Here is a 56,079-nt window from a genome sequence, read left to right on the forward strand (position 1 = left end):
TCTTGCTTTGGGCAAGCACCGGCAGCGGCGCCGCAAAAAGCGCGGCAGTGAGTGCGACGATGGATAGTTTCCTGAACATACGTAACTCCCCTGCCTTCTCAATTCCCAGTCTACGCCAATCCTGCGCCCGAGACTAACCCTCCGCAGCAGGCTGCGGCAACGCCATCACGGCCTCCGCCTTGTGGCAGGCGGCGAGATGCGTTCCGCCTACCTTGCGTAGCTCAGGCAGGGCCTCGCGGCAATGCTGGTCGGCGAGCGCGCAACGCGCGACATAGGGACACCCCGTGGCGGCCGCCGATTGCGAGGCGATTGCCTGGGCGCCGCGCCGGCGCCGTCCGCCGCCGGCGCGCGCCCGCGGCACAGCGTCCAGCAGCGCCCGCGTATAGGGATGGGCACAGTGCTCGAACAGGTCCTCGGGGCGGCCCTGCTCGACGATCCGGCCGAGATACATCACCGCAACCTCGTCGCAGAGATAGTCGACGACGGCGAGGTCGTGGCTGATCAGGACGTAGCTGAGGCCAAACTGCTCCTGGAGGTCCTGCATCAAATTGAGGACCTGGGCCTGCACGGAGACGTCGAGCGCGGAGACCGGCTCGTCGGCGACGATCAGCTTCGGCTGCGTGATCAGCGCGCGCGCAATCGCGATGCGCTGGCGCTGGCCGCCGGAGAATTCGTGCGGATATTTGTCCATGTCGGCATCGCGCAAGCCGACCTGGCGCAACACCGCGGCGACGCGGTCGCGGAAGGTGGTGCGGTCGGCGCCTTCCAGCACAGTGAGCGGCTCGGCCACGATGCGCGCAATGGTCTGGCGCGGATCGAGCGAGCCGTAGGGATCCTGGAACACCATCTGGAAATCGCGCCGGGCGCGGCGCAGCTCGTCGGTGGAGAGCTGGTTCAGATCGCGGCCGAGCAGCGCGACCTGCCCCGACGTCGGCCGCTCCAGCGCCATCACCACCCGGGCAAACGTCGACTTGCCTGAGCCTGACTCGCCGACGATGCCGAGGCTCTTGCCGGCCTGGACCTGCACGCTGACGCCGTTGAGCGCGCGCACCTGGCCGGGCGGGCGGAACAGGCTTTCGCGGGGCAGCGTGTAGCGCTGCTCGAGATCCCTGACGTCGAGAAGAGGCGCGGTGCTCATGCGGACAACGCCCCGACATTCGCGGCCATCGAGACATCGGTGCGCACGCAGCGCACGCCATGGCCGGCGCCGACTTCGACCATCGGCGGCAGCGCCGCGCGGCACTGATCGATCACAAGCGGACATCGTGCGGAGAAGGTGCAGCCGGCCGGAAGATCCGCGAGCTCCGGCACCGTGCCCGCGATCGTCGTCAGCCGCGTCCCCTTGCGCGCGCCGAGCTTCGGCCGGGCGCGGAACAGGCCCTGCGTGTAGGGATGGCCCATGCGGCGGAACACCTCGTCGGTCGGCCCGCTCTCGACCACGGTGCCACCATACATCACCATCATGCGCTGGACGTTCTCGGCGATGACGCCGAGATCGTGCGAGATCAGGATCATGGACATGCCGCGCTCCTCGACGAGATCGGCGATGAGGTCGAGGATCTGGCCCTGAATGGTGACATCGAGCGCGGTGGTCGGCTCGTCCGCGATCAACAGATCGGGCTCGCAGGCGAGCGCCATCGCGATGGTGACGCGCTGGCGCTGGCCGCCGGAAAACTGGTGCGGATAGGCATCGACGCGCTTCGCAGGATCGGGCAGCCCAACGCGGTCGAGCAAGGCGATGGCCTCCTGCCGCGCCTGCGACGCCGAGTATTTCTTGTGACGCCGCAAGGGTTCTGCGACCTGATGGCCGATCGTGTGCATCGGATTGAGCGCGGTCATCGGCTCCTGGAAGATCATGCTGATGCGGTTGCCGCGCAGGCGGCAGTAATCCGCATCCTTGAGCCCGGCGAGCTCGTTGCCGTCGAGCTTGATGCTGCCGGTGACGATTGCGCTGTCCGGCAACAGGCCCATCAGCGACATCGCGGTGACCGACTTGCCGCAGCCGGATTCGCCGACGAGCCCGAGCGTCTCGCCGCGCTTCAAGGCGAAGCTGACGCCGCGCACGGCCTGCGCCGGCCCGCGGCTGGTGTTGAGGCGGACGCCGAGATTGCTGACTTCGATCAACGGCATGTCGGAGCGCTCGGCCATCGTCATCGCTCCCGCGCCAGCCGGGGATCGAGCAGATCGCGCAATCCGTCACCAAGGAGATTGAGGCCGAGCACGGCGACCGCGATGGCGGCGCCCGGATAGACCGCGAGCATCGGCGACTGGAACAGCAGCGTCTGCGCGTCGTTCAGCATCCGGCCCCAGGACGGCTGCGGCGGCTGCGTGCCGAGGCCGAGATAGGACAGAGCGGCCTCCGCGAGAATGGCGAGCGCGAACTGGGTGGTGACCTGCACGATCAGGATCGACAGGATGTTGGGCAGCACGTGCTCGATGGTGATGCGGAACTTGCCCTTCCCCGAGGCCCGCGCCGCCAGCACGAATTCGCGCGCCCAGATCGCGTTGGCCGAGCCGCGCGTCAGCCGGGTCAGCGTCGGGATCTGGAAAATGCCGATCGCGACGATCGATGTCACCATGCCGGGTCCTACGACGGCGGCGAGCATGATCGCCGAGAGCACGGCCGGAAAGGCGAAGGTGAAGTCGGAGAAGCGCATGATGATCTCTTCGGTCCAGCCGCGCCGCGCCGAGGCGATCAGGCCGAGGCAGAGGCCGAAGGTGAGACCGATGCTGACCGCGATGATTCCGACCATGATGGTGGAACGGGCGCCGGCGAGCAGCAGCGAGACGATGTCGCGGCCGAAGGAATCGGTGCCGAGCCAATGCGCCGCCGAGGGCGGCCGGAGTTTCGAGGCGATGTCGATCTCGTAAGGCGACCACGGCGTCCAGACCAGCGACAGCAGCGCCGAGGCAACCACCAGCAGGCTGAGCGTGCCGCCCAGCACGAAACTGCGATGGCGCAGCGCGCGGCCCCAGAAGGTCTTGGCCGGCAGGTGGCGCGTCGCGACCGCTGCGTCAATCGGGGTGGTCAAGGGCGCGCTCACAGGTCGTGGACCTTGATGCGAGGATCGATGAAGGCATAGAGCACGTCGACCACGAAATTGACTGCTACGACCATGGTCGCGAGCAGCATCACGCAATTGCGCACCACGATCAGGTCGCGGTTGGCGATCGACTGGAAGATCAGGCGGCCGAGGCCCGGCAGGTAGAACACGTTCTCGATCACGATGGTGCCGGCGAGCAGATTGGCGAATTGCAGGCCCATCACCGTCATCACGGGGATCATGGCGTTGCGCAGCACATGGCGCCACAGCACCTCGCGCTTGCCGAGGCCCTTTGCGCGCGCGGTGCGGACGAAATCCTCGCGCAGCACTTCGAGCACGGCCGAGCGCGTGACGCGGGCAAGGATCGCGGCCTGCACCACCGCGAGCGAGATCGCCGGCAGCAGCAGCGATTTGATCCCGAGCAAGATGCCGTCTTCCCAGCCGGCGAAGCCGCCGGCCGAGAGCCATTGCAGCCTGACCGAGAACAACAGGACCAGCAGGATCGCGAACCAGAAATTCGGCAGCGCGATGCCCACCTGGGTCAGCGACATCACGCCGACATCGCCGAGCTTGTTGTGGTTGGCGGCGGTGTAGATGCCGGCCGAGAGCGCCAGAGTCACCGTGATCAGCATCGACATGATCGCGAGCGGAATGGTCAGCGCCAGCCGCTCCGCGATCAGGCTGCCGACCGGCGTGCCGTAGACATAGGAGTTGCCGAGATCGCCGACCAAGAGCCCCTTGATCCATTGCAGATAGCGAACCGCCAGCGGCTGGTCGAGCCCGAGCTTGACGGTGAGCGCACGCACCGCGTCCGGCGAGGCGTCGGCGCCCATCAGCATCTGCGCGGCATTGCCCGGAAGCGCGTCCAGCACCAGGAAAATGATCACGGATGCGCCGACCAGCGTCGCCAGCAGGGTCAACAGACGTCGGAGGACAAATACGCTCATGCGCGACCGGGTTCAAAGCTCATCCGCGGCACGAACATCATGTCCGGACGCCGGAAGCAAGTCCTTTGCACGCAAGGGCTTGGCTGCATGCGCATGTCGTCATTCCGGCCAGCGGGAGAGAAGGTCGCTTGACGCTTCGAACAGCGCACTCACCCGCAGCAATTCGGCATCAAGCCGGAAGCGGCCGACGAGCTGAAGTCCGATCGGCAGGCCGTCGCGGCCAAAGCCCGAGGGCAGGCTGACGGCGGGATGCCCGGTCATGTTGAACGGCATGGTCCAGGGGAACCAGTGCGGCCGGACGCTGTCGAAATGCGCCCCGTCGATCTCGATGGTGCCGAACAGGTCCTGCTTGATCGGCAGCGCGGTGCGCGTGAGGGTCGGCATCGCCAGGAAGTGGCCGCGCGCAAGCAGGGATTGCACCCGGCGGAACAGCGCGGTGCGCGCGAACATCGCCTCCTGGTAGTCGACGCCGCTGACTTCGGTGGCGAGCGCAAGCTGCTTGAGGAAGGCCTCGCTCAGCTCGTCCTTGTGCTCGGCCGCGAGCTTTGCAAAGCGCGTGCGCCAGAGGGTGTGGTTGATGGCGCGCCAGATCGGCTCGATGTCAAAACCCTCGCCGGAGAATTCCTCGAGCTCGGCGCCAAGTCCGGCCAGCCGGTCGAGGCTGGCCTTGAAGCTGGCGGCAACTTCCGCGGACACCGGACGGCCCGGCGGCGTCAGGCAGTACAGGATCCGCTGCCCGCGCAGATCGCCGCGCGGGGCTGATGTGCCGACGAAATCGGGCACGCCGACGCCGATCGACCAGGGATCGCAAGGATCCTCGCCCGACATGGCCTGCATCATCAGCGCGGTGTCGGCGACGGTGCGGGTGGTCGGGGTGACATAGGTCTGGTTGCCGAACACATCCAGCGCCTGGCTGTGCGGGATGACGCCGTTGCTCTGCTTCAGGCCCACCACGCCGTTGCAGGCGGCCGGAATCCGGGTCGAGCCGCCGCCATCGGTCGCGATCGCGAGCGGCGCGATGCCGCTCGCCACCGCCACTGCCGCGCCGCCGCTGGAGCCGCCGGAGGAGCGGCAGGCGTCCCACGCATTGCGGGTGCGGCCGAACAGGGGCGAGTCGGTCAGGCACTTGCTGCCGAATTCCGGCGTCGTGGTCTTGCCGATCAGGATCGCGCCCTCGCTGCGCAGCCGCGCGACCGCCACCGCATCCTCGTTCGGCAAATTGTCCTTGTAGGGAACGGCGCCGAAGGTGGTCTTGACGCCCTTGGTGTTGACGATGTCCTTGACGGTGACGGGGATGCCGTGCAGCAGGCCGAGCGGCTCGCCCGACATCACCTTGCGCTCGGCTGCGCGCGCGGCCGCCATCGCCTCGTCGCCGCAGATCGTGATGAAGCAGTTCAGTTCGCCCTGGAGCGCCTCAGCGCGGGCGAGCACGGCGCGGGTGAGCTCCACGGGCGAAATCTTCCTGGCGGCGATGAGGCCGCGCAGCTCGGTTGCGGATAGCAAGCAAGGATCGCCGTTCATCGTCACATCGCTCCGAAGCCGGCCGCCGTTGGCCGATAGCATTGACAGCGAGGATGACAGTTTTGTTAACTCGCCGTCCAATACCATTTTGGACAGCAACCCATACGTTTTCGGTATGCCAATGGATCTTCGCCGGCTCCGCTATTTCGTCGCCGTGGCCGAGGCCCGCAGCGTCGGCAAGGCCGCCGAACGGCTGCGGATGGCCCAGCCGCCGCTCTCGGTCCAGATCCGCAAGCTGGAGGCCGAGGTCGGCGCGCCGCTGTTCCGCCGCGGTACGCGCGGCATGGACCTGACCGAGGCGGGCCAGGCGCTGCTGGCGCGCGCCGGCGAGGCGCTGGCGCTGGCGGCCGACGGCGTCGAAGCCGCGCGCGCGGTCGCGGCCGGCAGCCGGGGGCGGCTGTCCGTCGGCTACATGTTCGTGCTCGCGAACGCGATGCTGCCGCGTCTCATCCCCGAGCTGCGGCGATCCATTCCCGGCGTCGATCTCGACTTCGCCGAGCTCAGCGCCTCGACGCGCGAGGCGCGGCTGCTCGACCGCAGCGTCACCGTCGCGCTGTGCATGCCGCCGATCCACCACCCTGAAATCCAGGTGGCCCGGATCGGCACGCAGCCGTTCATGCTGGCGATGCCGAACCGTTCGCCGCTTGCGCGCCTGAGCGCGGTGCCGATGGCACGACTCCAGGGCCGTCCGCTGATCGCATTGCCGCCTCCGGAGCAGGACCCCTCCTCCTCCGTGGTCGCGGCCCTGCTGCGGCGGCATCAGATCGTGATGCCGATCGCCGGCCGGGTGGAGACGGTGCATTCGGCGATGAGCCTGGTTCTGGCCGGTGAAGGCCTTGCGATCCTGCCCGCCTGCGCGCAGCTCGGCGCGCCGCGCGGCGTCGTGTTCCGGCCGCTGCGGGACGCCACCGATTCCTTCGACGTCGCGGTCTGCTGGCGGCGGGACTCGCACAGCCCGCTGATCCGCACCTTCCTCAAATGCGCCGAGAAGGCGGTTGCGCCGCTGTGACGGGCTACAAGGGCCAATTGATCTCGTGGCTCCAGGGCGGATCGGCGCCCGGGCGGGTGCAGGTGAGACCGGCGCAATTGGCGGCAAAGGACAGCGCGCGGCGCAGCTCGTCGGCATTGATGTCCCTGAGCTGCTGCCGCGCCAGACGTCCCTGCTTGTGCAGGGCGAACAGCAGCGCCGCCTGAAAACTGTCGCCGGCGCCGATGGTGTCGGCGACGACGACTTGCGGCGCCTGCACTTCGATCTGCCCTGCTCCCGCGTGCCAGGCGATGGCGCCGTTGTTGCCGCGGGTGATGACGACGAGGCTTGTGCCTTGCCCCAGCAGCGCGCTCGCGCGTTGCTGATAAGGCTCCTCGCCGAAGAGATAGGCGAAGTCGACGTCCGACATCTTGATGAGATCGGCGGTCCCCGCGAACGCCATCATGCGCGCGAGATAGGCGGGCTTGTCCCTGACCAGATTGGGCCGGCAGTTCGGATCGAAGGAGATCGTGGAGGACGCGCGGGCGTCCGCGATCAGGGCTTTGGTCTCGGCGGCGCCCTGGTCGTTGACCAGCGTGGTCGAGCCGATATGGAGGACTTCAACCTTATCGAATGGAATGGACCCGCGCCGGTAGGTCCAGCTCCGCGTTGCGGTTTCGGCATCATAGAACGCGTAGTGCGACTCGCCCGCGACGATGCGGACGAAAGCGAGCGTGGTCTGGTGATCGCTGCGGGTGGCAAGACCGAGCTCGACATGCGAGGCAGCCGCGTGGTCCGCGATCATGCGGCCGAACAGGTCGGTCGAAATGCCGCCGACGAAGCCGGTCGGTGCGCCCAGGCGCGCCATGCCGATCGCGACGTTGAGGCAGGAGCCGCCGACCGCGGGCATCACTGCCTCACGTCCCTCCGCGTTTCGCGTCGGCACGAAATCGATCAGCGCATCGCCGCAGGATATCAGCATTCGTTCTAACCCTCGGGAACGTCGCGCATCGCGGCCCGGCTGCCGCGGTCGACCTCGCGCAGCAGCTCGTACACCTCGCGCTTGCGGGCGTGGAAGGCCGCCATGTCGGGCGCGGTCGGCTCGCTCTTGCGCCCCAGCGCGGACATCTTGGCCATGGTCTCGCCGATCGAGGCACAGGCGCCGCCGGCGACCGCCCCGAGCATCGCGGCACCGAGCAGCACCGGCTCCCTGGTCTGCGGCAGCGCGACGACGAGGCCGGTGGTGTCGGCCATGATCTGCCGCACCAGCGGACTGCGGCTGGCGCCGCCGCCCATGATCATGATGCCTGCGCGGACACCGTGTGCGGCGAAGGCCTCGATCACCTCGGCCAGCCCATAGGCGAGCCCGCAGAGGCCGGCGACGAACAGCCGCTCCATGGACGCGACGTCGGTGTCGAGATCGAGGCCCGCGATTACCGCGCGCGTATCGGGGTCGGCATAGGGCGAGCGGTTGCCGATGAACTCTGGGAGCACATGGATGTCGCGGGCGAGCAGCGCGGCGCGGCTGGCATCGCCGGCGCGCGCGATGATGCGGCGCTCCAGGAACTCGATGAGGTCGACGCCCTCGCTCCGAGCCGCCGCACTCGCCTCGGCATGACCGGGATGCGACTTCAGGAGATGGTCGATCGCAGCGCCCGCGGCCGATTGGCCGCCCTCGTTGAGCCAGAAGTCCGGCACCATGCCGGAATAATAAGGCCCCCACACGCCCGGCACGAAGCACGGCTCCTTGGTCGTCGCCATGATGCAGGCCGACGTTCCCATGATGTAGGCGAGTCGATCGCTGACATCGGTCGCGCCATCCGAGCCGTCGCGGCCGCCGATCGCGCCGATGCCGCCGGCATGCGCGTCGATCAGCGCGGCGCCGACCGGTGTGCCGGCCGACAGGCCGAGCTCAGCCGCAGCGGCACGCGTGAGACCGGCGCCGAGCCGCGTGCCGGGCGCGACGATCTCGGTGCCGATGCGGATGTACTTCTCGTTGACGAAGTCCGACAGGCCGATGCGCTTGAAGAACGGCGCGCTCCAGCCGCCGCCGTCATGGGCAAGGTAGTTCCATTTGCAGGTGACGGTGCAGGTCGAGCGTTGCAGCGAGCCAGTGGCGCGCCAGGTCAGGTAGTCTGCCAGATCGAAGAAATGGCCTGCGGCGTCGAAGCTCGCGCGCAGATGGCGCTTCAGCCAGAGCAGTTTCGGCATCTCCATCTCGGGCGAGATCGAGCCGCCGACATAGCGCAGCACGGCGTCCCCGGTCTCGTTGATCAGCCGCGCCTCGGCCGTGGCGCGGTGATCCATCCAGACGATGACGTTGCGCTGCGCCTCGCCGGAGGCGCTGACCGTGACCGGCGCACCTTGCTTATCGAGGACGACCAGCGAACAGGTGGCGTCGAAACCGATGCCGCCGACGTTGTCGGGCGCAATGGCAGCCTCCGCCATCGCCGCCCGGACCGATGTCACGCACGCGTCCCAGATGTCCTGGGACGACTGCTCGACGATGTCGCCGGCCTCGTGCCAGATCCTGATCGGATGCCGCGCGGTGGCAAGCAAGGTGCCGGCCTCGTCGAACACCCCTGCCCGCGTGCTCGTGGTCCCCACGTCGACGCCAATATACGCTCGCGGCATTGTCGCTCCCGGAAGCTCTCGTCAGTTTTGACGTAAGCCTACCAGCAAGTGTAGCCGCCATCCACCAGCACGATGCTGCCGGTCATCAGGCTCGCGGCTTCGGACGAGAGGAACAGCACGACGGAGGCGATCTCCTCGACCTGCCCCATCCGCGCCATCGGAGTTCCACCGATCCAGGCGTCGTACATTTTGGCGTTGCTCTTCACGAAGGCGTTGAGGGGCGTCTCGATATAGGTCGGCGCCACCGCGTTGACGCGGATGCCGCGCGCACCCCATTCGGCGGCGAGCGATTTTGTCAGATGGTGCACGCCGGCCTTGGAGGCATTGTAGAAGCTCTGCTCCTGCGGCTTGTTGACGATGAAGCCGGACATCGAGCCGACATTGACGATGGCGCCGCTCTTGGCCTTCAGCATGTGCTTGCCGAACTCGCGGCAACACCAGAAGGTGCCGTTGAGGTTGACGTCGATGACGTTGAGCCAGTGCTCGTCGGTGACGGTCTCCGCCGGAGTCTCGCTGCGGGCGATGCCGGCATTGTTGACGAGGATGTCGACCTTGCCGTGGCGGGCGACGAGGTCGTTGGCCACTTCCGCGACGCGCCTGGTATCGGTGACGTCCATGATCGCGGTCTCGACGTCGTAGCCCTTCGCTTTCAGCTCGGCCTTTGCGCTGTCGGCGACCTTGCTGTCGCGGTCGCCGATCACGACCCTGGCGCCGGCCTCGGCCAGCGCTTCCGCGCAGCCAAGGCCGATGCCCTGCCCGCCGCCGGTGATGAACGCGGTCTTGCCGGTCAGCTTGAATTTTTCCAGGTACATCTTCTTCGTCTTTCCGATTCTTGCCGTTTGCTTGCCGTCTTCTTGCCGTTTCTCGTCAGCCGCGAAGCGCGTTGCCACTCGCGTCGAAGCGGTGGATGCGCGCGGGGTCCGGCAGCAGCGACACGTGGTCGCCGGCATGCAGGCTCAATTCGCCGACGTAGCGCGCGGTCAGCATGCCAAGCGGGCCCGCATCGACATAAAGGAACGTGTCGCTGCCGAGATGCTCGGCGACCGCGATCGTCCCCTGCCAGCCGCCACCGCCGTCACGCTCGATCTTGAGGTGCTCCGGCCGCACGCCAATGGTAGCCGCGCCGCGTTGCAATGCGTGCTCGCCAGTGACGAGATTCATCTTGGGTGAGCCGATGAAGCCGGCGACGAAGAGGTTGGCGGGCTTTTCGTACAGCTCCAGCGGCGAGCCATATTGCTCGATCTTGCCGGCGTTGAGCACGACGATCTTGTCTGCCATGGTCATGGCCTCGACCTGGTCATGGGTGACGTAGATCGCGGTGGTGCCGAGCTGCTTCTGGAGCCGCGTCACCTCGATGCGCATCTGCACGCGCAGTGCGGCGTCCAGGTTCGACAGCGGCTCGTCGAACAGGAACCCCTTGGGCTCGCGCACGATGGCCCGCCCGATCGCCACGCGCTGGCGCTGACCGCCGGAGAGCTCGCGCGGCTTGCGGTCGAGATAGGGTGTGAGGTTCAGCGTCGCGGCCGCGGCCTCGACCTTGCGGTTGATCTCGTCCTTCGGCAGCCCCGCCATCTTCAGGCCGAAGCCGATATTGCCGCGCACGCTCATATGCGGATAGAGCGCGTAGGACTGGAACACCATCGACAGCCCGCGCTTGGCCGGCGGCGTGTCGACGACGTTCTTGCCGTCGATCAGGATCTTGCCGCCTGAGACATCCTCGAGCCCGGCGATCAAGCGCAAGAGCGTGGTCTTGCCGCAGCCGGAGGGACCGACGAACACCACGAAGGAGCCGTCGGCAATGTCGAGGTCGGCGCCCTTGATGATGTGCACGGGGCCGAAGGATTTCTGCACGTCCTGAAGTGTGATCTGACCCATGATCCGGCAGCCCTTCTACTTCACAGCGCCGAAGGTGAGCCCGCGCACGAGCTGCTTCTGGCTGAACCAACCGAGGACGAGAATGGGCGCGATCGCCAGCGTCGAGGCCGCCGACAGCTTTGCCCAGAACAGCCCTTCCGGGCTCGAATAAGACGCAATGAACGTGGTGAGCGGCGCGGCGTTCGAGGTCGACAGATTGAGCGTCCAGAACGCCTCGTTCCAGGCGAGGATGAGATTGAGCAGCATGGTCGACGCCAGGCCCGGGATCGCCATCGGCGTCAGCACGTAGATGAGCTCGCGGCCGATGGTGGCGCCGTCCATGCGCGCGGCCTCCAGGATGTCGCGCGGGATCTCCTTGAAATAGGTGAAGAGCATCCAGACCACGATCGGCAGATTGCCGAGGCAGAGGATGAAGACGAGGCCGATGCGGGAATCGAGCAGACCGAAGGTCTTGTAGATCAGGTAGATCGGGACCAGCACGCCGACCGGCGGCATCATCTTGGTCGAGAGCATCCAGAGCAGGATGTCCTTGGTGCGCTTGGTCGGCGAGAACGCCATCGACCAGGCCGCGGGAATGGCTATCAAGAGCGCAATGAGCGTCGAGCCGCCGGCGATGATGACCGAGTTCATGGCGTGAAGGAAATAATCGCTGCGCTCCTGCACGGTCGCGTAGTTTTCCGTGGTCCAGTGGAAGAACAGGAAGGACGGCGGAATCGCAAAGGCCTCGAGCTCGGTCTTGAAGCTCGCCAGCACCATCCACAGGATCGGGAAGAAGATCAGGAAGCCGAAGAACCACGCCCCGATCGTCGATATCACCACCTGCTGCGTCGTTGACTTGCGCGCCATGATTCAGGCTTCCAGGTTGCGGCCGACGATGCGGACGAGGAAGAAGGCGACGACGTTGGCGATCACGACGGCAACGAGGCCGCCCGCCGAGGCGCTGCCGACGTCGAACTGGATCAGCGCCTGCGAATAGATCAGGAAGGCGATATTGGTGGTCTGCAGGCCCGGCCCGCCACCGGTTGTGACGAAGATCTCGGCGAACACGGTGAGCAGGAAGATGGTCTCGATCAGGATCACCACGGTGATGGGCCGCGCCAGATGCGGCAGCGTGATGTAGATGAAGGTCGACACCGCGCTGGCGCCGTCCATCTCGGCCGCCTCCTTCTGCTCCTCGTCGAGCGATTGCAGCGCGGTCAGCAGGATCAGCGTCGCGAACGGCAGCCATTGCCAGGCGACGATCAGGATCACCGCGAGCAGCGGCGCGTCGGTGAACCAGTCGATCGGCGTCAACCCGATGAGCTTGGCGAGCCAGGCGAACAGGCCGGAGACCGGGTGCATCAACAGGTTCTTCCAGACCAGCGCGCTCACGGTCGGCATCACGAAGAACGGCGCGATCACCATCAGCCGCACGATGTTGCGGCCGATCACGGGCTGGTCCATCAGCAGCGCCAGCGGAATGCCGAGCAGGATCGTTAGCGCCAGCACCGAGCCGACCAGCACCAGCGTATTCTGGAGCGAAGCGAGGAAAGCGGGGTCGGTGAGGAAGTAGCGGAAATTCTCAAGACCAACGAACGCTTCGGAGCCGGGATCGAGCAGGCTGTAATGCAGCGTCGAGAAATAGATCGTCAGCGCGAGCGGGACGATCATCCAGATGAAGAGCAGCCCGACCGCAGGCGTCAGGAGCGCGCGCGCAAGAAACTGCGTTTGCCGGGTTGCCATCCACGCGTCTCCGCTTGCGGGAAGAAAGCGGCCATCCATCCGGGGCTGGGCTGGTGGATAGCCGCCAGTTTGAGCTCAGGAGGGAGAGCTCGGGTTCACTTGATGTAGCCGGCGCGCTTCATCTCGCGCTCGGTGACCGATTGTGCCGCGGTGAGCGCCGCATCGACCGTCATGGAGCCCGCGAGCGCCGCGGAGAACTGCTGGCCCACCTGGGTGCCGATGCCCTGGAATTCCGGGATCGCAGCGTATTGCACGCCGACGTATGGCACCGGCTTCACGGTCGGCTTGTTCGGATCGGCGGCGTCGATCGAGGCCAGCGTCAGCTTGGCGAACGGCGCGACCTTCAGATATTCAGGGTTCTGGTAGAGCGAGGTGCGCGTGCCCGGCGGCACGTTGGCCCAGCCATCCTTCGACGCCACGAGTTTTGTGTAGTCCTTGCTGGTCGCCCAAGCGATGAACTTCTCGGCCGCCTCGGCTTTCTTGGAGCCGGCTGGGATCGCGAGATTCCAGGCCCACAGCCAGTTGGCGTTCTTGCCGAGCCCGGTGTTGGGCGCGAGCGCGAAGCCGACCTTGTCGGCGACCTTGGAGTCCTTCGGGTTGGTGACGAAGGAAGCGGCCACCGTCGCATCGATCCACATACCGCACTTGCCGGCGTTGAACAGCGCCAGATTCTCGTTGAAGCCGTTGGAGCTCGCGCCGGGAGGGCCCGCGTCCTTCATGAGATTGACGTAGGTCGTGAGCGTCGCCTTCCATTCCGACGTGTTGAATTGCGGCTCCCACTTCTCGTCGAACCAGCGCGCGCCGTAGGAATTGGCCATCGCCGAGAGGAACGCCATGTTCTCGCCCCAGCCGGCCTTGCCGCGCAGGCAGATGCCGTAGGTGCCGGCGCTCTTGTCGGTGAGCTTCCTGGCGGCGTCGATCACAAAGTCCCAGGTCGGCTTTTCCGGCATCTTCAAGCCGGCCTTCTCGAACAGATCGGTGCGGTACATCACCATCGAGCTCTCGCCGTAGAACGGCGCGGCGTAGAGCTTGCCATCGACGGAGACCGCGTCCTTGATCTTGGGCAGCAGGTCGGCCACGTCGTAATCGGCGCCGAGATTGGCGAGCGGCACCAGCCAGCCCTTCTTGGCCCAGATCGGCACCTCATAGGTGCCGATGGTGAGCACGTCGAACTGGCCGCCCTTGGTGGCGATGTCGGTGGTGACGCGCTGGCGCAGCACGTTCTCCTCCAGCGTCACCCATTTCACGGATATGTCAGGGTTCTTCTTGGTGAATTCAGCCGTCAGCCCCTGCATGCGGATCATGTCGCCATTGTTGACGGTGGCGATCGTCAGGGTCGTTTCGGCCATCGCGGGGACGGCCAACAGGATAGACGCGCCGCAGACGGCGCCGAGGACGTGTTTCACGGTGACCTCCCTAAGCTCGCGTTTTTGAGCATATGCCCACGCGTTGGGTGTATGTTCAATCGGGAGACGGCGGTTGTCAAGCAGGCGTGCGGGCGTTCGCGCAACTTATGAGTGCTGCGGTGCGGGAGGTGTCGCCCCGCCCACACTGTCGTGCTCCGCGAAAGCGGGGCACCCAGTACGCCGTGACGTCTATTGGTTTGCCTCAAGCGGGGCCGCGGCGTACTGGATCATCCGCCTTCGCGGATGATGACAGTGGTGTAGGTGGCGAGACCGCCCGCCTCTACCGCTCCAGGATCGCCCTCGCCGTCGCCTCGTCCGTGATCAGGCCGTTGATCAGGCCTCCGCTCAATGCCGCCGCGATCGCTGGTACCTTGGCCGCGCCGACCGCCGCGCCGATGGTGGTGGCCTTCGCCGGCACTTCCGGCGGAATGCTGGTGAGGCGCTTGTTGGTGCCGGCCTTGAGCAGGCGCCCCTTCGAATCATAGGCCCAGCCGGTGATCTCGCCGATGGCGCCTTGCCGCATCATCTCGAACAATTCATCGCGGGTGACGAAGCCGTCGACATGCACCTGCGCCTTCTGGTCCATCTGGCCGATGCCGACGAGGCGCAGATCCGCCTTGGCTGCGACCGCCTTCACCTTCGCGATCGGCTCGATGCGCACCATCTTGTTGCGCTCGTCCTCCGACGACATCAGGAACGGCAGCGGCATCGGATAATGCCGCGCGCCGGTGCGGTCGGCGAGCCGGCCGACGGTGTCGTAGAAGCTCGCCGAGCCGTCGGCGGAGATGTTGCCGACCAGCGAGACGATCTGGTGATTGGGCCGGTCGATCGGCGTGACCCGCTCGACCGCGGCGCGCACGGCCCGCCCGGTGCCGAGCGCGACGATGACCGGCGTCTCGGAGCGCAGCGTGGCATCGAGCAGGTTGGCGCAGCGTTCGGCGATGCCTGCGGTGGCCTGCGGTGCGGCAGGATCTTCCGGCACCACCTCACAATGGACGAGATCAAACCGCTCCTTCAGGCGCGCCGCCAATTCCATGCAGGCGGCGATGGGATGCTCGAGCCGGAAGGTGATGAGCCGTTCGGCAAGACATAGCGACACCAGCCGCTGTGCCGAAGCGCGCGAGACCTGAAGCATTTTTGCGATCTCGTCCTGGGTGTGGCCGGCAATGAAATAGAGCCAGCCGGCCCGCGCGGCGTCGTCGAGTCTCGATTTTTCGTTCTCGGCGGCCATGGCGGGTCTACGCCTCCCAGAAATCGCTCATGCGCGCGAAGACCCGATCGGCCCCGGCGGCGGACAATATAGCCCGCCCGTCACGCGCGCGGTAATGGCTGCCGCCGACAAATCCCCAGACGGCCATGCCGGCCGCCTTGGCGGCCTGCACGCCACTGACGCTGTCCTCGATGACCAGGGTGCGCGCGGGTTGCGCGCCCATCTTCCCAGCGGCGTAGAGAAAGAGGTCGGGTGCCGGCTTACCGTGCTTGACCATCTGCGCGGTGTAGAGCCGATCCTCGAAATGCGATGAGAGACCGGTGACATCAAGCGACAATGAGACGCGGTCGATATCGCTCGACGAGGCCACGCAGTGCGGCGTCTTCAATACGGACAAGACCGAGCCTATCCCGGGGATCGGCTGGAGCGCTCCCGCAAATGTCTCAAGCACGCGCGTCTTCAGCCGCGGCAGAAATTCGTCGGGCAAGACCTCGCCGCGCTCGCGAAAATATTGTCCGATCGCAGCCGAGCTGCGCCCGAGGAAAAGTTCGAGCGCCTGCTCAATACTGAGCGCGAAGCCAAACTCGGCGAGCATCTCGGACAGGCAGCGGCAGCTCAACAGCTCGCTATCGACGAGCACGCCGTCGCAGTCGAAGATGACGAGATCGGGCCTGCCGGGATCCATCGGCGCATTCGATCATATACTCATCAGCTGGGCAATAGCTCAGACTCGCTGGGGGTTGAGGGACCAATTACCGCCGCACCCGTCATTGCGAGGAGCTCTTGCGACGAAGCAATCCAGAATCCCTCCGCGGAGGAACTCTGGATTGCTTCGCTGCGCTCGCAATGACGGGGAAGACCGTAGCCCGCATGGAGTGCAGCGGAATGCGGGGACAGTGGTCCGGATTACGCTCCGCTCCATCCGGGCTACGCAGCGTCACCGCCGCTGATTGTACACGTCGATGCACACCGCCCCGAGCAGCACCAGGCCCTTGATGACCTGCTGGTAGTCGATGCCGATGCCGAGGATGGACATGCCGTTGTTCATCACGCCCATGATCATGGCGCCGACCACGGCGCCGCCGACGCGCCCGACGCCGCCATAGGCGGAGGCGCCGCCGATGAAGCAGGCGGCGATGACGTCGAGCTCGAAGCCGAGGCCCGCTTTCGGCGTTGCGGTGTTGAGCCGCGCGGCGAAGACGAGGCCGGCGAGCGCGGCCAGCACGCCCATGTTGACGAAGGTGAGGAAGGTCAGCCGCTCGGTCTTGATGCCCGACAGGCTTGCCGCCTTGGCATTGCCGCCGACGGCATAGATCTGCCGGCCGATCACGGTGCGGCGGGTGACGAAGCCGTAGAGCGCGATCAACGCGCCCATGATCACCAGCACGTTGGGCAGGCCGCGATGCGAGGCGATCAGGTAGGTGAAATAGAGCACGGCACAGGCGAGCAGAATGCTCTTGCCGAGGAAGAACGCGTAGGGCTCGACCTCGATGCCGTGCAACTGCTCGCGCGACCTTCCCCTGGCGCTGGCGTAGACCAGACCGAGCGCGAGCACGGCACCGATCAGCATGGAGGTCGGATGCAGCGTGCCGGCCTCAGGCAGCATTTCCGGGATGAAGCCCGACGACAATTTCTGGAAGGTCGCCGGGAACGGCCCGAGCGACTGGCCCTGCAACACCGCGAGCGCCAGGCCCTTGAACACCAGCATGCCGGCCAGCGTGACGATGAAGGACGGAATCTTGAAATAGGCCACCCAATAGCCTTGCGCGGCGCCGATGGCGGCACCGACCACGAGGCAAGCGATGAAGGCGAGCGTGTAGTCGACCTTGTAGGTCACCATCAGCAACGCCGCGACGGCACCGACGAAACCCGCGACCGAACCGACCGAGAGGTCTATGTGCCCGGTCACGATCACCAGCAGCATGCCCAACGCCATGATGACGATGTAGCTGTTCTGCAGCACCAGATTGGTCAGGTTGAGCGGCTGCAGCAGCGTGCCGCCGGTCATGACCTGGAAGAATAGCATGATCGCGATCAGCGACAGCAGCATGCCGTAATTGCGTAGATTGTTCTTGATGAAGCTGCCATGCCGGCGCTCCTCGGGCAGCGACACCGTCTTGTCGGTCATGGCTGCGATCCTCCCATCTCCGCGGCCTCAGGCACGCCGTTGCTTCTCTCATTGCGCATGATCGCGCGCATGATCTTCTCTTGCGTTGCGTCTGCGCCCTTGAACTCGCCGACGAAGGCACCGTCGTTCATGACACAGATGCGGTCGCAGATGCCGAGCAGCTCGGGCATCTCCGAGGAGATCACCACGACGCCGCGCCCGGCCTCCGCCAGCTCGTTGATGATACAGTAAATCTCGTATTTGGCACCGACGTCGATGCCCCGTGTCGGCTCGTCCAGGATGAGGACCTTCGGGTCCGTCATCAGCCATTTCGACAGCACCACCTTCTGCTGGTTGCCGCCGGAGAGCTGGCCGGTCTCCTGGTAGACGTCGGAGCAGCGGATGCGCATGCGGTTGCGATAGTCGCTGGCGACCTTCAGCTCGGCGATGTCGTCGATCACCCTGCCCGGCGCGACCTGATGCAGGCTTGCCAGCGTGATGTTCTTGCGGACGTCGTCGGCGAGGATCAGGCCGAGCTGCTTGCGGTCCTCGGTAACATAGGCCAGCCCGGCGTCGATCGCGGCGGCCACGCTTGGCAGCGCGATCTCGCGGCCTTCAAGGCGGATGCGGCCGCTGATATTGGTGCCCCAGGAACGGCCGAACAGGCTCATGGCGAATTCGGTGCGGCCCGCGCCCATCAGGCCCGCGATGCCGACGACCTCGCCGCGCCTGACGCCGAAATTGACATTCTTGATCACCTGCCGTTCGGGATGAATGGGGTGATAGACCGACCAGTTCTCGACGGTGAGGACAGGCTCGCCGATCTTCACGTTGCGCTCGGGAAAGCGATGGGCGAGATCGCGGTTGACCATGCTGCGGATGATGCGGTCTTCCTGGATCGGCTCGGCGTGGCAGTCGATGCTGTCGACGGTGCGGCCGTCGCGCAGCACGGTGATGTGGTCGGCGACCTTGGCGACCTCGTTGAGCTTGTGCGAGATCAGGATCGAGCCGATGCCCTGCGCGCGAAAAGCCATCAGACGTTCGAGCAGCGCGGCGCTGTCGGCCTCGTTCAGGCTCGCGGTCGGCTCGTCCAGGATCAGCATCCGCACCCGCTTGGACAGCGCCTTGGCGATCTCGACCAGCTGCTGCTTGCCGACGCCAAGATCGGTGATCAGCGTATCCGGGGATTCCTTCAGGCCAACCTGCGCCAGGAGATCCCGCGTGCGCCGGTACACCTCGTCGCGATCGATCACCCCAAGCTTTGAGGGCGGATGCGACAGGAAGATGTTCTCCGCGATCGACATCAGCGGGATCAGCGCCAGCTCCTGGTGGATGATGATGATGCCGAGCGCCTCGGAATCGTTGATGTCGCGGAAGCGGCGCTCCTCGCCCTCGAAGACGATGGTGCCCTCGTAGCTGCCGGCCGGATAGACGCCGCTCAGCACCTTCATCAGCGTGGACTTGCCGGCGCCGTTCTCGCCGACGAGCGCGTGGATCTGGCCCGCGTGAACCGAGAAATTGACGTCGCGCAGCGCCTGGACGCCGGAAAAGCTCTTGCTGACGTTGCGCATCTCCAGCATGGCGGTCATCGTCGTTGTCCCTCGATCGGTGCTGGTTCACCTCTCCCCGCTTGCGGGGAGAGGTCGGGTCGCATCGCAAGATGCGATCCGGGTGAGGGGGAGTCTCCGCGAGTCTCATTGTCACCTCCCTCGCGGAGGCTCCCCCTCGCCCCGACCCTCTCCCCGCAAGCGGGGCGAGGGAGAAGAGGCTCTCCCCGCACGCGGGGAGAGGGAATAGACCTCCTACTGGAACTGCGACTTCTTGTAGTAGCCGCTGTCGACCAGGGTCTTCTCCCAATTGTCCTTGTAGACCACGACCGGCTTGAGCAGGTAGCTCGGCACGGTCTTGACGCCGTTCTCGTAGGTCTTGGTGTCGTTGACGGTGACCTGCTTGCCGGCGAGCGCGGCATCGACCATGTCGGCGGTTACCTTGGCGAGGTCGCGGGTGTCCTTGAAGATGGTCGAGTACTGGTCGCCGCGGAGCATCGCCTTGATCGAGGGCACTTCGGCGTCCTGGCCGGAGATGACAGGCATCGGCTGATCGGCGCTGCCGTAACCGACGCCCTTCAGCGAGGAGATGATGCCGATCGAAAGGCCGTCATAGGGCGACAGCACGGCGTTGACCTTCTTGTTGCCGTAGTAGGCGCTGAGCAGATTGTCCATGCGGGCCTGCGCGGTGGCGCCGTCCCAGCGCAAAGTCGCGACCTTGTCCATGCCCATCTGGCCGGAGACGACGACGAGCTTGCCGCTGTCGATATACGGCTTCAGCACGCTCATGGCGCCGTTGTAGAAGAAGTAGGCGTTGTTGTCGTCGGGCGAGCCGCCGAACAGCTCGATGTTGAAGGGACCCTTGCCGTCCTTGAGGCCGAGGCCCTGCACGAGGGACTCCGCCTGGAGCACGCCGACCTGGAAATTGTCGAAGGTCGCGTAATAGTCGACGTTCGGCGTGCCACGGATCAGGCGGTCATAGGCGATCACGGTGATGCCCTTCGCCTTCGCCTGCTTGAGCACGTCGGACAGGGTGGTGCCGTCGATCGCGGCGATCACCAGCGCCTTGGCACCCTTGGTCACCATGTTCTCGACCTGCGAGAGCTGGTTCGGAATGTCGTCCTCGGCGTATTGCAGATCGGTGTTGTAGCCGCGCTCCTTCAGCACCTTGACCATGTTGTTGCCGTCGTCGATCCAGCGCGCCGAGGATTTTGTCGGCATGGCGATGCCGACCGTCGCCTTGTCCTGGGCGGAGGCGGAGACACCTGCGGCCATCGTTGCAGCGCCGGCCAGCGCCAGCGCGAGGAATGTCGTCGTCAGTTTCAGCATGCTTCACTCCCTTTGGGTGTCAGACTGTTTTTTGGTTTCGTCGAGAACAGAGGTAGAGGTCGGCTTCGGATCTCCTATGCGAGCTTGACGTCGGGCTCCGCGCGACCGCGCGCGGAGGCCTCGAGCAGAAAGGTGCAACCGGCTTGCGGATCGGGGGCGCGCGCCGCCGCGTCCATGTCCTGCCAGGCCGAGGTGACAAGGAGACGCGACAGATCGGGGCCGACGAAGGCCGGGCAACTCGACTGCGTGGCCGGCACGCTCAGTGAGCGCAGGCGCTCGCCTTGCGGTGAGTAGACGTCGACGCGGCTGGCGCCCCAGCACGCATTCCAGATGTTTCCGTCGGCATCACACACCGAGCCGTCGAGGCCGCCGATGCCGCTGTGGCGCAGCAGCACCTCCGGCTCGCCGCGCGGCAGACCGGTGGCAGGATTGAGCGGCACTGCATAGAGCACCGCGCGCGCAGTGTCGGTGAAATAGCCGGTGGCGCCGTCAGGCGAGAAGCAGATCGAATTTGGAATGCTGATGCCCGGAAACAGGGTCGATATCTTGCCGCGGTGAAGCGCGTAGATCGCGCCGGCCCCCCGCTCGGCCCTCTTGCCCATGGTGCCGATCCAGAACGTGCCGGACTGGTGCACGCGGCAATCATTGGATCGCGTCGCTTGATTGTCCGCTTCGAGCGGACAGAACAGCGTCATCGCGCCGTCGGCGAGATTGCGGATGTAGAGGCCGTCCTCCGCGACGATCAATTGCCGCTCGGCATCGATGCGCCCGAGCGCGCTCGCCATGCGGCCGAGCGCGTGGATGCGGATCGCGCCGCTGCCGAGATGCGCCTCGAACAGTTTTCCCTCGCGAATGTCGAACCACCACGCCGTGTCGGTGGTCACATCATAGGTCGGCCCTTCGCCGAGATGACACTGCTCGGCTGATAGCACTGAGGTCGGCACATGCTCGATCATGGCGCCCTCACCCCAAAGCGATAGACGGTGTGATGCCGATAGACCTGGCCGGGATCGAGGCGCGGGCTCGGGAAATCCGGCCGGTTCGGCGCATCGGGCCAGATATGCGGCTCCAGGCACATGGCGTCCGATTGCCGGATCAGCTTGCCGCCCTTGCCGGAGATGGTGCCGTCGAGATAGTTGCCGGAATAGACCTGAAGGCCAGGCTGATTGGTGAGGAGCTCCATGACGCGCCCCGAGCGCGGTGCTTCCAGCCGCGCCGCAAGCGCGAGCTTGCCGTCGCCGCCGAGGCAATAGGTGTGGTCGTAACCCCTGCCGCTCTGCAATTGCTGATCGCTCTGGCGGATGCGCTCGCCCACGGCATGGGCCTCGCGGAAGTCGAATGGCGTGCCGGCTACGCTGCGCGGCGGCTCCCGCAGAGGGATGGCGGTGGGATCGATCGCGAGGAAATGCTCGGCCGCGACCGTCAGTCTGTGGTCGAGGATCGGCGTGCCTGACGTCGCGCCTTCCAGATTGAAGAAGCTGTGGTTGGTCAGGTTGACGATGGTCGGACGATCCGTCCGCGCCTCCATCATCAGCGACAGTTCGGCCGGGCCGGTGACGCGATAGGTCAGGCGGACGTCGAGCCGGCCGGGGTAGTTCTCCTCGCCGTGCGGGCTCGTGTAAGTGAGCGTCACCGCGGGCTCGGCGACCTCCTCGATCGCGGCAATGTCCCAGAGCTTGCGATCGAAACCGTCGAGGCCGCCATGCAGCGCGTTCGGGCCGTTGTTGACGGGCAGCTGCACCGTCTCGCCGTCGAGCGAGAACTGTCCCTTGGCGATGCGGTTGGCGTAGCGGCCGACGGTGGCGCCGAGAAACTTGCGTTCGGCGAGATAGCCGGCGAAGGATTCATGGCCGAGCACGACGTCGTCGCAGTTTCCCTTGGCGTCCGGCGCGATCAGCGCCTGGATCACTGCGCCATGGGTGATGATGCGGGCCTCGAACCCGCCTTCCCCCCGCAGCACGATGCGATCCACGTTGCGGCCGTCGGGCAGCGTTCCGAAGACATCTTTTGTTATTCTTGAGCCGGCCATGTTCAGTCCACAAAAGGTTCGACGATGGTGCGCCTGCCGAGCAGGAAGGCGTCGGCGACGAGACGGAGCGGCGCCAGATCGACGTCGCTGGCGCCCGTTGCGGCGAGCGTGACAAAGCGCCGGTACAACTCCCGATATTCCTCATCGGGCGCGTCGGCAACAACCTTGCCGTCGACCGCCATGATCCGGCCGCCGCGGGACAAGTTCATTTGGCCCTCCCCGGTTTCGACCAAAATATCCCAGCTCTGCGGCCCGGTCTGGCGGAAGTCGAATTCGGCCGTGACCGGCAAGCCGCTGATATCGGTCAGCGTCAAATTGGCGGCGATCGGCGCCTGGCAATTGGCGGGAAAGGCGAGCTCGGCCGCGGTGACGAACACGGGCCTCGGCAGGATCCGGGTCAGGATCGACAGGGCATTGATGCCGGGATCGAACACACCGAGCCCGCCCGGTTCCCAGATCCAGGCCTGCCCGGGGTGCCAGACGCGGACGTCTTCCTTCCAGTTGATGTGCACCGACTTGATCCGGCGCGCGGCGAGCCATTCGCGGGCCGGCTCGACCGCCGGCGCGTAGCGCGAATGCCAGGTCGCAAACAGCGTGCGCTTGGCATCAGTCGCCATCGCGATCAGCGGGTCGAGCTCAGCAACGCCGGTGCCCGGCGGCTTCTCCAGCATGACGTGCTTGCCGGCGGCGAGCGCGGCTGCGGCCTGGGCGCGCCGCACCTGCGGCGGCGTGCAAAGCGAGACCGCGTCGATCGGTGGTCCCTTCTCCAGCAGATCCTCGATGGTGGCAAAATGCGGCAGGTCCGGCAGCGAGGCGTTGCGGCTGGCCACGGCCGCGAGCGTCGCGCCCGGCGTCGCGGCGATCGCGCCCACATGCTGGTCCCGCGCGATCTTGCCGAAGCCGACGATGGCGATACGAAGGTCGGTCACGCTTATTCTCCAGTATCCGCTGACGGAAACGCCTCGGCCGGGGCTGTTACGATCGCCGTGCCCTCGTGGCGGCGCATGCCGTTGTGAATGACGTAGACCATGGCTTCCGATGCCGTCTCGGCATCGCCGGCCGCGATGGCATCGACGATCTTCTGGTGCCAGAGCAGCACGGTGTCGCGGTCCTCTGTCTCAACCGGTGCACTGAGCAGGAACGAGGCGCGCAGCGCGGCCTCGATGACATGCCCGATCGAGCGCATGAACAGATTGCCGGAGGCTCGCGCCACGGCAACGTGAAGCGCGAGATCGGCATCGGCGAAGCCCACCGAGTCCGACGCTTCCCGCCGCATCCGCTCCATGCTGCGACGCAGCTCGGCGACATCCTCCTCGGACCGCTGTCGTGCAGCGAGCACGGCCGCGCGCGGCTCGACCGCGAGACGTATCTCGGCGAGGTCGTTGAGGAAACGTTTGTCGATGCCGGCGTCCAGATGCCAGGCCAGCACGTCGGCGTCGAACATGTTCCAGGCGGCGCGCTCGCGCACGACGGTGCCGACCCGCGCCTTGGTCGTGAGCAGGCCCTTGGCGACCAGCGTCTTGACGCTCTCGCGCAGCACCGGCCGCGACACGCCGAACATCGCGATCATCTCGGCATCACCAGGCAGGCGCGTCCCCTCCGCGTAGCGGCCGGCGATGATGTCGACGCCGATCGAGCGCGCCACTTCCGCGTGGTTGGAGTGGGCCCGCCGCGTGGGGATCACGACAATGCGCGAGGTCATGAGGCGGCTCCCGCGCTCTTCGTCACCGGCCGCCGCGCCAGCGCCACCAGCCCCTGCTGAAGTGCGATGAAGGCGAACAGCAGCACGCCGGTCGCAATCTTGGTCCACCAGCTCGACAGCGTGCCGTCGAAATTGATGTAGGTCTGGATCATGCCCTGGATCAGCACGCCGAGGAAGGTGCCGATCACCGAGCCCTGCCCGCCCGTGAGCAGCGTGCCGCCGATCACGACGGCGGCGATGCTGTCGAGCTCGACGCCGACAGCCGAGAGCGAATAGCCGGCGCTGGTGTAGAAGGAGAAGACGATGCCGGCGATGCCTGCGAGCAGGCTCGACAGCATGTAGATCTTGATCGTCATCTTGCCGACCGCAACGCCCATCAGGCTTGCCGTGGTCCGGCCGCCGCCGAGCGCGTACACGTTGACGCCGAACCGGGTGAGATGCAGCAGCAAGGCACCGCCGATCACGATCACGAGCATGATGATCGCAATTGCCGTCAAACGCCCGCCGCCGGGCATGCGCAAGGCAAAGTCCGAGACGGTGGAGTAGATCGGCGCGGTGATCGGTACCGATTCCGTCGAGAGCAGGAAGCTCGCGCCGCGGGCGAGGAACATGCCGGCCAGCGTGACGATGAACGGCGGCAGATCGAAGACATGGATCACCGCGCCCATCGCCGCGCCAAAGGCCGCCGAGAGCACGAGGATCGCGACGAAAGCGACCAGCGGCGGCACGCCCCAGCGCTCGATTGCAAGCGCCACGAACACCGTGGTGAAGCCGATCACCGAACCGACCGACAGATCGATGCCGCCGGAGATAATGACGAAGGTCATGCCGACCGCGACGATGCCGAGGAAGGCGTTATCGGTGAGGAGATTGCCGACCACACGCGTCGAGGCGATGTTGGGAAACTGCACGGCGCAGAGCGCGAAGCCGAGGACGAGCACGATCGCCGTGATCAGGACCGGCGGCAGGCCTTTCATGGTTTCGTCCTCCACAGCCGCGAGGCGATACCGGCAAGCCCCGAGAACTTCGGCGATTGCAGCAGCAGCACCGCGAGCACGACCACCGCCTTGACCAGCAGGTTGAACTCCGGCGGATAGCCCGACAGCAGGATCCCGGTGTTCATGGTCTGGATGATCAGCGCGCCGAGCACCGCCAGGACAAGACTGAAGCGCCCGCCAAACAGCGACGTGCCGCCGATCACCACGGCGAGGATGGCGTCGAGCTCGAGCCAGAGGCCGGCATTGTTGGCATCCGCGCCCATGATGTCCGCGGCGGCGATCACGCCGGCGAGCGCGGCGCAGACGCCGCACCAGACATAGACCGCCAATATCATTGCGCGGGTCCCGACGCCGGCAAGCTCGCTCGCCCGCGCATTGCCGCCGGTCGCTTCGATCAGGAGCCCGAGCGCCGAGCCGCGAACCACCGCGCCGGTGAGAATGAGCATGCCCAGGGCAATCACGACAGGCACCGGCAGGCCGAGCACCGAGCCATTGCCGAGCCAGACGAGGTCCGGCGAGGAAAACGTCACGATGCGCCCCTCGGTGATGAGCTGGGCGATGCCGCGTCCGGCCACCATCAAGATCAGCGTCGCCACGATCGGCTGCATGCCGAGAACGGCGACGAGAAAGCCGTTCCACAATCCGCAGACGAGGCCCGCACCGAGCGCGGCCGCCAGCACGACCGGGAGACCGTGGCTGTCAGCGAGGCTCGCCGCAATCGCGCCCGAGATCGCCATGATCGCACCGACCGAGAGGTCGATGCCGCGCGTCGCGATCACCAGCACCATGCCGAGCGAGAGCAATGCCACCGGCGTGCCGCGGTTGAGCACGTCGATCAGGCTGCCGAACAGGCGGCCGTCCTGCAGGCGCAGATCGAAGAATTGCGGCGACACCACGCGGTCGACCGCGAGGATGACGATCAGCGCCAGGATCTGGGCAAGGCCGCGGCGCGGCAGCAGCGCGGTCATGTGTGAGCCTCAAGCGCAACAGCGACGCTATCGGCGGCGATGGCGGCGAGAATGTTGCCGACGTCGATCGCCTCGCCGGCGAGCTCCTCGACATGGGCGCGGTCGCGCAGCACGACGACGCGGTCCGAATAGGTCACGATCTCGTCGAGCTCGGAGGAGATCACGAGCAGCGCCAGCCCGTCATCGCAGAGCTCGCGGATCAGGCGGATGATCTCGGCATGCGCGCCGACGTCGATGCCGCGCGTTGGTTCGTCCAGCACCAGCAGCCGCGGCGAGGTCGCAAGCCAGCGCGCCAGCAGCACCTTTTGCTGGTTGCCGCCGGAGAGCAGGCCCACAGGTCGCTCCGGATCGGGCGGGCGGATATCGAACATCCTAACGTAACGGCGCGCGATCTCGTCTTGCTCACGGCGCGACAGCGGCCGGTGAAGGCCGCGCTTGGCCTGGAGCGCCAACACGATGTTTTCGCGGACGGTGAGCTCGGCGACGATGCCGTCGGTCTTGCGCTCCTCCGGGCAATAGCCGAAGCCGTGGCGCACGCCGTCGCGCGGCGACTGGAGCCGCACGGGCGCCCCCTCCACCCTCGCCTGCCCGCGATCGGCGCGCTCGGCGCCGAACACAAGCCGCGCCGTCTCGGTGCGGCCCGAGCCGAGCAGGCCGGCGAGGCCGACGACCTCGCCATGGCGCAGCTCGAGATTGAACGGGGCGACATAGCCTGATTTGCCGTAATTCTCGAAGCTCGCGCAGACATCGCGCGCCTGAGGCTCGCGCGTCGCCGCCCGTGCGCTGGTGGTCTCGGCCAGCTCGCGGCCGAGCATCATCCGGATCAGCTCGATCCGTGGCAGCGAGGCGGTCTCGCGCTCGCCGACCAGGCGGCCGTTGCGCAGCACCGTGATGCGGTCGGAGATCTCGTAGACCTGGTCGAGGAAGTGGCTGACGAAAACGATGCCGATGCCGCGCTTGGCCAGTTGCCGCATGATGCCGAACAGGATCTCGACCTCGTGGCGGTCGAGGCTCGCGGTCGGCTCGTCCAGGATCAGTACGCGTGCGGACAGATCCACGGCGCGGGCAATCGCGGTGACGTGCTGGATCGCCACCGAATAATTGCCGAGCGGTGCCGCGACATCGATGTCGAGACCAAAATCCGCAAGCAGCGCCTTGGCGCGGCGTCGCATCTCGCCCTCGCGCACGATGCCGAACCGCATCGGCTGGCGGTCGAGAAACAGGTTCTGCGCCACCGAGAGGTTCGGCAGCAGATTGACCTCCTGGTAGACGGTGGCGATGCCGGCCTGAAGCGCGGCCTTGGCCGAACGCGGCGCGACCTCCTCGCCACCGAGCCTGACGATACCGGCATCGCGCGGGAACACGCCGGTGACGACCTTGATCAGCGTGGACTTGCCGGCACCGTTCTCGCCGAGCAGCGCATGGATCTCGCCGGCGCGCAGCGTGAAGTCGACCTCCTGCAACGCACGCACCGCACCAAAGCTCTTGCTGATCCCGCGCACCTCCAGCAGGGAAGCGCTGTTCTCCATGGCAAATTCACTCCCACCGGCGCCCGCTTATGATGCGGACACCCAGCCTATGCGGTCGCGCAGCGGATTCGAAGGGGCTTGCACCGCCGGACCACAAGGAGCAGTCCGGCGGCGCGGCGCGCCTCAGTAGCCGAGGCCCTTCTTGCTGTCGTAGATCTTCTGCGGATCGTCGGCCGCCGTATAGAGCTTGGAGTCCGTCTGGATCCATTTCGGCGGCACCGTGCCCTTGTCCTTGAAGGCCGCGATGGCATCGAGTGCCGGGCCGGCCATGTTCGGCGTCAGCTCGACCGTGGCATTGGCTTCGCCGGCGGCCATCGCCTTGAAGATGTCGGGGACCGCGTCGATCGAGACGGTGAGGATGTCCTTGCCGGGCTTGAGGCCGGCTTCCTTCATCGCCTGGATCGCGCCGACCATCATGTCGTCATTGTGCGCATAGACCGCACAGATGTTCTTGCCGCCACCTTCGGCCTTGATGAAGCTCTCCATCACCTCCTTGCCCTTGGCACGGGTGAAGTCGCCGGTCTGGCTGCGCACCACCTTCAGGTTCGCGTGCTTGGCGATGGCGGTGTCAAAGCCCTTCTTGCGGTTGGCGGCGACGCTGGCGCCGACCGTGCCCTGCAATTCGACAATGTTGCAGGCCTTGGCGCCGACGGTCTTGGCCAGCCAGTCGCCGGCGACCTCGCCTTCGTGCACGCTGTCTGATGTCACGGCGGTCAGATAAAGCTCCTTGCCGGAGGGATCGATGTCGCGGTCGAGCAGCACGACCGGAATCTTGGCCTCCTTGGCCTCCTTCAGCACCGAGTCCCAGCCGGTCGAGACGACCGGCGCGAGAAAGATCGCATCGACGTTCTGCGCGATGAAGGAGCGGATCGCCTTGATCTGGTTCTCCTGCTTCTGCTGGGCGTCGGCAATCTTGAGATTGACCTTGCGCTTGGCGGCCTCCTGCTTGGAGACCGAGGTCTCGGCCGCACGCCAGCCGGATTCCGATCCGATCTGCGAGAAGCCGATAGTGAGCTCGGCGGCATTCGCCGGCAGCGCGAGCAGCAGCGCGGCCGTGGCGCTGGCCGCAAAGAGGGCTTTGAGGGTCATCAGGCGTGTCTCCCAAGTGTTTATCTCGGGAGCCTATTGGTAGCATGGCACCCGAAGGCCGGCCTTTGCGGCGGCGGAAGGGACTATTTCACGGAAGATGGGTTCCGACTAGTCATATTATCTGACTATTTGGAGGGAACCACGCGTCGGCGGGGCTGGGCGGTTCTATGACATGCTCAGCGCGATTTTGTTCCAAGGATGCAACGGGGAGATGAAGGAAAATGATGCGGGCTGTTGCGAGAGTGACGGTGCGGTGAGCGAAAATGGTGAGAATGGGACTCGCAACCTCTCCTCCTCGTCATTGCGAGCGCAGCGAAGCAATCCAGCATCTGTCCGCGGAGGCACTCTGAATTGCTTCGCTGCGCTCGTAATGACGGCGTGGTTGGAGCTCTGCGTCTATCGACCAGATCGACTCGTGGTGAGTCCCCCTCACCCGGATCGCATCTGCGATGCGATCCGGCCTCTCCCCGCGTGCGGGGAGAGGCGAAAAAAACCAGCGCTAGATCAGCTTCCGCTGCGCCAAATTCTTCATCAACGCGCCGATGCCGAACGTCCACGGCTCGCACTCGTCGCTGGTGCGCATGCGGTTGACGAGCTTGCCGAGCTGCGGTGCGGCGATGGTAACGATGTCGTCACGCTTGTGGGTGAAGCCCTGCCCCGGCGCATCACGATCCTTGACCGGCGCGAACATCGTGCCGAGGAAGAGTACAAAACCATCAGGGTATTGATGGACCTTGCCGATGGTCTGTTCGACCAGGTCAGTCGGGTCGCGGCTGATCTTGCTGATCGAGGAATGGCCGTCGAGGACGAAGCCGTCCGTCCCTTTTACATTCAGGCTGATGTCGAGCTTGCGCGCGTCGTCGAGCGAGAAGGTGTCGTCGAACAGCCGCAGCAGCGGGCCGATCGCGCAGGACGCGTTGTTGTCCTTGGCCTTCGACAGCAGCAGCGCCGAGCGCCCCTCGAAGTCGCGCAGGTTGACGTCGTTGCCGAGCGCGCCGCCGACGATCCTGCCGCGGCTCGAGACGAACAGCACCAGTTCCGGCTCGGGGTTGTTCCAGGTCGACTTCGGATGCAACCCGGCATCCATGCCGGTGCCGACCGAGGACAGGGTCGGCGCCTTGGTGAAGACCTCGGCATCGGGACCGATGCCGACCTCGAGATACTGGCTCCAGGCGTTCTGGTCGATCAGCACCTGCTTCAGGTGCATCGCCTGGTCCGAGCCGGGCTTGAGCTTTGACAGATCGTCGCCGATCAGCCGCGTCACCTCTTTGCGGATCGCTTCGGCGGAGGCCGGATTGCCCTTGGCGCGCTCCTCGATGACGCGCTCCAGCATCGAGATCGCGAAGGTGACGCCGGCAGCCTTCAGGGTCTGGAGATCGACCGGCGCAAGCAGCCATGGCTTCTTGGAGTCGCGCCCATCGGGGGCCGTATTGGCCACGATGGCGTCGAGATCGCCGATGCGCTCGCCCTTGACAGCGGCCAGCGCCTTGGCCGGATTGTCCTCTTCGCAGAGCGCGCTGACAGTCGGAAATTTGGCGGTGACGTCGAACACGCCGTCGGCGCGCACGGCGACCACGGCCGGGCCGTTCGCCTGCGGCAGCCAGACGCGGCCGACCAGCGTCCCCTTCGTTCCATCTTCGGGGAGAAGGTCTTTAACGGACAGTGTCGTCATGGCCGGCGTCCTCGCTGTTTTTCGGACCGGCCACTTTCACAGCAGCCGATCGCATTGGCGAAGACCAATAAACGTCTGGCGGGGGAAGTCCAGACCGGCAGCGAAGACCCGCTATGCCCCTGCCCGCGCTTTGCGAGCCGCGATCTGCTGCAGCGCCCAGCGCGCGTTCTTGCGGACGTCAGGATCGGCATCATCAGCGATGACGGCCAAAAACGCCTCGCCGTCGGGATGGGCGATCTCGCCGAGCGCGGCAGCCGCCTCTTTCCGCAAATTGGCCTGGTCGTGGTTGATGCAATTGCCGATCGGGCGCACCGCGCGTTCGATCTTCATCCTGCCGAGGCTGCGGATCGCCTTCAGGCGGACCTGCCAGAACTCGTCACCAAGCGAAGTGACGAGCTGGTCGGCTGCGAGCGAACCGTTGACGTTGAGACCCAGCGTTTCCGCGGCCATCTCGCGCACCATCCAGTCGGAATCCTTCAGCGCACGCGTGATCGTCTCGGCCGCCGGTTTCAGATGCGAGAAGGCCAGCGCGCTCACGGCGGCGCGTCGCACATGGGCATCGGGATCGTTGATCAACGCGGTCAGCGCGGGGATGGATTCTTCGAGCTTGAGGAAGCCGATCACGCCGATCGCCTGCACGCGCACGGCGGCATCCGCATCCTGGAGCGCTTCCAGCGCCGGCTTCAGCGTGTCCTTGCAGCGAAGCTCCTTCAGCGCGCGCAGCGCGCCCATGCGGACGAAGGCGTGGGCGTGCTTGACCAGCGGCAGGATGATTTCGGCACAGGCCGGATCCTTGAACTCGGCCATGCTGTCGGCTGCGGCCGATGCCACGATCCTTTCAGGGTCCACCAGCAGCTTGACCAGCGCAGCTGCGGCCTCCGGCCCATCGAACTCGCCGAGCGCCATCGCGACCTGCTGGCGCACGCCGGCGTCGGGATCGGCAACCATGTTGGCGAGATGCGCAACCGCCGCCGGATCGCCGGAATGGCCGAGCGCGATGATGGCGACGCGGCGCTCGCCGGGGTCGGCGGCCTGAAGCCGCTCGTCGGCATCTTCGAGATCGTCATAGGACTCGAACGGGCTCGACATGATCACCTCAGCAGATAGGGAATGTTGACGGTGACGGCGCCGGTCGGGCAATCCGCCTCGCAGGGCATGCAGTACCAGCACTCGTCATAGGCCATGTAGGCCTTGCCGGTCATGTCGCTGATGCGGAGCACGTCGAGCGGGCAGACGTCGACGCACACGGTGCAGCCCTTGTCGGCGATGCACTTGGCGTCGTCGACGACCACCGGAACCGATGTCTGATAGGACGCGAGAGGCATGTGATGTCTCCTGTTGCTATGGTGCGGTGGATCAGGCGGTCGCGCGAATGCGCTGCTTGTCGTAGAGGTCCTTCTCGTCGTCGGCGATCGGCACGACGTAGGGCTCCACCGCGCGCTTCTCGCTGGTCATCTTGCCGTCCTGCTTGGACAGCAACGTGTGGCAGAACCAGTTCTCGTTGTCCTTCTCCGGGAAATCCGTGCGCCAGTGATAGAGGCCCCAGCGGCTCTCCTCGCGGTAGAGCGAGGCATGCACCGCCATGTCGGCGCAATCCATGATCGACTGCACTTCGAGCGCGCGGAGCAATTCGTGCGCGTTGCGGGCGATCATGTGCTCCTGCATGTCCTGCCGCGTCTCGGCGAGACGGCGCATGCCGAGCTCGTATTTGCGCGTGACTTTTGGCGGCTGGAGATAGTCGTTGACGAGGCGCCTTGTCTTGTACTCGACCTGGTTCGGCGGAATGCCGTCCTCGCGTTTGGTCGGCGCCAGCACGCGGTCGCGTTCCCTGGCGACATCGGCGGCGTCGAACTCCGCGAAGTCGTGGCTGTCGGCGAACTCCATCGCATCGGTACCGGCAACCGCGCCGTTGGTGAAGGCACCGAGCATGTAGTTGTGCGGCACGCTCGCCATGTCGCCGGCGGCGTAGAGCCCGGGCACGGTGGTGCGGGCGTTGTCGTCCACGAACACGCCGGAGGCGCTGTGGCCGGAGCAGAAGCCGATTTCGGAGATGTGCATCTCGATCGACTCGCTGCGGTAGTCGACGCCGCGCCCCTGCTGGAACAGGCCGCGCGTGGGACGCTCCACCTTGTGCAGCGTGGACTCGATCTCGGAGATGGTGTCGGGATGGAGATGCTTGAGCTGGAGGAACACAGGGCCCTTGCCTGACAGCAGCTCGTTGTAGAATTCCAGCATCATCTGGCCGGACCAGTAGTCGCATTCGATGAAGCGCGAGCCCTCGTTGTTCGCGGTAAAGGCGCCGAAGGGACCGGCGACATAAGCGCAGGCCGGGCCGTTATAGTCCTTGATCAGCGGATTGATCTGGTAGCATTCGAGGTTCGCGAGCGCGGCGCCGGCGTGATAGGCCATGGCGTAGCCGTCGCCGGAATTGGCGGCATTCTCGTAGGTGCCGAACATGTAGCCCGAGGTCGGCAGGCCGAGGCGGCCGGCGGCGCCCATGCAGAGGATCACGGCCTTGGCCTTGATCACGAGGATCTCTGCCGTGCGCGTGTTGACGCTGATCGCGCCCGCAATGCGGCCGTCGGCGGATTTCAGCAGCCGCGTCGCCATGTAGCGGTTGGAGATCAGGATGCGGGCGCGGCGGAGCTGGCGATACAGCGCCTTCTTCACGGTCTCGCCGTTCGGCATCGGTAGAACGTAGGTGCCGATGTGATGCACCTTCTTGACGGCATAGTCGCCGTTCTCGTTCTTGAGGAAGCGGATGCCGAAGCTGTCGAGCTCTTCGATGATCTTGTAGCAGTTCTGGGCGTATTTATAGACCGCCTTCTGATCGACGATGCCGTCATTGGCGATGGTGATTTCCTTGGTGTACTGCTCCGGCGTCGCATAGCCGGGGATGACGGCGTTGTTCAGCCCGTCCATGCCCATCGAGATCGCACCGGAGCGCTTGACGTTGGCCTTTTCGAGCAGGACGACATTGGCCTTCGGGTTCTTCAGCTTCGCCTTCAGCGCCGCCATCGGGCCGGCCGTGCCGCCGCCGATGACCAGCACATCGCAGGAAACCTCCGAAAGTCCGTCGACGATCTGATCTAGTGCCATCGCTTGCTCCTGGTTCGCCGGGTCCGGCGCCTTTGCATCAGACTTGTTCAGGGGGCGTTCCGGCGATAGCAATTAGTTGTCGCCGGGACGCGATTTGCGCCTCAGCGCTCGACAAAGGCCTTTTCGATGACGAAATGGCCGGGCTGGCTGTGATTGCCCTCGACAAAGCCGCGCGCGGAGAACATCGCGGGGAGTTCCTCGAGCATCGCCGGGCTGCCGCACAGCATGATCCGATCCGTCTCGATATCGAGGCCTGATTGCCCGATGTCGTCGAACATCTGGTTGGAGGCGATCAAATCGGTGATGCGGCCGCGATTCCTGAACGGCTCGCGGGTGACGGTCGGGTAGTAGACGAGCTTGTCGCGGATCAAGGGTCCGAAGAATTCGTGGCTACGCAGGCCGTCGACGAGGTGCTCGCCATAAGAGAGTTCCGAAACCTGGCGGCAGCCATGGGCCAGCACGATGGTCTCGTAATTCTCGTAGACGTCAGGGTCCTTGATCAGGCTGGCGAAGGGCGCGAGGCCCGTGCCGGTCGAAAGCAACAGCAGGCGTTTTCCCGGAATGAGATTGCCGGTGATCAGCGTGCCCGTCGCCTTGCGGCCGACCAGGATGATGTCGCCTTCCCGGATCTTCTGCAGGCGCGAAGTCAGCGGGCCGTCCTGCACCTTGATCGAGAAGAATTCGAGCGCCTCCTCGTGATTGGCGCTCGCCATGCTGTAGGCCCGCATCAACGGCTTGCCCTCGACCTCCAGCCCGATCATGGCGAACTGGCCGTTCTGGAAGCGGAAGCCGGGATCACGCGTCGCGGTGAAGCTGAACAGGCTGTCGGTCCAGTGCCGGACTGACAAAACCGTTTCCTTCTGAAATGCGCTCATCGTCTCTCCTTGTCGATTGCGCGCACGTTCTCGGAGAGAGGGGAGTCCGGCAATTCGGAAGTGAAATTCCCGGTCGATTAGTTTCACATTTCGCGTTCGGTGATTGAAGAGGAGGCAGACGACAGGCCAGCGCTGGCAATTAGTTGCTATTCGCGCGAAGCCGCGCTGACGTAGACAAGAGCCGGAGGTTCGTCATGACCATGACCCTGGTGGCACCGACCGTGGCCGACTATGAAGCCAGCGCCGATCTCGCGGCGCTCCTCGTCCGCACCACGCAGGACGACGCGCTCAGCGTGCCCGCCGAAAAGCTCCGTCTCTCCTGCAAATGCGCCCACTGCACCCGCGCCCGCTTCGATGGCCGCTTCCCTGACGCGTTTCCGGGGATTGCCATCACCGAGATTGGCGATCTCGGCTACGGGCTGAACATCTCGTTTTCGGATGGACATAATCGGGGGATTTATCCCAAGCCGTATCTGCTGAGTTTGGCGGGGCGCTAGCCCGCCTCAAATCGCCCCACGAACTCCGCTGTCATTCCCCGCGAAAGCGGGGAATCCAGTACGCCGCGGCCCCTCCGTATCCCATTGACGTCTCTGGAATACTGGATCGCCCGCTTTCGCGGGCGATGACACCGGTGTTGGTGGCCCTCATCTGGCACGGACATTGCTCCTCTTTAGAACGGTTTGAACGTTCCGGAGGCAGATGATGTTGCAGGCGGCCAACGTGGTTCGCAGGACGGTTCCCGCAACAATCCGGCCTGCCGGCAGCTCCTCGCTGCTGCTCACCGAGAACCAGCAATGGATCGGCGGACCGCCGCCGCTGATGGACAAGCTCAGCCAGCGCGAGCGGGAGCTGGTGCTGAAGCAGGGCCGGCGAAAAGTGCTCAACCGCGGCCAGACGCTGTTCAGCCAGGGCGGCAAGCATGACGGTATCTGGCTGATCGAGAGTGGCCGCATCCGCGTGTTCTACACCTCGCCGCTCGGGCGCGAGATCACGCTGGCTTATTGGCATGTCGGCAATTTCGTCGGCGGGCCCGAAGTGTTCGAAGGCACCGTGCATCAATGGTCCGGCGTTGCATCCAGCAATTGCAGCGTCGTGCACCTGCCCGGAAAAGAGCTGCGGTCGCTTGCCCTGGAGATCCCCAACCTGGCGATCGGCCTCATCGAAGGCCTCACCTTCAAGGGCAAATGCTATTCCGCGCTGGCCCAGATGCTGGGAACGCGCTCGATCACGCAGCGCCTTGCGCATCTGCTGCTGCATCTCGTCGAGCTCTACGGCGTCGAGGATGCCGACGGCCGGGTGATCGCGGCGGCCTTCACCCACGCCGACATCGCCCACATGGTCGGCGCCACCCGGCAATGGGTGACGATCAGCCTGAAGCGGATGCAGGAGAAGGGAATCGTCGTCACGAAACGCTCGCAGATCGTGGTGTGCCGGACCGACGTGCTGGAGGAGATGCGCGGCCAGGGCGCCGACTAGCGCGGGTGCACAGGCAAGCGGCTTTATAGTGCAGGACTGCCCAAGGAGTATGCAATCAGCTTTTCCCGGCAACTAATCGACTGCGGCACTCATTCCGGATTTGCCCTGCCCGAGCCCTCACCCAATCATGGCAACCACAGCACATCCAACCGAATGAGGATGAGAATGGTCCGCCATCTTCCCACGCTCTCGATCGCGATGTCGGTGACGTCGCTTCTCATCGCGCAGCCGGCCTCGGCGGAAACCGTCACGCTCGGCATCGGAACGCAGGACACCACGACCAACACGGTGACCGCCGGCGTCGTGATCCGCCAGCTCAAGCTCCTCGAAAAATATCTGCCGAAGGACGGTAAGTACGCCAACATCAAGTTCGAGATGGAGTGGCAGAATTTTACGTCCGGCCCGCCCGTCACCAATGCGATGATGGCAAACAAGCTGCAGATCGGCATGATGGGCGACTATCCGCTGATCGTGAACGGCTTCACCTTCGACAGCAATCCGGAGAGCAAGAGCCGCTTGATCGGCATTGCCGCCTACAGCCTGTCCGGCTCCGGCAACGGCCTCGTCGTCCACAAGGACTCGCCCTATTACGATCTCGCCGATCTCAAGGGCAAGCTCGTCAGCGTTCCCTTCGGCTCCGCCGCGCACGGCATGGTGCTCAAAGCGATGCAGGACCGCGGCTACGCAGCAGATTTCTTCCAGCTCGTCAGCCAGAGCCCGGAGGTCGGCTCGACCAATCTGCAGGAGAAGAAGATCGACGCGCATGCCGACTTCGTTCCCTTCGCCGAGCTGCTGCCCTTCCGCGGTTTTGCGCGCAAGATCTTCGACGGCGTCGAGACCAATCTGCCGACCTTCCACGGCATCGTCGTCCGCACCGATTTCGCGGAAAAATATCCGGAGGTCGTCGTCGCCTACTTCAAGGCGCTGATCGCCGCCAACCAGTGGCTGCGCGACGATCCCAAGCTTGCGGCGGAAAAGATCCAGGAATGGACAGGGATCAACAAGGAGGTCGTCTACATCTTCCTCGGCCCCAGCGGCAACATGACGACCGATCCGACCGTGAAGCCGGCGCTGATCGATGCGGCCGCAACCGACGTCAAGGTTTTGCAAAACCTCGGCCGCATGAAGGAGTTCGATCCGAAGAAGTGGGTCGACGACAGCTACATCCGCAAGGCCTATGCCGAGATGAAGCTCGACTATGACGCCCAGCTTGCGAGCACCAAGAACTACGAAATCACTGGCGAAGATGCTTTCTGCAAGAAGCCGATCGCCGATCCGCGCAAGGCCGGCGAGGTCTGGGTCGATGACGCCGGCATCCTGCCTTTCTCATCCGCCAGCTGCACGTTAGGGGCCTATGCTGACTTCAAGGCCAAGGGCAAGAAGATCAACGTCGCCTACGTGTTCGACACCACCCGCGGCATCAAGTTGTTCGCCGACCAGGCCTTCTTCGCGGTCGGCAATGGCGAAGTCGCCCCGTTCCTGCTGAAGAAGGACGCCGAAGCCTATGCCGCCAAGATCAGCGGCAAGGTACTCGGCTTCGACGACGCCGTGAAGGCGGCAGTCGGCGGAGGCAAGACGTGAGCAGTCCCGCCCTCGTCAGACATTCCGAGGACAGCATGCCGGCCATTGCAGAGGCGGGCCCCGCGCCCGCCACTACGCCACCCGCAACACCGCCCTCCTTCGGCACGCTCGCGCTGCGCTGGTATCGGCTCAATCGGGCGGGGTTGCGCGCGATTGCGATCGGCATCATCTCGCTGCTCGCCTTCCTGCTGCTCTGGCACCTGCTCACGACCTATCGCGTCGTGTTCTTCGTGCGCTTCACCAACGTGCCCTCGCCGCTCGCGGTCTATGCGAGCTTCACCAAAGCGATCCACGATCCCAAATTCCTGATGCACATTCTGCTGAGCTGCCGGCGCATCCTTGTCGGATTCTCGCTCGCCGCGATCGTCGGCGTGCCGCTCGGCCTGATCATGGGCCGCTTCAAGCTGGTGCATGAAATCATCTTCCCCGTGGCGGAGGTGCTGCGGCCGATCCCGGCGATCGCCTGGGTACCGATGGCGATCATGCTGTGGCCGACCAACGAGCAGAGCATCGTCTTCATCACCTTCCTCGGCTCGTTCTTCCCGATCCTGATCAACACGCTGCACGGCATGTCGCTGGTCGATCCCGTTCTGGTGCGCGCCGCGCAATGCCTCGGCGCACGCGAACGATCCATCTTCCGCGAGGTGTATTTCCCGGCCTCGCTGCCGCACATCTTCACCGGCCTCACCGTTGGCATGGGGGTGGCATGGGTGTCGCTGATCGCGGCCGAGATGATCTCGGGCCAATACGGCATCGGCTATTTCACCTGGGAAGCCTATTCGCTGGTCCAGTATGCCGACATCGCGCTCGGCATGATCGCGATCGGCGTGCTCGGCCTCGGATCGAGCCTGCTCATCCGCGGCGCCGGGCAATTGGTGATGCCGTGGAGGTCAAGATGAACGAGATCCTCACCAAAGCACCGCAGGGCCATATCGAGGTCCGGAATTTTTCGCTGAGCTATGACAGCATCGAGGGATCGGTTCAGGCCGTCACGGATACGCAGATCCATGTGAAGCCCGGCGAGTTCGTCTCGATCGTCGGCCCCTCCGGCTGCGGAAAGTCGACACTGCTCAATGCTGTCGCGGGCTTCCTCAAGCCCACCACCGGAATCGTCACCGTCGACGGCGAGCCCGTCAACGGCCCCAGCGCCGAGCGCGGCATGGTGTTCCAGCAATATTCGCTGTTTCCCTGGAAGACGGTCCGCGAGAATGTCGAGTTCGGGCTGAAGATGCGCGGCATGTCGCGCTCGCAGCGCGAGCGCGCCGCGCGCACGCTGCTCGGGCTCGCGGGTCTGGAGGCGTTCGAGAAGCATTATCCGGAAAAGCTCTCCGGCGGCATGAAGCAGCGCGTCGGCATCGTGCGGGCGCTCGCGACGGGCCCAAAAGTGCTGCTGCTGGACGAGCCGTTCGGCGCGCTCGACGCGCAGACGCGCGTGATCATGCAGCAGATCCTCACCAACATGTGGCAGCGGCTGAAGATCTCGGTGCTGTTCGTCACCCACGACATTGATGAAGCGATCTTCCTGTCCGACCGGGTCTACTGCATGACCGCGCGCCCCGGCTCGATCAAGGCGGAGATTCCGATCCCGCTGGAGCGGCCGCGGCAGCAGGCGATGATGATGTCGTCGGAGTTTCTGGCCCTGCGCCGCGGACTGATGTCGCTGATCCGCGAGGAGAGCCTGAAGGCGATGGGCGGTGAGATCAGCGACATGGGCCTGCAGGGGCTGAACATCAAGCTGCACGGGCATTCGCTGGCGGATGTGATTTAGAGTTAGATTCACCTCTCCCCGCTTGCGGGGAGAGGTCGGATTGCGCGCTAGCGCAAGCGGGGCGAGGGAGCGCACGAGCGTCGCCCCCCTTACTTGAACCAGTGCACCAGCGCGATGCTGATGCCGAGCAGCAGCATCAGCGACAGCGTCACCGCGGCCGTCACCCTGCCGCCGACATTGGCAAGCACCTTCACGTCGACGCCGAGGCCAAGAGCGGCCATCGACACGACGGTGAGGAAACCCGTGATCCGCGTAATCGGAGCCACCACGGTGCCCGGCACGATCTCCAGCGAACGCAGCGTCGCCAGCGCAAGGAAGCCGAGGATGAACCACGGCACCAGGCGGAAGAAGCCGACATTGGTCTTCTTGGCATCGGCCTGCCAGCGCGAGGCGACCAGGGAGAGGCCGACGACGACCGGCCCGAGCATCAGCACGCGCATCAGCTTCACCAGCGTGCCGATCTGTGTCGAGATCAGCCCGGCCGGCACCGTCGCGGCCAGCACCTGCGGCACGGCATAGACCGTAAGACCTGCGAGGATGCCGTATTGCGTGGCGGACAGCTGCAACAGCGGGATCAGCAGCGGCAGGCCCAGGACCATCATCACGCCGAGGATCGCGGTGAAGGAGATCGAGGATGCGATCTCGTCGCTGGTGGCGCCGATGATCGGCGCCACGGCTGCAATCGCCGAATTGCCGCAAATCGAGTTGCCGCAGGCGATCAGGATTGACAGCCGGGTCGAGAGCCCAAGCAGCCGGCTGAGGCCGAAGCTCGCGGTGAGCGCGATGACGACGATCGCGGCGATCGATGCCAGCAGTGCGATGCCGGAGGCCGCGATCGCGGCAAAGCTGATCGAGGCGCCCAGCAGCATGACGGCGACCTCGAGCAGCTGCTTGGCGCTGAAGGCGATGCCGGCCTGCCAGCGCGGCGCGGGTTTCCAGAAGCTGCGCAGCGCCATCCCGAGCAGGATGGCCATCACCAGCGCCTCGACATAGGGGTGCTCGAACACGCCAAGCTCCGCCCGCTCGAGCAGGGCCGAAACACCGGCTACGGCGATGCAGAGGAGAATACCGGGAATCAGCGCGACGACGCGGCTAATGGCAGTGGTCGGCTTGGCGTCGGCCGGGCTGGATGCTTGATTCTGCGACACAAATCTCTCCCAGAGGAGAAAGATTTATACGCACGACGCTTCCATTGGGGAATAAGTTTTCGGCATATCAGGGCCGAGAGAAGTCCTGTCCTCAGCCCGGAATAAACGGCCTCAGAAGATCAGGCGCGCCTCAGAAGATCAGGCTTTTAGCGAGCGAGGCCACGCGGCTGAAGCCGTCATAGACGCCCGGCTCGAAGAAGGCGGCGCGCGCCAGCACGATGCCCGCAACCAGCGACCAGAACACCGTGGTGCCGGCCCGCAGCAGGACTTTTGAGGCGCGCGACTGCGGCTGGGCGTCCGTTGCGGATGCCATCTGCTCGCCGAAGGGTTCGAAACCGGTGCGTTCCATAGCTTGCGCCAATCCATCAAATTCTGAACGGAATGTCGTCGTTTCGGCCCCAAACGGCAATGGAAGCGATTGGCGTATTTGCCCCCCGAAGGGGAAACTCCTTCCGTCCGGCGGACCCGAGGCAATAGTTTTCTTCTTTTGGCCTATTTGGACATCGGCGGCCCGGCTACAGGGCCAGATAACGGCGCCGAATGGCGTCGTTGGCCTTCAGCTCGTCGATTCCGGCGGCATAGACGATCTGGCCCTTGTCGATGACCGTGGCGTGGCTCGCCAGCCCCAGGCAGAAATGCATGTTCTGCTCGGCGATCAGCACGGTCGATCCGAGCTGGCGCAGCTGCCGCAACAGCTCGCCGATCCGCTGCACGATGATCGGCGCGAGGCCCTCGCTGGGTTCGTCGAGCAGCAGCAGCGCCGGATTGCCCATCAGCGTGCGTGCGATCGCGAGCATCTGCTGCTCGCCGCCGGAGAGCCGTCCGGCGATGCGATGGCGCAGCGGCTCCAAGAGCGGGAAGACTTCATAAATGCGCTTGATCGGCCATTCGTCCTGGCCGTCCGGCCCCTTCTTGCGACCGATAACGAGATTGTCCTCGACACTGTGCTCCGGAAAGATCTGGCGATCCTCCGGCACGAAGCCGAGGCCGGCACGCGCGATGTGGTGAGGCTTCTGGCCTGATATCACCGCACCACGCAGGCTCACCTTGCCCCGCCGCGGCGGCGCCAGGCCCATGATCGCCTTCATCGTCGTCGACTTGCCGGCGCCGTTGCGACCCAAGAGCGCCATGGTCTCGCCCTGCCGCACCGAGAGGCCGACGCCGAACAGGATCTGGCTGGTGCCATAGTAGACGTCGAGATCGGCGACTTCGATGATGGCTGCGCTCATGCGGCGGCCCCCGCATGCTCCGTGCCGAGATAGGCCTCGATCACGGCGCTGTTGTTGCGGATCTCGTCGGGCGTGCCGGTTGCGAGGATGCGGCCGTAGCAGAGCACGACGATTTTCGGCGCGATCTTGAACACGATGTCCATGTCGTGCTCGATGAAGACGACGGTGATTTTTTGCGTCTCCCAGAGCTCGCGCACCTTGTCGATCATGCGCCAGCGTTCTTCCGGACCCATGCCCGCGGTCGGCTCGTCCAGCAGCAGCACCTTGGGTTCGAGCACCAGCGCCAGCGCGATGTCGAGCAGCTTCTGGTCGCCATGCGACAGCGTCGCGGCGGTGCGGTTGCGCTTGCTGGCCAAACCCAACAGCTCCATCACATGCTCGGCGCGGTCGCGCGTCTCGGGCAGCGGGAAGCGCTTGTGCAGCACTGCCGACGAGCGCTGGTCGGCACTGACGGCGGCGAGCATGGTCTCCTGCACCGTCAGCGATTTGAAGATGCTGGCGACCTGGAAGGCCCGACCGATGCCATGGCGGACGATCTCTGGCGGCGAACGGCCGGCGAGATCGACACCGTCGAGCAGCACCTGACCGGAATCCGGTCGCAAGGCGCCGGTGATCAGATTGAAGAAGGTGCTCTTGCCGGCGCCGTTCGGGCCGATCACGGCGGTGAGCGAGCCGTCGGGAAAATCGAGCGAGACGTCGTTGGTCGCCTTCACGCCGCCAAAGGACTTTGCGAGGTTGCGGATCTCGAGCATCGCTAGCGTCCCTCGCCCGTCTCGCGACGGTGCGCGTACCATTCCGCGACGAAATCGAGCAAGCCCTTGCGCAGGCCCAGCGCGAAGAACAGGATGACCACGCCGAGCACGATGCCGTGATATTCGGTGAAGCGCGTGACGGTGTCGTTAAGCAGCAGCAGCAGCACGGTGCCGACCATCGGCCCGAGGAACGTCGAGACGCCGCCGAGCATGTTGATGAAGATGCCCTCGCCCGAGATGGTCCAGTAGGCAAATTCCGGATAGGCGCCGGAGACGAACAGCGCCATCACCATGCCGCCCATGGAGGCGAACAGCGCTGCCAGCACGAAGACGGTGAGCTTTGCGCGCCAGACGTCGATGCCGAGGAAGCTCGCGCGGGCGGCGTTGTCGCGGATCATGCGCAGCGTGTAGCCGAACGGCGATTGCGCGATCTGGCGCATCGCAAGCAGGCCGAGGATCAGCAGCGCGCAGCTCACGACGTAGAGATGGACGTGGTTGGCGAGGTTGATGCCGAGGAATACGGGACGCGGAATGCCGCCGCGCAGGCCCTGGTCGCCGCCGGTGAAGGAGGCCCAGGACAGGATGGTCGAGTGGATCAGCATCTGGAACGCCAGCGTGACGAAGGCGAAATAGATCTCTTTCAGCCGCACGCAGATCGCACCGATGACGGCCGCGACGATCGCCGTAATCGCCAGCGTCGCGACGAAGGCCACGGGAATCGGCACGCCGAGCTTCTGCATGATCAGCCCATAACTGTAGGCACCAAGGCCGAAGAACATGCCGTGGCCGAACGAGGTCAGGCCGGTGTAGCCGACCAAGAGGTTGAGCGAGGTCGCGAACAGGCCATAGGCGGAGCAGCGGATGACAAAGTCGAGCAGCGCCTTGCTGCCGGTGAGCAACGGCAGGCTTGCCAGCACGGCGAAGGCGATCAGCGCGATCAGCACGTCGCGATAGCGTTGCAGCACCGCGCTGCTGCGCACTGGCGCCAGCGTCTCGGCGCGTCCGGCCTCCAGCTCGGTCATGCCGCCTCCTTGCCGAACAGGCCGGTGGGCTTTGAGACCAGCACGATCACCATGAACAGGTACATCAGGCCTTCCGTGAACAGGGGAAAGCCGAGCGAACCGAATGACCTGATGAGGCCGAGCAGCAGTGCACCGATCAGCGCGCCGATGATCGAGCCCATGCCGCCGATCACGGTGACGATGAAAGATTCGATCAGCACCGAAAATCCCATGCCTGGAGTCAGTGAGCGCACGGGCGCGGCGAGCGCGCCGGCAAGGCCGGCCAGCATGCCCCCGAGCGCGAACACGCCGCCATAGATCAGGCCGGTGTTGATGCCGAGCGCCGAGACCATGCCGGGATTATGCGCGGCTGCGCGGATCACCTTGCCGATGCGGCTGCGCGATAGGCCGATGCCGAGCACGATCGCCGCGACCAGCGCGACGCCGATCAGCAGCAGATAATAAGGCGGCACCACGCCGCCGGCGATGAACAGCGGCATCACCTGGAACGCCGCCGGCATGCCCATCGACTTGAATTCCGGTCCCCAGATGATGCGCACGACATCGTCGAAGATCAGCACGAAGGCGTAGCAGACCAGCAGCTGCATCAGGACGTCGGCGCCGTAGACGCGGCTCATGAACACGCGCTCGAAGATCAGGCCGAGAATGGCGGTGCCGGCCGCGCCGGCCAGCATCGCCAGCGCAAAGCTGTCGGTGAGGTGATAGGCCGTCATCGCGAAATAGGCGCCGAACATGTAGAAGGCGCCGTGGCTGAAATTGACGATCTTGAGCACGCCGAAGATCAAGGTCAGACCGACCGCGACCAGGAACAGCAGCATGCCGATGATGAGCCCGCTGGTGGTTTGCGTCACCAGGCAGGCGGAGCTGGAGAGGCAGCCGGTGAGCGCGTCGAGATCCACGGGAGCACTTTCATTGCAACGCGCCGGAGATGGCGCGGAAGACAAAACGAAGGCGGAGACGGTCGCCCGTCTCCGCCGCGCATCGGATCAGGTGTAGCCCTTGCTCTTCTTCCACTCGGCCTCGAGCTCGAAGATGGTCTTCCAGTCGCCGGCCTTGACCTCGGGCACATAGGGCTCCTGCGGAATCGTGGTGCCCCAGCCGATGGCGTAGCCGACCAGCGTGTGATCGTCGCCGCGCATGGTCACGGTGCCGTCGGCGCCGAACGGGCACTTGATGGTGAGACCGGCCAGCACCTCCGCGATCTTCTTGCCGTCGGTGGAGTTCGCCTTCCTGGCGGATTCGGCCAGGAACATCACCGCGGTCGCGTTCTGCCACGACCAGTTGGTCGGGTACTCGTTGTACTTGGCCTTGTAGGCATCGCCCCAGGCGGCGTTCTCCGGCGTGGTTGGGAACGTCTTGATGTAGCGGTTGCCGGAGTGGATGCCCTTCGGCAGGTTCTTCACCACAGTGAGCGCGGTGTAGTCGGCCATGTTGACCGCAAACACCTCCATCTGGCTGAACATCGCGTAGATGTTGGCCTGGTCGATATAGGAGGTGAGATCGCCGCCCCACAGGCAGGAGTACAGCGCCTGCGGCTTGGCCTGCAAAATCTTCGTCACCACCTCGGTGTAGTCGGGCTGGAACAGTTTTGGCCAGGACTCGCTGATGACCTCCACGTCGGGCGCAAAGCGCTTCAGGTACAGCGTGAACTCGCCGGTGGTGTCGCGGCCATAGGCATAGTCGGGCGAGCAGGTCGCCCACTTCTTCAGGCCCTTGGCTTTCGCGATCGCGGCGGCGTAACTGCCGCCAACGATGGAATCGTGAATGCCCTGCCGCACGCAGCGGAACGCGTTCGGAATGTGCTGCTTGGGATCGGCCGTCAGCGAAGATGCTTCCGAGCAGGTGTGGACGCAAAGCACGCCGAGATCACGCGCCACTTCGTGCACCGCGAACGATCCGGATGAGGCTTCGCCGTCGATCAGCCATTCGCAGCCGTCGGTGTTGACGAGTTCGCGCGCGACGCGGGCGGCTTCCTGCGGCTGGCCCTTGGAGTCGCGGATCACCATTTCGATCTGCCGACCGGCAAGGCCGCCCGCGGCATTGACCTTGTCGACCTCGAGCATCACCGCATTGCGCGAGGACGTGCCGAGCTGCGCGACGCGGCCCGACAGGATCGTCGGCATGCCGATCTTGATGGTCTTGGCCTGGGCGCGCGCCACCCAGGGCGCGGCAACACTCATCGCACCGGCGCCCATCAGCGCCAGCGTTGAACGGCGGCTGATGCCCGGCGTGCGGGTTCTCGTCATTTTTCCCTCCCTCTGTCGGGTCGGCGTTTCCAAATCCCTGTCGGAGATCGTCTCGTCTCCGTGTTCCCAACAATTTCAGAGGCAGGGGGTGACGTCAAGACAAACATGAATTATGAGTCATTATTCAGACATGGAGGAAACGAGGCCGGCAATCGGCCCGAAACCGCAGAATGATCAACCTTTCGAGCTTCATCGCCTTCCATGCCCGGCGGACGCCGGACCGGCCCGCGCTGAAATACCGCGGCGAGGAGATCGCCTATGCCGTGTTCGACGCGCGTATCCGGCACGTGGCCGGCTGGCTCGCCGCGCAGGGCATCGGCGCCGGCGATGTCGTGGCTGTGCTGATGAAGAACAGCGTGGCATTCCTGGAGCTGGTGTTCGCGACCAGCCATCTCGGCGCGGTGTTCCTGCCGATCAATTTTCGTCTGTCACGCGACGAGGTCGGCTACATCGCTGGCAATGCCGGCGCTCGGCTGTTGATCGCCGATGAGGAACTGGCCGCGAATGCAGCAGGCGCGAAGATCGTCGTGCTGAACGAAGCTGCGCAGCAGAGCGTCACGCACCTCGCGGGCGACGCGCCGCCCGCCCCGATGCATGTCCGCCAGCCATCCGACCTGATGCGGCTGATGTACACCTCGGGCACGACCGACCGTCCCAAGGGCGTGATGCTCTCTTACGATAATTTCTACTGGAAGTCCGCGGACCAGACCATCGCGCTCGGCCTTAGCGCAGAAACGCGCCTTCTCGTCGTCGGCCCGCTCTATCACGTCGGCGCGCTGGACCTGCCTGGCATCGCCGTGCTCTGGCATGGCGGCTTCATCCGCATCGAACGCAATTTCGAGCCAGAGACCGCGCTGGCGGCAATCGCGGAGGACAAGCTCAACGCCGCGTGGTTCGCGCCCGTGATGACCACGGCGATGCTGACCTGCCCTACCCGCGACCGCTACGACGTCTCGAGCCTGACATGGGCGATCGGCGGCGGTGAGAAGACGCCGGAAGTCCGCATCCGCGCCTTCTCCGAACACTTCCGCAACGCGCGCTATATCGATGCCTATGGCCTCACCGAAACCGTCGGCGGCGACACTTTCATGGACGCCGGCCGCGAGATCGAGAAGATCGGCTCGACTGGCCGCGCCATCGCTCATGTCGGGATCGAGATCCGCGACGAGGACGGCAATGCGCTGCCGCCGAACGTCAATGGCGAGATCTGCCTGCGCGGCCCAAAGATCACGCGCGGTTATTGGAAGGATCCAGAGAAGACGGCAGCCGCCTTCTTCGGCGACTGGTTCCGCAGCGGCGACGTCGGCTACCTCGACGACGACGGCTTTCTGTATCTGACCGACCGCAAGAAGGACATGATCATCTCCGGCGGCGAGAACATCGCCTCCTCCGAGGTCGAGCGCGTCATCTACGATCTGCCTGAAGTGCGCGAGGTCGCCGTGATCGGCCTGCGCGATCCGCGCTGGGGCGAGCGGCCCGTGGCCATCGTTGTGCTCGCAGAAGGCGCGCGCCTCGAACTGCCTGCCCTCACCGAACATTGCCGCGCGCGGCTGGCGAGCTTCAAGGTGCCGAAGCAGCTCGTCATCCGCGATAGCCTGCCGCGCAATCCGAGCGGAAAAATCCTCAAGCGCGTGCTGCGCGCGGAGCTGGAGACGTCCGAATGACGCAAGCGAATGCCAAAGTGACAAAACTCAATCGCGTCGAGCGCAATGCCTGGACCAAGCAGAAAATTTTTGACTCCGCGACAAAAGTCGTCGGCAAGCACGGCTATGCCGAAGCCTCCGTCGCCCGCATCACGGAAGAAGCCGGCGTCGCGCAAGGCACCTTTTACAATCATTTTGAGAACCGCCAGGAGCTGCTCGACCAGCTCTTGCCGAAAATCGGCCTCGACATGGTCGAGTTCATCCGCGCCCGCACCGGCACGGCGGATGCGGCGCGGCAGGAGATCGCGCGCTTCTCCGCCTTCTTCGACTTCATCCGCGAGGTCCCGGAATTCCTGCGCATCCTCAACGAGGCCGAATTCTTCGCGCCCATTGGCTACCAGAAACATCTCGACAACATCTCGGTCGCCTATGTCCGGATTCTGCGCCGCGCACGAGGGGCTGGTACGATCGAGGATTACAGCGACGAGGAATTCGAGGCCATCGTCCACATGCTGATGGGCTCGCGCGGCTATCTCAGCCGCCGCTACTCCTATTCAGCCGAAGGCGTCACCGCCGTGCCAGACCACGTCATCTCCGCGTATCGCAAGCTGATGACACGCGGCCTCTTCAGTTCACCCGGAGATCAGGAAAAGCCATGAACATCGCATCTCCGCACCATCCGCTCGACCTTGCTTCTGCGATCGCCGAGGGCGATATCCGCTGCCTGCTGATGGTGCTCGTGCACATGACAGGCGATGCGAAATGGCTGGAGCCGCCGTACCTGCCCAAGCGCGACATCCGCCTCATTCCCGATCCCGAAGCCGGCGTGCCGCGCGAGATCCAGGACGAAATCCGCGCCGCTGTCGTCAAACTGTTTGCCGACGGTACGCCCAAACCCGTCATCACCGATCCCGGCGAAGAGCTGCTTTTGAAGATGATGCGCGCCTGCCTCGGCGAGAACGTCGCGCCGGAATATGCGCCCTTGATGCGCGAGGAGATGGGCTTTGTGGCGCGCGAGCCGCAATGGACCAAACGTCCCTCCGACGAGACGCTTGCCGGGCAACACGTGCTGATCGTCGGCGCCGGCGTCTGCGCCATCGCGCTCGGCGTGGCGCTCGGCCACCTCGGCATCCCCTACACCATCGTCGAGAAGAACGCCGAACTCGGCGGCACCTGGTGGATCAACCGCTATCCCGGCTGCGGCGTCGATACGCCGAACCATTCCTATTCGTACTCGTTCGGCTCGGGCAATGCCTGGACGCGCTATTTCTGCCAGCGCGAGGAACTGCTCGGCTATTTGCTGAAGGTGGCCGACGAATACGGCATCCGCAAACATCTGCGCGTCAACACCGAGCTGACCGCGTCACGCTGGGACGAAGGCAAGCGGCGCTGGATCTCGACGCTGAAGACGAAAGACGGCGAAGAGACCTTCGAATCCACCGCGCTGGTCTCGGCCATCGGCCAGCTCAACGATCCCTCCCGCGCGCATTTCAAGGGCGAGGACAATTTCAAGGGAACGATCCTGCATTCGGCGCTGTGGTCCGACGATATCAACATCGACGGCAAGCACGTCGCCGTGATCGGCACCGGTGCAACATCGATGCAGCTGGTGCCGGCGATTGCCGACCGCGTCGCCTCCATCACGGTCTATCAGCGCAGCGCGCAATGGGCGCGGCCGGTGAAGGGCTATGCCGATCCGATCAATGAGGGCGCGCGCTGGCTGCTGGCGCATCTGCCGTTCTATGTGCAGTGGTACCGCTTCAACATGTTCTGGCGTTACGGCGATGGGCTGCTGCCGTTCCTGCGCAAGGACCCGGCCTGGCCGCATCCCGAGCGCGCCGTCAACAAGGGCAATGACCGGCACCGCCAGGAGCTGACCGATTTCATCCTCACCGAGCTGAAGGACCGTCCGGACCTGATCGCCAAATGCGTGCCGACCTATCCGCCCTATGGCAAGCGCATCCTGCTCGACAACAACTGGTTCAAGACATTGACGCGGGACAATGTCGAGCTCGTCACCGACACGATCGACCGCTTCGACGCAAGCGGCATCGTCACCGCCGACGGCAAGCACCGCCCCGCCGATGTCATCGTGGTTGCGACCGGCTTCAAGGTCACGGAGATGGCGGCGCGCCTCAATATCAGCGGCCGCGGCGGCAAGGATTTGCGCGAGGTATGGGGTCACGACAACCCGACCGCATTCCTCGGCCTCACCGTGCCTGACTTCCCCAACTTCTTCTGCATGCTCGGTCCGAACTCCGGTCCCGCCCATGGCGGCAGCGTCATCTTCCAGTCGGAATGCCAGAGCCGCTATATCTCGGCCTGTCTCGCCGATATGATCGAGCACGACGTCGCCGCGATCGACGTCCGCCCGGACGTGCTCGACGACTATGTCCGCAAGGTCGATGCCGAGCACGAGGGCATGATCTGGACCCATCCGGGCATGAGCACCTATTATCGCAATTCGAGCGGCCGCGTGTTCTCGGCGATGCCATGGCGGTTCGTGGATTACTGGCGCATGACGCATGATCCCGATTTGGGGCAATACCGGCTGACGAAGGGGTGATTGTTACCGCCACCGCCCAGCTATGGCGTTGGCGCCGCGCTCTCACCACCTCGTCATTGCGAGCGCAGCGAAGCAATCCAGAAATCTTTCCGCGGCAACACTCTGGATTGCTTCGCTGCGCTCGCAATGACGGAACTGGCGGCCTGTTACGCGGCCAGCCCGCTTCCGACCGGCGCGAATTCCAGCCCGAGGCTTTCCGCGACTGCCTTGTTGGTGATGCGGCCGCGATGGACGTTGAGACCGTTGCGCAGGTGCTGATTTTCCAGCACCGCCGCAAAGCCCTTGTTGGCCAGCGTCAATCCAAATGGCAGCGTCGCATTGTTCAGCGCCTGGCTGGACGTCACCGGCACCGCGCCCGGCATGTTGGCGACGCAATAATGCACGACGCCGTCGACCTCGTAGGTCGGATCGGTGTGCGTGGTCGCATGCGAGGTCTCGAAGCAGCCGCCCTGGTCGATCGCGACGTCGACCAGCACGGCTCCGGGCCGCATCGATTTGAGCATCGCGCGCGTGACAAGCTTTGGCGCGCTCGCACCCGGCACCAGTACCGCACCGATCACGACGTCGGCGGCGAACACCTCCTCCTCGACCGACTCGATCGTGGAGAAGCGGGTGCGCACGCGTCCGGCAAAGAGATCATCGAGCTCGCGCAACCGTGGCAGAGAACGGTCGATCACGGTGACTTCCGCGCCAAGCCCTGCGGCCATCCGCGCAGCCTGCGTTCCCACCACGCCGCCGCCGAGCACGACGACCCGTGCCGGCTGCACGCCGGGGACGCCGCCGAGCAGCAGCCCGCGGCCGCCGGCCGATCGCTTGAGCGCGGCGCCGGCTGCCTCGATGGCGAGGCGGCCGGCGACTTCGCTCATCGGCGCAAGCAGGGGGAGGTGACCGGCCGCGTCGGTGACGGTTTCATAGGCGATCGCCGTACAGCCGGAGGCGAGCAGGCCCTTGGCCTGCTCGGGATCCGGCGCAAGATGCAGGTAAGTAAACAGGATCTGGCTTTCGCGGAGCTGGGCCCACTCGCTTGCTTGCGGCTCCTTCACCTTCACGATCATGTCGGACTTCGCAAAGATATCACGGGCGTTCTCCGCGATCGCCGCCCCTGCCCGCCGATACACCTCGTCAGGCGCGCCGATGCCGCTGCCGGCGCCGGTCTCGACCGTCACCTGGTGCCCGGCCGCGACATATTCGCGAACGGCGCCCGGGGTCAGCCCGACGCGATATTCCTGCACCTTGATCTCCTTGGGCACACCGACACGCATCTTGGGGCTCCTTCCAACCTCTTGATTCTCCTCTTCATCGTAGCCATCGGACCAGTTTGGTTTCGTGCAAATATCAGCTAATTTCGCGCTCCCCGCGCCGGTTTCCGGCGCGGAATCCCCGTTTCACGCTGGAAACAAAACATTGGCCCTCGACCGGAAAGATCTCGCCATCCTCGCGGAACTCACCACCAACGCGCGGGCGAGCCATACCGAGCTTGCCACCAAGGTCGGGCTGTCGAGCACGGCGCTGGCGCGGCGGCAGAAGGCGCTGGAGGACGACGGCTACATCCAGGCCTATCAGGCCGCGCTCGACCTCTCCCAGTTCGGCCTCACCACCACGGTGCTGGTTCGCATCGCGCTGGAGAGCCAGAGCGACGAGGCGCTCAAGGCGTTCGAGGCGGAGGTGGTGAAATGCCCCTCCGTCGTGCGCTGCTTCCTGATGTCCGGGACCGACGACTACATCCTGATCGTGCTTGCCCGCGACATCCAGGATTTCGAGCGCATCCACCGCACCGAACTGTCACGCCTGCCGCGCGTGGCGCGGGTGCAATCGAGTTTCGCGCTGCGCGAAGTCGTCAACCGCGCGGTGCCGACCGTGGTGTTCGGCGAGGTGAAGCGGTAGCCGAGTCGCTCGTCGTCCGGACTGCGCTGTCAAGCGCACCGCTTCACAGCGGCTTTCATTCCATCATCAAAGATAATTGAGGCGCCGTCTCAACCCAATGGTTGAGGCAGAACGGGCGCGTTCATCCGACCCAGAAGATGGGGCGCGAGGCATAGCCGGTCTCGCGCACCCTTCATACAACCAGATAATATTTGGGGTCTTCGATGTTCAAATCCAGCCGCCGTCTCTTCATTCAATCGGTTGCATTCGGTGCCGGTGTTCTCGGCGCCGCCAAATCCGCGCTCGCAGCGCCGGACGGACATGCCGCCGGCTACGACGTTGCTCCCGCATCCGAGTTCCTGAAGACAATCCCGCGAAAATCCGGCGATCCCATGGTGTTCACGGCCTCGCTCGACAAGGGACCGATCAAGGCCACCTCCGGCGGCTGGGCGCGCGAAATCACGACCCGCGGCCTTCCGCTCGCGACCGGCATTGCCGGGGCGCATCTGTTCGTCAACGCGGGCGGCGCCCGGGAAATGCATTGGCACAATTCGGCCGAGTGGGCCTATGTCGTCGACGGCCATTGCCAGGTGACGGTGGTCGATCCCGAGGGCCAGCTCGAAATCGTCAATCTCGCACCCGGCGATCTCTGGTACTTCCCAAAAGGCCACAGCCACGCCATCCAGACCCTTGGGTCCTCCCCCTGTCACGCCATCCTCGCCTTCGACGACGGGCTTTACTCCGAACACGGCACGTTCGGCATCAGTGACTGGATGAGCCGCTACGACGCGCCCACCCTGTCACAGGCTCTGGGCGTTTCCGCGGAGATGCTGGGCGCCAATCCGAAGGCCGAGACGTACATCATGCAAGGCGAGGTGCTGGCGCTCGACGGCCCGCAGGCGAAGATGGCGCGTCCGCTGGAGCGCGACCGGACCCACCGTTTCCCGCTGATGTCGCAGAAGCCGCGCGTGAGCACGGCCGGCGGCCAGCTCTACGTGGCCTCCGCCAAGGAATTCCCGGTCTCGAGCGCAATGACCGGGATCGTGCTCAAGCTCAAGCCGGGCGCGATGCACGAGCCGCATTGGCACACCGATGCCAACGAGTGGCACTATGTGCTGAAGGGACGCACGCGCGTCACCCTGTTCGCGTTCGACAAGCGCGTCGCCGTCGCGGAACTGTCGGCCGGGGAATGCGCCTATATCCCCAGCAACTGTGGACATTCCATTCAGAACATCGGCAACGAGGACGCCGAAATCGTTGGTGCGCTCGACAGCGGCGCATACCACGAAAGCAGTCTGGGCGACTGGCTGGCCAAGGCGCCGCGGCACCTGCTCGCCAACAATTTCGGCGTTGCGGAGGCGACGGTGGCAAATTTCGGGCGCAGGCGCATGGTCATCGCCAACGCGAGCTGACCGCCTCGTCACGCGCGAACCGCTGTCATCCAATTGTCATCGAATGTGCCGAGAGCTGTGCGTCTCGCACATTCGGGACAGACAATGGACTATTTCAAGCGCTTCAACTTCCTGTTCGCCGCCCCCGTGTTCGACGCCGACGACCTCGAGGGCGTCCGCTTCAACCAGATCATCGAGGAGATCCAGCGCTCCGGCTTCGAAGTGGTCCGGGCCCGCAAGCTGGAGGACGCCGAGATGGCGGTGCAGACCGACGCCGCGATCGGCTGCATGGTGGTGGACTGGGGCAAGAAGGGGCTGGAAGGCAAGACCTCGGCGCTGATCAATCTGATGCGGCGCCGCGGCCTGGACTTCCCGATCATCCTGCTGATCCGGCGCAAGCGCTTCGAGGATTTGCCGGTCGAGGTGCTTGACTTCATCGACGGCTATGTCTTCCTGTCCGAGGAGACGCCGACCTTCATCGCCAAGAATCTGATCAGCCGGCTCAAGCAATATGCCGAGACGCTGAAGACCCCGTTCTTCGGCGCGCTGGTCGACTATGCCGAGGAAGGCAACCAGCTCTGGACCTGTCCGGGCCACAATGGCGGCGTGTTCTACAACCGCAGCCCGATCGGCCGGGTCTTCGTCGAGCATCTCGGCGAATCCGTGTTTCGCGACGACCTCGACAATTCCGTGCTCGATCTCGGCGACCTCCTCACCCATGAGGGCCCGGCGCTGAAGGCGCAGAAGGAAGCCGCCGCGATCTTTGGCGCGGAAAAGACCTATTTCGTGCTCAACGGTACTTCGACCTCGAACAAGGTCGCGCTCGGCGCGCTCGTCACCGACGGCGACCTCGTACTATTCGACCGCAACAACCACAAGGCCGCCCATCACGGCGCGCTGATGATCAATGGCGGCATCCCGATCTACGTGCCGACCATCCGCAACGCGTGGGGCCTGATCGGCCCGATGCGCTGGGACGTGCTCGACGAAAAGGCGCTGCGCGAAGCGATCCGCAACCATCCGCTGGTCGCGGACAAGGACGCCTGGCGCAAGGAGCGGCCGTTCCGCGTCGCCGTGGTCGAGCAATGCACCTATGACGGCACGATTCACAATGCCGAGATGATTTTGAAGCGCATCGGTCATCTCTGCGAATACATCCTGTTCGACGAGGCCTGGGCCGGCTTCATGAAATTCCACCCGCTCTATGCCGGCCGCTTTGCCATGGGCCTGTCAAATCTTCCGCCGGAAGCACCGGGCATCATCGCGACGCAGTCCACCCACAAGCAGCTCGCGAGCTTCTCGCAGGCCTCGCAGATCCACATCAGGGACCGCCACATCCGCGGGCAGAAGCGGCGCGTCGAGCACCGCCGCTTCAACGAAAGTTTTATGCAGCACGCGTCCACATCACCCTTCTACCCGCTGTTCGCCTCGCTCGATGTCGGCGCGCAGATGATGAAGGGCCGCTCCGGAGAAGTGCTGTGGGACGACACGATCCGCCTCGGCATCGAGCTGCGCAAGAAGATCCGGGCGATGCGCCGGGAATTCGAGGAGAAGGAGCAGAACCCGGATCGCCGCTGGTTCTTCGAGCCCTTCGTGCCCGATCGCGTTGCCATTCCCGACGTCAGCCGCCCCGGCGCCTCGCACAAGGTTGCCTGGGAAACGCTCTCGACCGACGAGCTCGCCACCAATCCCGCCTTGTGGCAGCTCTCTCCCGATACCAACTGGCATGGCTTTCCCGATCTTACGGAGGGCTTTGCCATGACCGACCCGAACAAGCTGACGCTGCTCACGCCCGGCTTCGACCGCGCCACCGGCGCCTATGCCGAGCACGGCATCCCCGCGCCCGTGGTCGCGCAATATCTGCGCGAAAACCGCATCGTGCCCGAGAAGAACGACCTCAACTCCCTGCTCTTCCTGCTCACCCCCGGCGTCGAAGCGAGCAAGGCCGGCACGCTGATCTCCGGCCTCGTCGCGTTCAAGAGGCTGCACGACGACAATGCGCTGCTGGCGGACGCGATCCCGGAATTCTACCAGCGGCGGCAGGCGCGCTATGCTGGCGTGCGGCTGCGCGATCTCTGCGGCGAGATGCACCGTTTCTTTCGCGCCGCCGACGTCAGCGCGCTCCAGGCCCGGCAATTCATGCCCGAGCACATGCCCGAGATTGCGATGTCGCCCCGCGATGCCGCGCGCTATCTGTTCAAGAACGATGTCGACTATCTGCCGATCGAGGCAATCGCCGGCCGCATCGCCACCACGCCCTTCGTCGTCTATCCGCCCGGGATCGCCACCATCGTGCCCGGTGAACGGTTGACGGAACGGGCCAAGCCCATGGTGGATTATCTGAAAATGTTCGAAACCTGCTTCAACACATTTCCGGGTTTCGAAGTGGAGATCCAGGGCATCTACAAGGAGATTGATGCACAAGGCCGCATCGGGCTCTATACCTACGTCGTTGCCGAGTAGGTGCCGATGAACGAGACTGCGAATGCGCGCCCGGACGACGAACCTGTCCTGATCCGCCCCTCACGCGAGAGCGATGTCGAGGCGATGCTGTCGATCTACCGCCATCACGTCCGCAATGGCGTCTCGCGCGATGTCGAGGGAACCGGCGCGCCTGAGCCGGACGATCTGCGCGACCGCCGCAAGAATCTGAAGCAGACCCGCCTGCCGCATCTGGTCGCAACCTATCGCGGCGAGGTCGTCGGCTATGCCTATGCGGTGCTGTTTCGCAAGCGCCCGGCCTATCGCTACACGGCCAAGCACTCGATCTACGTCCATCACGAGCATCTCGGTCGCGGCGTCGGACGGCTGCTGCTCGGAGAGATGATCGATGCCTGTGCTGCGGCGGGCTTCCGCCAGCTGATCGGCTATATCGACGCCGACAATGCGCCTTCGCTGGCGCTGCACGAAAAATTCGGCTTCGCGCGCGCCGGCCTGCTCTGCGGCGTTGCCTATCGCCACGGCCGCTGGTCGGACACCGTCATGGTGCAACGCTCACTCGGCGCGGGCGTCACCACGCCACCGCCTGTCGCGGCGCCGGGTCGGTAGACCTTACGACGAAAAGTCAGACGGTCTGACCTGGATGCGGTCGGCATGCAGCGACCAGTGATGCAACGCCTGGTCC

53 protein-coding genes (2 of these 53 only partly in view) are annotated in these 56,079 nt (G+C 65.0%); 13 read left to right on the forward strand and 40 right to left on the reverse strand.

The genetic code is table 11. The features are described 5' to 3' along the window. The 6 genes from AC1RR3_RS21140 to AC1RR3_RS21165 form a co-directional block, all read right to left on the reverse strand. Window positions 1–79, reverse strand: the beginning of a protein-coding gene (locus tag AC1RR3_RS21140; protein ID WP_492825052.1) for an ABC transporter substrate-binding protein. 1,418 nt of this gene lie to the left of the window's left edge; the window shows 79 of its 1,497 coding nt (coding positions 1–79); its start codon is at window positions 77–79; its stop codon lies beyond the left edge, outside the window. Window positions 80–133: 54 nt separating this feature from the next. After that, a complete protein-coding gene (locus AC1RR3_RS21145; protein ID WP_492825053.1) occupies window positions 134–1,138 on the reverse strand; it encodes an ABC transporter ATP-binding protein in 1,005 nt (334 codons plus the stop codon). Beyond that, window positions 1,135–2,148 carry an ABC transporter ATP-binding protein gene (locus tag AC1RR3_RS21150; protein WP_492825054.1) on the reverse strand — a complete coding sequence of 338 codons (1,014 nt, stop codon included), beginning with the start codon at window positions 2,146–2,148 and terminating at the stop codon, window positions 1,135–1,137. Before AC1RR3_RS21150 ends, AC1RR3_RS21145 begins: the two co-directional genes overlap by 4 nt. A gap of 2 nt (window positions 2,149–2,150) precedes the next feature. Beyond that, complete coding sequence (locus tag AC1RR3_RS21155; RefSeq protein ID WP_492825055.1) at window positions 2,151–3,044, reverse strand: ABC transporter permease; 894 nt, start codon at window positions 3,042–3,044, stop codon at window positions 2,151–2,153. Further along, the gene (locus AC1RR3_RS21160; RefSeq protein ID WP_492825056.1) at window positions 3,041–3,991 is read right to left on the reverse strand and encodes an ABC transporter permease; all 951 of its coding nucleotides are present in this window, start codon (window positions 3,989–3,991) and stop codon (window positions 3,041–3,043) included. The genes AC1RR3_RS21155 and AC1RR3_RS21160 overlap by 4 nt, the downstream gene beginning before the upstream one ends. A 99-nt stretch (window positions 3,992–4,090) precedes the next feature. After that, window positions 4,091–5,512 carry an amidase gene (locus AC1RR3_RS21165; RefSeq protein ID WP_492825057.1) on the reverse strand — a complete coding sequence of 474 codons (1,422 nt, stop codon included), beginning with the start codon at window positions 5,510–5,512 and terminating at the stop codon, window positions 4,091–4,093. 121 nt (window positions 5,513–5,633) lie between these two features. On the opposite strand from AC1RR3_RS21165, the gene AC1RR3_RS21170 reads away from it, so the two are divergent. Continuing rightward, entirely contained in the window at window positions 5,634–6,521 is an 888-nt protein-coding gene (locus AC1RR3_RS21170) for a LysR family transcriptional regulator (RefSeq protein ID WP_492825058.1), read from the forward strand. 4 nt (window positions 6,522–6,525) lie between these two features. Here the strand turns inward: AC1RR3_RS21170 and AC1RR3_RS21175 are convergent, their stop codons facing one another. The 25 genes from AC1RR3_RS21175 to AC1RR3_RS21295 form a co-directional block, all read right to left on the reverse strand. Then, window positions 6,526–7,461, reverse strand: coding sequence for a carbohydrate kinase family protein (locus AC1RR3_RS21175; protein WP_492825059.1), 936 nt, complete (start codon window positions 7,459–7,461; stop codon window positions 6,526–6,528). Between the two features lie 5 nt (window positions 7,462–7,466). Beyond that, entirely contained in the window at window positions 7,467–9,113 is a 1,647-nt protein-coding gene (locus tag AC1RR3_RS21180) for an FGGY-family carbohydrate kinase (protein ID WP_492825060.1), read from the reverse strand. A 38-nt stretch (window positions 9,114–9,151) separates the two neighbouring features. Next, window positions 9,152–9,925 (reverse strand): SDR family NAD(P)-dependent oxidoreductase, encoded by a 774-nt coding sequence (locus tag AC1RR3_RS21185; protein WP_492825062.1) that lies wholly within the window; start codon window positions 9,923–9,925, stop codon window positions 9,152–9,154. Between the two features lie 55 nt (window positions 9,926–9,980). Beyond that, window positions 9,981–10,988, reverse strand: coding sequence for an ABC transporter ATP-binding protein (locus AC1RR3_RS21190; protein ID WP_492825063.1), 1,008 nt, complete (start codon window positions 10,986–10,988; stop codon window positions 9,981–9,983). Window positions 10,989–11,003: 15 nt separating this feature from the next. Further along, the gene (locus AC1RR3_RS21195; RefSeq protein ID WP_492825064.1) at window positions 11,004–11,834 is read right to left on the reverse strand and encodes a carbohydrate ABC transporter permease; all 831 of its coding nucleotides are present in this window, start codon (window positions 11,832–11,834) and stop codon (window positions 11,004–11,006) included. 3 nt (window positions 11,835–11,837) lie between these two features. Beyond that, on the reverse strand, window positions 11,838–12,710 hold the full coding sequence (locus AC1RR3_RS21200) for a carbohydrate ABC transporter permease (RefSeq protein ID WP_492825065.1): 873 nt from the start codon (window positions 12,708–12,710) through the stop codon (window positions 11,838–11,840). A 95-nt stretch (window positions 12,711–12,805) separates the two neighbouring features. Beyond that, a complete protein-coding gene (locus AC1RR3_RS21205) occupies window positions 12,806–14,116 on the reverse strand; it encodes an ABC transporter substrate-binding protein (RefSeq protein WP_492825067.1) in 1,311 nt (436 codons plus the stop codon). 280 nt (window positions 14,117–14,396) lie between these two features. After that, a complete protein-coding gene (locus tag AC1RR3_RS21210) occupies window positions 14,397–15,347 on the reverse strand; it encodes a sugar-binding transcriptional regulator (protein WP_492825068.1) in 951 nt (316 codons plus the stop codon). 7 nt (window positions 15,348–15,354) lie between these two features. Then, on the reverse strand, window positions 15,355–16,011 hold the full coding sequence (locus AC1RR3_RS21215; protein ID WP_492825069.1) for an HAD family hydrolase: 657 nt from the start codon (window positions 16,009–16,011) through the stop codon (window positions 15,355–15,357). A gap of 252 nt (window positions 16,012–16,263) precedes the next feature. Then, window positions 16,264–17,454 carry a multiple monosaccharide ABC transporter permease gene (gene mmsB, locus AC1RR3_RS21220; protein ID WP_492825071.1) on the reverse strand — a complete coding sequence of 397 codons (1,191 nt, stop codon included), beginning with the start codon at window positions 17,452–17,454 and terminating at the stop codon, window positions 16,264–16,266. Further along, window positions 17,451–19,022, reverse strand: a complete 1,572-nt coding sequence (gene mmsA / locus AC1RR3_RS21225; RefSeq protein ID WP_492825072.1) for a multiple monosaccharide ABC transporter ATP-binding protein — start codon at window positions 19,020–19,022, stop codon at window positions 17,451–17,453. Before mmsA ends, mmsB begins: the two co-directional genes overlap by 4 nt. A 213-nt stretch (window positions 19,023–19,235) precedes the next feature. Next, window positions 19,236–20,309 (reverse strand): multiple monosaccharide ABC transporter substrate-binding protein, encoded by a 1,074-nt coding sequence (gene chvE / locus AC1RR3_RS21230; protein ID WP_492825073.1) that lies wholly within the window; start codon window positions 20,307–20,309, stop codon window positions 19,236–19,238. Between the two features lie 74 nt (window positions 20,310–20,383). Beyond that, window positions 20,384–21,265, reverse strand: a complete 882-nt coding sequence (locus tag AC1RR3_RS21235) for an SMP-30/gluconolactonase/LRE family protein (RefSeq protein ID WP_492825074.1) — start codon at window positions 21,263–21,265, stop codon at window positions 20,384–20,386. Next, complete coding sequence (locus AC1RR3_RS21240) at window positions 21,262–22,338, reverse strand: aldose epimerase family protein (RefSeq protein ID WP_492825076.1); 1,077 nt, start codon at window positions 22,336–22,338, stop codon at window positions 21,262–21,264. Before AC1RR3_RS21240 ends, AC1RR3_RS21235 begins: the two co-directional genes overlap by 4 nt. A gap of 2 nt (window positions 22,339–22,340) precedes the next feature. Then, window positions 22,341–23,267 (reverse strand): Gfo/Idh/MocA family protein, encoded by a 927-nt coding sequence (locus AC1RR3_RS21245; RefSeq protein WP_492825077.1) that lies wholly within the window; start codon window positions 23,265–23,267, stop codon window positions 22,341–22,343. 2 nt (window positions 23,268–23,269) lie between these two features. Next, window positions 23,270–24,040, reverse strand: a complete 771-nt coding sequence (locus AC1RR3_RS21250; RefSeq protein WP_492825078.1) for a FadR/GntR family transcriptional regulator — start codon at window positions 24,038–24,040, stop codon at window positions 23,270–23,272. Further along, window positions 24,037–25,017: a galactofuranose ABC transporter, permease protein YjfF gene (gene yjfF / locus AC1RR3_RS21255; protein ID WP_492825080.1), complete on the reverse strand. Its 981-nt coding sequence runs from the start codon at window positions 25,015–25,017 to the stop codon at window positions 24,037–24,039. Before yjfF ends, AC1RR3_RS21250 begins: the two co-directional genes overlap by 4 nt. Next, window positions 25,014–26,006: an ABC transporter permease gene (locus tag AC1RR3_RS21260; protein WP_492825081.1), complete on the reverse strand. Its 993-nt coding sequence runs from the start codon at window positions 26,004–26,006 to the stop codon at window positions 25,014–25,016. The genes yjfF and AC1RR3_RS21260 overlap by 4 nt, the downstream gene beginning before the upstream one ends. After that, on the reverse strand, window positions 26,003–27,535 hold the full coding sequence (locus tag AC1RR3_RS21265) for a sugar ABC transporter ATP-binding protein (RefSeq protein ID WP_492825082.1): 1,533 nt from the start codon (window positions 27,533–27,535) through the stop codon (window positions 26,003–26,005). Before AC1RR3_RS21265 ends, AC1RR3_RS21260 begins: the two co-directional genes overlap by 4 nt. Window positions 27,536–27,658: 123 nt before the next feature. Next, window positions 27,659–28,624: a galactofuranose ABC transporter, galactofuranose-binding protein YtfQ gene (gene ytfQ, locus AC1RR3_RS21270; RefSeq protein WP_492825083.1), complete on the reverse strand. Its 966-nt coding sequence runs from the start codon at window positions 28,622–28,624 to the stop codon at window positions 27,659–27,661. A 499-nt stretch (window positions 28,625–29,123) separates the two neighbouring features. Continuing rightward, the gene (locus AC1RR3_RS21275) at window positions 29,124–30,296 is read right to left on the reverse strand and encodes a fumarylacetoacetate hydrolase family protein (RefSeq protein WP_492825084.1); all 1,173 of its coding nucleotides are present in this window, start codon (window positions 30,294–30,296) and stop codon (window positions 29,124–29,126) included. A 111-nt stretch (window positions 30,297–30,407) separates the two neighbouring features. Beyond that, a complete protein-coding gene (locus AC1RR3_RS21280) occupies window positions 30,408–31,385 on the reverse strand; it encodes a HEAT repeat domain-containing protein (protein WP_492825085.1) in 978 nt (325 codons plus the stop codon). 2 nt (window positions 31,386–31,387) lie between these two features. Continuing rightward, a complete protein-coding gene (locus AC1RR3_RS21285; RefSeq protein ID WP_008141081.1) occupies window positions 31,388–31,621 on the reverse strand; it encodes a 4Fe-4S dicluster domain-containing protein in 234 nt (77 codons plus the stop codon). Between the two features lie 31 nt (window positions 31,622–31,652). Then, complete coding sequence (locus AC1RR3_RS21290) at window positions 31,653–33,395, reverse strand: fumarate reductase/succinate dehydrogenase flavoprotein subunit (RefSeq protein ID WP_492825086.1); 1,743 nt, start codon at window positions 33,393–33,395, stop codon at window positions 31,653–31,655. 101 nt (window positions 33,396–33,496) lie between these two features. Then, window positions 33,497–34,270 (reverse strand): ferredoxin--NADP reductase, encoded by a 774-nt coding sequence (locus tag AC1RR3_RS21295; RefSeq protein ID WP_492825087.1) that lies wholly within the window; start codon window positions 34,268–34,270, stop codon window positions 33,497–33,499. Between the two features lie 200 nt (window positions 34,271–34,470). On the opposite strand from AC1RR3_RS21295, the gene AC1RR3_RS21300 reads away from it, so the two are divergent. From AC1RR3_RS21300 to AC1RR3_RS21320, 5 genes are all read left to right on the forward strand, one after another. Continuing rightward, the gene (locus AC1RR3_RS21300; protein ID WP_492825159.1) at window positions 34,471–34,767 is read left to right on the forward strand and encodes a gamma-butyrobetaine hydroxylase-like domain-containing protein; all 297 of its coding nucleotides are present in this window, start codon (window positions 34,471–34,473) and stop codon (window positions 34,765–34,767) included. Between the two features lie 202 nt (window positions 34,768–34,969). After that, window positions 34,970–35,746 carry a Crp/Fnr family transcriptional regulator gene (locus tag AC1RR3_RS21305; RefSeq protein WP_492825089.1) on the forward strand — a complete coding sequence of 259 codons (777 nt, stop codon included), beginning with the start codon at window positions 34,970–34,972 and terminating at the stop codon, window positions 35,744–35,746. A 165-nt stretch (window positions 35,747–35,911) separates the two neighbouring features. Beyond that, window positions 35,912–37,327, forward strand: coding sequence for an ABC transporter substrate-binding protein (locus tag AC1RR3_RS21310; protein WP_492825091.1), 1,416 nt, complete (start codon window positions 35,912–35,914; stop codon window positions 37,325–37,327). Further along, window positions 37,324–38,226 (forward strand): ABC transporter permease, encoded by a 903-nt coding sequence (locus tag AC1RR3_RS21315; protein WP_492825092.1) that lies wholly within the window; start codon window positions 37,324–37,326, stop codon window positions 38,224–38,226. The genes AC1RR3_RS21310 and AC1RR3_RS21315 overlap by 4 nt, the downstream gene beginning before the upstream one ends. Beyond that, window positions 38,223–39,095, forward strand: coding sequence for an ABC transporter ATP-binding protein (locus AC1RR3_RS21320; RefSeq protein ID WP_492825093.1), 873 nt, complete (start codon window positions 38,223–38,225; stop codon window positions 39,093–39,095). Before AC1RR3_RS21315 ends, AC1RR3_RS21320 begins: the two co-directional genes overlap by 4 nt. An 89-nt stretch (window positions 39,096–39,184) precedes the next feature. On the opposite strand, the gene AC1RR3_RS21325 is transcribed toward AC1RR3_RS21320, so the two are convergent. The 7 genes from AC1RR3_RS21325 to AC1RR3_RS21355 all read right to left on the reverse strand — a co-directional run bounded on the left by AC1RR3_RS21325 (window position 39,185) and on the right by AC1RR3_RS21355 (window position 45,492). Further along, the gene (locus AC1RR3_RS21325) at window positions 39,185–40,243 is read right to left on the reverse strand and encodes a YeiH family protein (RefSeq protein WP_492825094.1); all 1,059 of its coding nucleotides are present in this window, start codon (window positions 40,241–40,243) and stop codon (window positions 39,185–39,187) included. Window positions 40,244–40,373: 130 nt separating this feature from the next. After that, window positions 40,374–40,592 carry a hypothetical protein gene (locus AC1RR3_RS21330; RefSeq protein WP_008141102.1) on the reverse strand — a complete coding sequence of 73 codons (219 nt, stop codon included), beginning with the start codon at window positions 40,590–40,592 and terminating at the stop codon, window positions 40,374–40,376. Window positions 40,593–40,758: 166 nt separating this feature from the next. Beyond that, window positions 40,759–41,472 (reverse strand): ABC transporter ATP-binding protein, encoded by a 714-nt coding sequence (locus tag AC1RR3_RS21335; protein ID WP_492825096.1) that lies wholly within the window; start codon window positions 41,470–41,472, stop codon window positions 40,759–40,761. Beyond that, window positions 41,469–42,224 carry an ABC transporter ATP-binding protein gene (locus AC1RR3_RS21340; RefSeq protein ID WP_492825097.1) on the reverse strand — a complete coding sequence of 252 codons (756 nt, stop codon included), beginning with the start codon at window positions 42,222–42,224 and terminating at the stop codon, window positions 41,469–41,471. Before AC1RR3_RS21340 ends, AC1RR3_RS21335 begins: the two co-directional genes overlap by 4 nt. A 2-nt stretch (window positions 42,225–42,226) precedes the next feature. Next, window positions 42,227–43,246, reverse strand: coding sequence for a branched-chain amino acid ABC transporter permease (locus AC1RR3_RS21345; protein WP_492825098.1), 1,020 nt, complete (start codon window positions 43,244–43,246; stop codon window positions 42,227–42,229). Further along, on the reverse strand, window positions 43,243–44,145 hold the full coding sequence (locus AC1RR3_RS21350) for a branched-chain amino acid ABC transporter permease (RefSeq protein ID WP_492825100.1): 903 nt from the start codon (window positions 44,143–44,145) through the stop codon (window positions 43,243–43,245). Before AC1RR3_RS21350 ends, AC1RR3_RS21345 begins: the two co-directional genes overlap by 4 nt. 87 nt (window positions 44,146–44,232) lie before the next feature. Further along, complete coding sequence (locus AC1RR3_RS21355; RefSeq protein WP_492825102.1) at window positions 44,233–45,492, reverse strand: ABC transporter substrate-binding protein; 1,260 nt, start codon at window positions 45,490–45,492, stop codon at window positions 44,233–44,235. A 170-nt stretch (window positions 45,493–45,662) separates the two neighbouring features. Between AC1RR3_RS21355 and AC1RR3_RS21360 the strand changes: the two genes are divergently transcribed. From AC1RR3_RS21360 to AC1RR3_RS21370, 3 genes are read left to right on the forward strand one after another with little or no spacing between them, the layout of a single operon-like run. Continuing rightward, window positions 45,663–47,156 carry an AMP-binding protein gene (locus AC1RR3_RS21360; RefSeq protein ID WP_492825103.1) on the forward strand — a complete coding sequence of 498 codons (1,494 nt, stop codon included), beginning with the start codon at window positions 45,663–45,665 and terminating at the stop codon, window positions 47,154–47,156. Continuing rightward, the gene (locus AC1RR3_RS21365) at window positions 47,153–47,794 is read left to right on the forward strand and encodes a TetR/AcrR family transcriptional regulator (protein ID WP_492825104.1); all 642 of its coding nucleotides are present in this window, start codon (window positions 47,153–47,155) and stop codon (window positions 47,792–47,794) included. The genes AC1RR3_RS21360 and AC1RR3_RS21365 overlap by 4 nt, the downstream gene beginning before the upstream one ends. Beyond that, complete coding sequence (locus AC1RR3_RS21370) at window positions 47,791–49,701, forward strand: flavin-containing monooxygenase (protein ID WP_492825105.1); 1,911 nt, start codon at window positions 47,791–47,793, stop codon at window positions 49,699–49,701. Before AC1RR3_RS21365 ends, AC1RR3_RS21370 begins: the two co-directional genes overlap by 4 nt. Before the next feature lie 146 nt (window positions 49,702–49,847). Here AC1RR3_RS21370 and ald read toward each other — a convergent pair whose 3' ends face one another. Continuing rightward, a complete protein-coding gene (gene ald / locus AC1RR3_RS21375; protein ID WP_492825106.1) occupies window positions 49,848–50,963 on the reverse strand; it encodes an alanine dehydrogenase in 1,116 nt (371 codons plus the stop codon). Between the two features lie 142 nt (window positions 50,964–51,105). Here ald and AC1RR3_RS21380 point away from each other — a divergent pair, with 142 nt between their 5' ends. From AC1RR3_RS21380 to AC1RR3_RS21395, 4 genes are all read left to right on the forward strand, one after another. Further along, entirely contained in the window at window positions 51,106–51,585 is a 480-nt protein-coding gene (locus AC1RR3_RS21380; protein WP_492825107.1) for an Lrp/AsnC family transcriptional regulator, read from the forward strand. 203 nt (window positions 51,586–51,788) lie between these two features. Beyond that, the gene (locus AC1RR3_RS21385; RefSeq protein WP_492825108.1) at window positions 51,789–52,976 is read left to right on the forward strand and encodes a cupin domain-containing protein; all 1,188 of its coding nucleotides are present in this window, start codon (window positions 51,789–51,791) and stop codon (window positions 52,974–52,976) included. 84 nt (window positions 52,977–53,060) lie between these two features. After that, window positions 53,061–55,418, forward strand: coding sequence for an Orn/Lys/Arg family decarboxylase (locus AC1RR3_RS21390; protein ID WP_492825109.1), 2,358 nt, complete (start codon window positions 53,061–53,063; stop codon window positions 55,416–55,418). Between the two features lie 6 nt (window positions 55,419–55,424). Further along, entirely contained in the window at window positions 55,425–56,003 is a 579-nt protein-coding gene (locus tag AC1RR3_RS21395; RefSeq protein ID WP_492825110.1) for a GNAT family N-acetyltransferase, read from the forward strand. 3 nt (window positions 56,004–56,006) lie between these two features. On the opposite strand, the gene AC1RR3_RS21400 is transcribed toward AC1RR3_RS21395, so the two are convergent. Then, window positions 56,007–56,079, reverse strand: the end of a protein-coding gene (locus tag AC1RR3_RS21400; protein WP_492825111.1) for a hypothetical protein. 140 nt of this gene lie beyond the right edge of the window; 73 of the gene's 213 nt are visible here — the last part of the coding sequence; its start codon lies beyond the right edge, outside the window — the gene reads right to left on this strand; the stop codon is at window positions 56,007–56,009.

This window comes from Bradyrhizobium sp. GW821-FHT13H05, assembly GCF_058804065.1.

What these genes read in the sequence shown, in the direction of transcription:
- AC1RR3_RS21145 (WP_492825053.1), bottom strand. Translation starts at nt 1,138, where the DNA reads ATGAGCACCGCGCCTCTTCTCGACGTCAGGGATCTCGAGCAGCGCTAC.
- AC1RR3_RS21150 (WP_492825054.1), bottom strand. Translation starts at nt 2,148, where the DNA reads ATGGCCGAGCGCTCCGACATGCCGTTGATCGAAGTCAGCAATCTCGGC.
- AC1RR3_RS21160 (WP_492825056.1), bottom strand. Translation starts at nt 3,991, where the DNA reads ATGAGCGTATTTGTCCTCCGACGTCTGTTGACCCTGCTGGCGACGCTG.
- AC1RR3_RS21165 (WP_492825057.1), bottom strand. Translation starts at nt 5,512, where the DNA reads ATGAACGGCGATCCTTGCTTGCTATCCGCAACCGAGCTGCGCGGCCTC.
- AC1RR3_RS21170 (WP_492825058.1), top strand. Translation starts at nt 5,634, where the DNA reads ATGGATCTTCGCCGGCTCCGCTATTTCGTCGCCGTGGCCGAGGCCCGC.
- AC1RR3_RS21175 (WP_492825059.1), bottom strand. Translation starts at nt 7,461, where the DNA reads ATGCTGATATCCTGCGGCGATGCGCTGATCGATTTCGTGCCGACGCGA.
- AC1RR3_RS21180 (WP_492825060.1), bottom strand. Translation starts at nt 9,113, where the DNA reads ATGCCGCGAGCGTATATTGGCGTCGACGTGGGGACCACGAGCACGCGG.
- AC1RR3_RS21185 (WP_492825062.1), bottom strand. Translation starts at nt 9,925, where the DNA reads ATGTACCTGGAAAAATTCAAGCTGACCGGCAAGACCGCGTTCATCACC.
- AC1RR3_RS21190 (WP_492825063.1), bottom strand. Translation starts at nt 10,988, where the DNA reads ATGGGTCAGATCACACTTCAGGACGTGCAGAAATCCTTCGGCCCCGTG.
- AC1RR3_RS21195 (WP_492825064.1), bottom strand. Translation starts at nt 11,834, where the DNA reads ATGGCGCGCAAGTCAACGACGCAGCAGGTGGTGATATCGACGATCGGG.
- AC1RR3_RS21200 (WP_492825065.1), bottom strand. Translation starts at nt 12,710, where the DNA reads ATGGCAACCCGGCAAACGCAGTTTCTTGCGCGCGCGCTCCTGACGCCT.
- AC1RR3_RS21210 (WP_492825068.1), bottom strand. Translation starts at nt 15,347, where the DNA reads ATGGCCGCCGAGAACGAAAAATCGAGACTCGACGACGCCGCGCGGGCC.
- AC1RR3_RS21215 (WP_492825069.1), bottom strand. Translation starts at nt 16,011, where the DNA reads ATGGATCCCGGCAGGCCCGATCTCGTCATCTTCGACTGCGACGGCGTG.
- mmsB (WP_492825071.1), bottom strand. Translation starts at nt 17,454, where the DNA reads ATGACCGACAAGACGGTGTCGCTGCCCGAGGAGCGCCGGCATGGCAGC.
- mmsA (WP_492825072.1), bottom strand. Translation starts at nt 19,022, where the DNA reads ATGACCGCCATGCTGGAGATGCGCAACGTCAGCAAGAGCTTTTCCGGC.
- chvE (WP_492825073.1), bottom strand. Translation starts at nt 20,309, where the DNA reads ATGCTGAAACTGACGACGACATTCCTCGCGCTGGCGCTGGCCGGCGCT.
- AC1RR3_RS21235 (WP_492825074.1), bottom strand. Translation starts at nt 21,265, where the DNA reads ATGATCGAGCATGTGCCGACCTCAGTGCTATCAGCCGAGCAGTGTCAT.
- AC1RR3_RS21240 (WP_492825076.1), bottom strand. Translation starts at nt 22,338, where the DNA reads ATGGCCGGCTCAAGAATAACAAAAGATGTCTTCGGAACGCTGCCCGAC.
- AC1RR3_RS21250 (WP_492825078.1), bottom strand. Translation starts at nt 24,040, where the DNA reads ATGACCTCGCGCATTGTCGTGATCCCCACGCGGCGGGCCCACTCCAAC.
- yjfF (WP_492825080.1), bottom strand. Translation starts at nt 25,017, where the DNA reads ATGAAAGGCCTGCCGCCGGTCCTGATCACGGCGATCGTGCTCGTCCTC.
- AC1RR3_RS21260 (WP_492825081.1), bottom strand. Translation starts at nt 26,006, where the DNA reads ATGACCGCGCTGCTGCCGCGCCGCGGCCTTGCCCAGATCCTGGCGCTG.
- AC1RR3_RS21265 (WP_492825082.1), bottom strand. Translation starts at nt 27,535, where the DNA reads ATGGAGAACAGCGCTTCCCTGCTGGAGGTGCGCGGGATCAGCAAGAGC.
- ytfQ (WP_492825083.1), bottom strand. Translation starts at nt 28,624, where the DNA reads ATGACCCTCAAAGCCCTCTTTGCGGCCAGCGCCACGGCCGCGCTGCTG.
- AC1RR3_RS21275 (WP_492825084.1), bottom strand. Translation starts at nt 30,296, where the DNA reads ATGACGACACTGTCCGTTAAAGACCTTCTCCCCGAAGATGGAACGAAG.
- AC1RR3_RS21280 (WP_492825085.1), bottom strand. Translation starts at nt 31,385, where the DNA reads ATGTCGAGCCCGTTCGAGTCCTATGACGATCTCGAAGATGCCGACGAG.
- AC1RR3_RS21285 (WP_008141081.1), bottom strand. Translation starts at nt 31,621, where the DNA reads ATGCCTCTCGCGTCCTATCAGACATCGGTTCCGGTGGTCGTCGACGAC.
- AC1RR3_RS21290 (WP_492825086.1), bottom strand. Translation starts at nt 33,395, where the DNA reads ATGGCACTAGATCAGATCGTCGACGGACTTTCGGAGGTTTCCTGCGAT.
- AC1RR3_RS21295 (WP_492825087.1), bottom strand. Translation starts at nt 34,270, where the DNA reads ATGAGCGCATTTCAGAAGGAAACGGTTTTGTCAGTCCGGCACTGGACC.
- AC1RR3_RS21300 (WP_492825159.1), top strand. Translation starts at nt 34,471, where the DNA reads ATGACCCTGGTGGCACCGACCGTGGCCGACTATGAAGCCAGCGCCGAT.
- AC1RR3_RS21305 (WP_492825089.1), top strand. Translation starts at nt 34,970, where the DNA reads ATGATGTTGCAGGCGGCCAACGTGGTTCGCAGGACGGTTCCCGCAACA.
- AC1RR3_RS21310 (WP_492825091.1), top strand. Translation starts at nt 35,912, where the DNA reads ATGGTCCGCCATCTTCCCACGCTCTCGATCGCGATGTCGGTGACGTCG.
- AC1RR3_RS21320 (WP_492825093.1), top strand. Translation starts at nt 38,223, where the DNA reads ATGAACGAGATCCTCACCAAAGCACCGCAGGGCCATATCGAGGTCCGG.
- AC1RR3_RS21330 (WP_008141102.1), bottom strand. Translation starts at nt 40,592, where the DNA reads ATGGAACGCACCGGTTTCGAACCCTTCGGCGAGCAGATGGCATCCGCA.
- AC1RR3_RS21335 (WP_492825096.1), bottom strand. Translation starts at nt 41,472, where the DNA reads ATGAGCGCAGCCATCATCGAAGTCGCCGATCTCGACGTCTACTATGGC.
- AC1RR3_RS21340 (WP_492825097.1), bottom strand. Translation starts at nt 42,224, where the DNA reads ATGCTCGAGATCCGCAACCTCGCAAAGTCCTTTGGCGGCGTGAAGGCG.
- AC1RR3_RS21345 (WP_492825098.1), bottom strand. Translation starts at nt 43,246, where the DNA reads ATGACCGAGCTGGAGGCCGGACGCGCCGAGACGCTGGCGCCAGTGCGC.
- AC1RR3_RS21355 (WP_492825102.1), bottom strand. Translation starts at nt 45,492, where the DNA reads ATGACGAGAACCCGCACGCCGGGCATCAGCCGCCGTTCAACGCTGGCG.
- AC1RR3_RS21360 (WP_492825103.1), top strand. Translation starts at nt 45,663, where the DNA reads ATGATCAACCTTTCGAGCTTCATCGCCTTCCATGCCCGGCGGACGCCG.
- AC1RR3_RS21365 (WP_492825104.1), top strand. Translation starts at nt 47,153, where the DNA reads ATGACGCAAGCGAATGCCAAAGTGACAAAACTCAATCGCGTCGAGCGC.
- AC1RR3_RS21370 (WP_492825105.1), top strand. Translation starts at nt 47,791, where the DNA reads ATGAACATCGCATCTCCGCACCATCCGCTCGACCTTGCTTCTGCGATC.
- ald (WP_492825106.1), bottom strand. Translation starts at nt 50,963, where the DNA reads ATGCGTGTCGGTGTGCCCAAGGAGATCAAGGTGCAGGAATATCGCGTC.
- AC1RR3_RS21385 (WP_492825108.1), top strand. Translation starts at nt 51,789, where the DNA reads ATGTTCAAATCCAGCCGCCGTCTCTTCATTCAATCGGTTGCATTCGGT.
- AC1RR3_RS21390 (WP_492825109.1), top strand. Translation starts at nt 53,061, where the DNA reads ATGGACTATTTCAAGCGCTTCAACTTCCTGTTCGCCGCCCCCGTGTTC.
- AC1RR3_RS21395 (WP_492825110.1), top strand. Translation starts at nt 55,425, where the DNA reads ATGAACGAGACTGCGAATGCGCGCCCGGACGACGAACCTGTCCTGATC.